This window comes from Mesorhizobium sp. M1027 (assembly GCF_040318745.1).
Taxonomy (GTDB): Bacteria; Pseudomonadota; Alphaproteobacteria; order Rhizobiales; family Rhizobiaceae; genus Mesorhizobium.
In genome coordinates this window covers 284711-342381 of sequence record NZ_JAMYMW010000001.1, presented here as the reverse complement: position 1 = coordinate 342381, position 57671 = coordinate 284711, and the positions used below count along the sequence as shown (strand labels likewise).

Below are 57671 nucleotides of genomic sequence, written 5' to 3'. Positions count from 1 at the left end.
CGATCGTCTGGCGCGTCCAGATCAGCGGAGGCGACAGGATCATCGTGTCGCCGGTGGCGCGTAGCATCATGCCCTGGGCAATTGCGTGGTCGCGAACGGTCACCGCCGCGTTGCCGGCCGGCAGGAAGCGCTCCTTGGTTGCCTTCTCCTTGACGATCTCGATCGCTCCCATCAGCCCGAACGAGCGCACCTCGCCGACCAGATCGTGCCCGCCGAGACGTTCCTGCAAAGTCCTGGCGAAGTAAGGCCCGGTGTCGTTCCTGACGCGCTCGATCAGCCCCTCGCGCTCGATGATCTCAAGGTTCTTCAGCGCCACCGCGCAGGCCACCGGGTGCCCGGCATAGGTGTAGCCGTGATAGAATTCGCCGCCCTTTTCGACCAGCGTCGCCGCGATGCGGTCGCCGACCAGCAGCGCCGACAGCGGCTGATAGCCAGAGGTCAGCGCCTTGGCCGTGGTGATGGTGTCGGGCTCGACATCGAAGGCTTGTGCCGCGAACCACTCGCCGGTGCGGCCGTAGCCGGTGATGACCTCGTCCAGCATCAGCAGGACGTCGTATTTGCGGCAGATGCGCTGCACTTCCGGCCAATAGCTCATCGGCGGGATCTTCACCCCGCCTGCCCCCATCACCGGTTCGCCGATGAAGGCGGCCACCTTGTCGGCGCCAGCTTCGAGGATCGCGTCCTCGACCGCTTTTGCCGCGCGCAGGCCGAAATCATGGTCGCTTTCGCCGGGCAGTGCGAGCTCATAGGCATAGGGCATCATTACATGGACAATGTTGGGCACAGCGCCGCCGAGCTGCTTGTGCATCAAATCCATGCCGCCGAGCGAAGCGCCGGCGATGGTCGAGCCGTGGTAGCCCATCTTGCGCGAGATGATGCGGTTCTTCTCCGGTTTGCCTTCCAGCACCCAATAGTGACGGACCAGGCGCAGCGCCGTGTCGTTGGCCTCCGAACCGGACGAGCCGTAGAACACCTGGTTGATATGACTTGGCGCGATCTCCGCCAGCTTTTTCGACAGCAGAACCGGCGTCGGCGTCGAGCATTTGAAGAAGGAGTTGTAGTAGGGCAATTCCTTCATCTGGGCGTAGGCGGCGTCGGCCAGCTCGTCGCGGCCATAGCCGACATTGACGCACCACAGCCCTGCCATGCCGTCGAGGATTTCCGTCCCTTCGGAATCGTAGATGAACGGCCCGTTGGCGCGAGTGATGATCCGCGAGCCGGTCTCGCGCATCTCTTTGTGGTCGGTGAACGGATGAAGGTGATGCGCGGCATCGATCTGCTGAAGCTGCTTCAGCGAATAATTCTGGTAGGTCATGTCTGATCTTTCCTCTTGAACCAATCCGGCAGCTTTTGCGCCGGGGCGGATTCGTCAGAGGACAGCGGGCGGCGAATAGCCGATACGGGCGCACAGCCGCAACAGCTCGGCGCGAAGCGTGCGCGGCGACGGCGTCACCGCGACCCCAAATACGCAACCCGATTTCGCCAGCCGAGCCATGCATGTACCTTAGGCTGCCTCGAGCCCTCAGTTCAAGCCGTGCCGGTCAAGCGACGCCGGTCAATTGGTGCCAGTCAATTGGTGCCAGTCAGGGCCCGCTGCAGGAAGACGTACTTCATTGCCGCCTGTGCGGCCTGCGGCCGCCGATCGCCGCGTCCGCCATGGCCGCCCTCGGTCTCCTCGAAGAACAGCGTCTTGCCGTGGCCGGCCGCCTGCAGCCGTGCCGCCATTTTGCGCGCATGCCCGGGATGGACGCGATCGTCGGCGGTCGAGGTCGTCAGCAACACCGGCGGATAGGCTGCGTCCGTGTCTACATGCTGGTAGGGCGAATAGGCGGCGAGCCAGGCTGCCTCTTCCGGCTTCGCCGGATCGCCATACTCGGCCATCCACGACGCGCCGGGCGGCAGTTCGGTGTAGCGCAGCATATCGAGCAGCGGCACGTCGATGATCACTGCGCCGAACAATTCCGGTTGCTGGGTCAGCGAGACGCCGGTCAGCAAGCCACCATTCGATCCGCCCTGGATGCCCAGCGTGGCGGGCGTAGCGATGCCGCGTTTGACCAGATCTTGCGCCACCGCGGCGAAGTCGTCGAAGGCATTCTGGCGATTGGCCTTGAGCGCGGCCTGATGCCAGTTCGGGCCGAACTCGCCGCCGCCGCGGATGTTGGCCTGCACATAGGCATAGCCCTTCTCCAGCCACAGCCTGCCGCGCACGCCGGCATAGCCGGGCAGCAGCGGCACTTCGAAGCCGCCATAGCCGTAAAGCAATGTCGGCACGGGTCCATGCAGGTCGCGCCTCCTGACGACGAAGTACGGGATCATCGTGCCATCCTTCGAGCGCGCTTCGAACTGGTCGGAGACCAGCGACGACGCATCGAAACGCGCCGGCTGCGACTTCACCGTTGCCAGGCCCGCGGCGTTGTCGTCCGACCAGATGATCGAGCTCGGCGTCAGGAAATCGGTGAAGGAGAAGGAGACGCTGGAACCGAAATGCTCGGCATGGCTGATGCCGACATTGCCGTTTTCGGGCAAAGCCACGGGCTTGAACTCCCAGCCGCTGTCGCTGCGCTTGCCGGCGACGACCTTGCCGCGCACATTGTCCATCAAATTGATGAACAGCCGGTCCTGCGTGCGGGCAATACCGGCGATCGAGACACGGTGCGCCGGCTCGAGCACGGTATCGAGGGATCCGAATAGCCCGGTTTCGATCCAGCGCTCGAAATCGAGTGAATACAGCCCGTCGGGCTTGCACAGCGTGCCGTCCGGCGCCATCCATGGGGTACGCACGCCGAAGACAAGCTGGCCCTTGAACAGCGCTGTATCGGTGACGTCGTCCGGCAGCGGGATGCGCCTGTTTTCGCCCGATGGCAGCCGCAGGAAACTGTGCGAGGCGAAGAAGTCGATGGTCCGGGCGAGGAAGACATGACGCTTGTCGCCGTCGAATTCGACGGACCCGCCGGCGGCAAGATCCTGCTTCAGCGCCTCGAAGATCGGCGTCGCCGCTTCCAGTGGCGTGCCGCGCCGCCAAAGCTTGACCACGCGCGGATAACCGGACTGGGTCGTGTCGTCCTCCTCGAAAGCGGCGGAAACGATAACCGTGTCCTCGTCCAGCCAGCTAAAGCTCGACTTCGAGGCAGGAGCGCGAAAGCCGCCATCGACGAACGATCTGCTTTCGATATCGAATTCGCGCATCTCGCTGGCATCGCCGCCATCCGGCGACAGGTTGAGCAGGCAGCGGCTGAAGTCGGGGTAGAGCCGACTGGCGCCGCTGAACACCCATTTCACCCCCTCTTGCGCCGCCAGATTATCGAAGTCGATGATTGTCTGCCATTCCGGCTTATCGGTCTTGTAGGAGGCGACCGTGGTGCGCCGCCAGAGGCCGAGTAGGTTCGTCCGGTCCTGCCAGAAATTATAGACATAGCCGTTGATAGCGGCTCCGACGGCGATGTTATCCTCGGCCGTCATCAGGTCGAGCGCCGTCTCGAACGACGTCTGATAGGACGGATCACCCTGCAGCTCCCCGACGGTGATCGCATTTTGGCGATGCACCCAGTCGAGCGCCTGCTTGCCCCTCCTGTCCTCCAGCCAGAGAAACGGGTCTTCGGCCGCCGAACCCGGCTGGCCCTTGGTATTCGATTTGGTCATGAGGTCTCCGGTTGAGTCGGGCGGCGGCATAGCCAAGATCGACATGGGGCCGCTTATATTCAAGTCGTTCGTCAGAAACGGCGGCTTTCTGGCATTCACGCCATCCGTCTTCGAATGACCGTTACAACTGCCAGCGCCAGGCAAATGGCACCGAGCGTCATTGGCAGGCCGCCGGCGCCAACAACATCCATGGCGCTGCCCGCCAGCGGCGGTACGGCGATGCCGCCGATGCCCCACATCAAAGAGAAGGCGGCATTGCCGGCGACCAGTGCCGAGCCGGTGAACCGCTCGCCGAGCTCGATGATCGACATCGTGTAGATACCGTACGAAACCGCACCCCAGACGAAGACGCACGGCCAGATCAGCGGCGTCTCGATGAGAACCGGCAGCAGCGCGCATCCCAGCACCGTCATCGAAACACAGATGAACCGCACCAGCCGCGCTGTCAGTCGTTCCGCCAACAAGCCGAGCGGCACCTGCATAGCGATATTGCCGGCGATCATCACTGACAGCAGCGCCGACATGCGCGCTTCCGCAATGCCATAATGTGTTCCGTAGACCGGCAGCAAGGCGAGCACCGCCTGTTCGAAACCGGCGGCCACAATCACCGCCGATAACAGCAGCCACGCCTGCGGCACGAACCCCAGCACCGAAACCCGGTGCCCGCTCTCGTCGACCTTGGGCAGCCGTGCCAGCACCGAGGCGAGGCAGGCGCCGCAAAACAGGAATGCGCCGATGCCGACCAGAAACGGCGGCCATCCCACGGTGCCGACCGCAAGCAGGCACAGCGGCCCCGCCGCAAAGCCCGCCGAAATGATGGTCGAATAGATGCCCATGACGCGGCCGCGGCGTGCCGGCGGGGCCAGTGCGATCACCCAGACTTCGCTCAGCACGTAGAGCGGGTTGGTGACGGCGCCGATCAAAAAACGCAGCGGAAACCACAGATAGACATTTTGGGTCCAGCCGATCAGCGCCAGCACCAGCGCGGAAAGTGCCGCGCACGTAAGCGCGGTGCGCCCTGCCCCGAAACGCCGCGCCAGCGCCGGAACCAGCGGCGACGAGACGATGAAGCCGATCGGCGTCATTGCCGCCGACAGGCCGATTATGGCCGGCGAGACGGCCTGGCGCTGCAGGATGAAGCTCAACAGCGGATAGCTCAGCCCTTGCGCGATGGCGAACACCGAGACGGTGGCGATCACGCCGGTGATCGCCGCCCATTGCGCTATTTCGCCGCTGCTTTGTTCCGCCCGGTCCATGATGCAGGATTAGCGTTTCGGTTCCGTCGCGGTAAGCACCGGCAACGAAAACCGCTTGCGCCAGCCGGAACGCGATCAAGAGGCTGGCGATCCCGCCGGCTGCCCCCAGGGCATGTCGCTTCCCTCGCCCTAGTGGTCGCCGCCTCCGCAATGGCCGGACGGCCGGCGGTCCATTATGCCGCCGCATTGCCGCAGCGTACGAGGACTATCATGACCGCCGCCCTTCAGCCCGCCGAACCGGCACTGGCAAACGACCGCGCCCGTCGCGGCGGCCGCGCGGGGAAGCGTGCCGGCGGCTCGACGGTGTTTGAGCAGCCGCCGTTTCGGCAGTTGAAGAACCCGCTGACGCCGACCCGGCTGGTTTCCGACGACGAGCTGGAATCAATTCACCTCGCCTCTCTGCGCGTGCTGCGGGAAATCGGCGTCGACGTGCTGCATGACGAAGCCCGGCGCATCATGAAGGCGCATGGCGCCGATGTCCGCGAGGGCAGTGAGCGGGTGCGCTTCGACAGCGACATGATCCTGGAACTGGTTGCCCATTGCCCGCCGGAATTCACCATCCACGCCCGCAACCCGGCGCACAATGTGCGCTTTGGTGGCGATAATCTGATCATCTCGATGATGGCGTCGGCACCCAATTGCTCAGACGTCGACCGCGGCCGTCGGCCAGGCAACCAGCAGGACTACCGCAACTTCCTCAAGCTTGCGCAGATGCACAACATATTGAACTGCACGGGCGGGTACCCGGTCGAGCCGATCGACATCCATCCGTCCGTGCGCCACCTCGAATGCATCCGTGACCTCGCCACGCTGACCGACAAGATGTTCCACATCTATTCGCTCGGTAAGGAGCGCAACGTCGACGGCATCGAGATCACCAGGATCGCGCGCGGCATCAGCCATGAGCAGTTGCTCGCAGAGCCGTCGGTATTCACCATCATCAACACCAATTCGCCGCTCAAGCTCGACGTGCCGATGATGGAAGGTATCATCCAGATGTCGAGCAAGGGCCAGGTGGTCATCGTGACGCCCTTCACCCTGTCCGGCGCCATGGCGCCGGTGACGATTGCCGGCGCGCTGGTGCAACAGAATGCCGAGGCGCTGTCCGGCATCGCCTTTGCGCAGATGGTGCGCAAGGGCGCGCCTGTCGGCTACGGCGGCTTCACCTCGAATGTCGATATGAAGTCCGGCGCGCCGGCCTTCGGCACGCCGGAATATATGAAGGCGCAGCTGGTCGGCGGGCAGCTCGCCCGCCGCTACAACATCCCCTACCGCACCTCCAACACCTGCGCCGCTAACACGGTCGACGCGCAAGCCGCCTATGAAAGCGTGTTCTCGCTGTGGGGCGCCATTCAGGGTGGCGGCAATCTGATGATGCATGCGGCCGGCTGGCTCGAAGGCGGCCTGCGCTGTTCCTACGAAAAGACCATCCTCGATATAGACCTGTTGCAGATGGTCGCCGAGTTCCTGACGCCGCTCGATCTTTCCGAGGAAGCGCTCGGTTTCGACGCCATCCAATCGGTCGGCCCCGGCGGCCATTTCTTCGGCACCCAGCACACGCAGGACCGCTACAAGACCGCGTTTTACGCGCCAATCATTTCCGACTGGCGCAATTTCGAGAGTTGGGTTGAGGCCGGATCGCCGACCGCACTCGAAAAGGCCAATCGCGTGTGGAAGGAACGGCTGGCGTCCTATGAAGAGCCTTATATGGACCCGGCAATCCGCGAGGAGCTCAACGCTTTCGTCGACAAGCGCCGGGCCGAAGGCGGCGCGCCGACCGATTTCTGATCATCTGATGAGTAGTCGACCCCTACTCCGTCTTGATGGCAGGCTGGCCGAAAACATCCGCTTTGTTTTCGCCCCCGCTCACTCGATTCAATCTCTCCAAAAACGGAACTATCTTCATGAAATCTCATGCAAAAGCGGTTGTCATCGGCGGCGGGGTCGTTGGCTGCTCGGTGCTCTATCATCTGGCCAAGGCTGGCTGGACCGACATCCTGCTGATCGAGCGTTCGGAGCTCACCTCCGGCTCGTCCTGGCATGCGGCGGGCGGCTTCCATACGCTGAATGGCGATCCCAACGTCGCCAAGCTGCAGGCCTATACGGTGCAGCTTTACAAGGAGATCGAGGAGATTTCCGGCCAATCTTGCTCGCTGCACCTGACCGGCGGCGTGATGATGGCCGACACGCCCGAGCGCATGGACTTCTTGCGGCTCGCCCACGCCAAGGGCCGCTATCTCGGCATGGATACCGAACTGATCACGCCGTCCGAAGCCAAGGCGATGTTCCCGCTGATGGACGAGACGAATTTCGTCGGCGCCATGTGGGATCCGGTCGAGGGCCATCTCGATCCTTCCGGCACCACCCACGCCTATGCCAAGGCCGCCAGGAAGCTGGGCGCCGAGATTGTGCTCCGCAACCGCGTCGTCGAACTGACGCAGGAGGTCGACGGCACCTGGAACGTCGTCACCGAGCAAGGCACGGTCAAAGCCGAGCATGTCGTCAACTGCGGCGGCCTGTGGGCGCGCGAGATCGGTCGCATGGTCGGCGTCGAACTGCCGGTGCTGGCCATGGAGCACATGTATCTCCTGACCGAGCCGATGCCGGAGGTCGAGGAATTCAACAAGTCGACCGGCCGCGAGATGATCGGCGTGCTCGATTTCAAGGGCGAGATCTATACCCGCCAGGAGCGCAACGGTATCCTGCTCGGCACCTATGAAAAGGCTTGCAAGCCGTGGTCGCCGGTCAACACGCCGTGGGATTTCGGCCACGAGCTGCTGCAGCCCGACATCGACCGCATCGCGCCGTCGCTCGAGATCGGCTTCAAGCATTTCCCCGGCATCGAGAAGGCCGGCATCAAGCAGATCATCAATGGTCCCTTCACCTTCGCGCTGGACGGCAACCCGCTGGTCGGCCCGGTGCAGGGCCTGACCAATTTCTGGTGCGCCTGCGCCGTCATGGCCGGCTTCAGCCAGGGTGGCGGCGTCGGTCTCGCACTGTCCAACTGGATGGTCCATGGCGATCCGGGCTTCGACGTCTGGGGCATGGACGTGGCCCGCTTCGGCGAATGGGCAACGCTGCGCTACACCAACGCAAAGGTGCGCGAAAACTATTCGCGCCGTTTCTCCATCCGCTTTCCCAACGAGGAATTGCCGGCGGCAAGACCAGCGCAGACGACCCCGCTTTACGACACCATGCTCGCCAACAACGCCGTCATGGGCGATAGCTGGGGGCTCGAAACCCCGCTCTGGTTCGCGCCGAAAGGCTCTGAGCCGAAGGACATCGTGTCCTTCCACCGTTCCAATGATTTTGGCCCGATCGGCGAGGAAGTGCGAGCCACCCGCGAGAGGGTCGGCGTCACCGAGATCGCCAACTTCGCCAAATACGAAGTCTCCGGACCAGGGGCCGAGGATTTCCTCAACCGGCTGATGACCAATCGCATGCCAAAGACCGGCCGCATCGTGCTGACGCCGATGCTGAACGAGTTCGGCCGGCTGATCGGCGACTTCACCATCGCCAAGGCGGGCGAAGAACGCTTCATGATCTGGGGTTCTTCGGCAGCGCAGAAATACCACATGCGCTGGTTCGAGAAGCATCTGCCCAAGGACGGCCCAAGGGCGTCAGAGGTGCGCATCCACCGCTTCGACCAGACGCTGGTCGGCCTCTCCATCGCCGGGCCGAAATCGCGTGACCTGCTGCAGAAACTGGTCGATGTCGACATCTCGACCAAGGCCTTCCGCTTCATGGATTTCCGCGAGATGGCGGTCGGCGGCGCGCCCTGCATGGTCAACCGCATCACCTACACCGGCGACCTCGGCTATGAGATCTGGATGGCGCCCGCCTACCAGCGCCTGGTCTACAAGGCGATCAAGGAGGCTGGCGAAGAGTTTGGCCTTATCGATTTCGGCATGCGGGCTTTGCTCTCGATGCGCCTTGAGAAGAACTTCCCGACCTGGTTCCGCGAGCTACGTCCAATCTACGGACCATTCGAAGGCTCGATGGACCGCTTCATCAAGCTGGAGAAGAACGATTTCATCGGCCGGGAGGCGGCAGCCAGGGAACAGGCGGCAGGGCCGAAGCTGCGCCGCGTTTCCTTCATCGTCGATGCCGCGGATGCCGACGTCATGGGCGACGAGCCGATCTGGGCCAAAGTCGGCGGCAAGGATTACGGCACGGTGGAAAAGCCGCATGGCTACGGTGCACCGCGCTTCGACGCGGGCGGCAAGGAAGTGCGCGGCTCGAACGCCGCCGAAGGCGCGTCTGCCGTGCGCGGCATTGTCGACGGCGACTGGCGCGTGGTCGGCTGGGTCACCTCCGGCGGCTATGCGCATTATGTCGAGAAGTCGATGGCGCAAGGCTATGTACCGGCAGCGCTTGCCGAGAACGAGAGCGCCGGCCTGTTCGAGATCGAAATCCTTGGCCACCGGCGTCCCGCACGCATCAATGTCGAACCGCCGTTCGATCCGAGCGGCGAAAAGATGAGGACGTAGGCGCAGCCAGCCGGTCGCATTGTGCGGAGCATGCTCTTCATGCTAGCGCAGCCGGCAACACTCTGCTGGCAAGGGCGATGAGATTTCATTGAAGTACAATCTGAGATGGGCCGAGTGGCTGGCCGAGGGACGGATCGGCCCGTTCCCGGCGGCGATCGTCATGGTCGCGGCTTACTTCGCCTTGCAGACCATCATACTGTCCCTGTTGAGCTCTTGGGCGGGAACCGGCGTCGGCATCGATGATGCGGAGCAGCTGATCTATATACCGTATCTCTGGGCTGGATATGGCGGCTCGCAACCACCCCTCTACACCTGGATCAACTGGCTGGCCGCGCATGTTTTCGGCACCAGTATCTTCACGCTGAAGCTCGTCAAATACTCCGTGCTGTTCCTCGCCGCCTGCAGCGTGTTCGCCGCCATGCGGCGGTTTGGCTACACCAAAGCGACAGCGGCGGCGGCCATGTTCGGCCTGTTTACGATCCCGCAGATCGTCTGGGAATCGCAGCGCGCCTTGTCGCATTCCGTCGCCGTCGTCGCCTTCTGCTCGCTGCTCCTGCTTGCCATGGCCTATCTTCTCGAGCGGCGAAGCATGGTCGCCTATGCGGCGTTTGGCTTGGCCACGGCGGCCGCAATTCTTGCCAAATATAATGATGTCTTCCTCGTGGTGGCCCTTGTTGCTGCAGTGCTGTCGCTGCGCGAATGGCGCAGCGTAATCCTCGATCCGAAGTTCGCCATCAGCATAGCGGTCGCGATACTGGTGCTGGCGCCAACCACCTATTGGAGCCTCATGCATCCCGCCGATTTATTGTCGAGAGGCGAGAAGTTCGGAATAGACTCGCAACGAGGGCGCATGGCGGCGGCCTTTGTCGGTGCCGGCAAGTTTATCATGGGAACCTTCAATTTCGCGGTCTTGCCGGTGCTCGTTTCCGCGCTGGCTTTCGGGCTGGCCGGGTTTCGTTTCTCCGAGTGGCACCCGAAAGGTCCGGCTCGGGAAATTCTGTTGCGGCGTGCCTTGGCGCTCGGCCTGGCCATGCTTGCAATACTGGTACTGGCCACCGGCGTGACGGTGGTCAAGGACCGCTGGCTGCTACCTGTCCTGTTCATGTTGCCGCTGGCCATCGTCGCCACTATGGAACGGCTGGCACCGCACGGCAGGAATGCGCAGCTCCTGGTAATCGCGGCTGGAGCGATCATCGCCGTGCTCCTCGCGCCCGCCACCTGGTACGTCCAGATAAACGGGACCAGTGGTCTGTCGCGGATGATCCGCGTGGATTACCCCGCCCTCTATCGCCAACTGACTGCGGACGGACCGGTCAAAACCGCAATATCTGATGGTGCATGGGTCGGAAACCTGCGGCTGGTCGACGAAAAACTGGTCGCACTTGACCAGGAAGTGCCTAATTTCGAAATGCTGATGCAGGAGCCGGCCGTACTCGTCTGGCTTGACCGCGACGATCCGCGTCCGGTCATTTTGGAGCAGCTCAAAGCGGCCGGCTATGAGGCGGACGGCCAGCCGCGGCAAATGATGGTTTTGCTGTTGCGTGGCACCGACAAGTCCACCCGGTCCGGCGCCTATGTAAGATTGAAGAGAATGGCGGTGGGAGGAGCCACGGCGCCAAAAGAAAGCGTTAGCGGAGGAGCCGACGGTGGACAGGAACCCGACTGACCGGCCCCGTCATCACCGCAAGATCATGCCGTTCGAGCCGGACGGCTCGAACGATGTGCTGCGCAGAAAATCGCGGCTGAAGGCCGCTGAACTCAACCAGCATGCGCTGGGCTATGGAGCGCTGGCGGAAGCCGAATGGCAGGCGGCGGGAATTGCTGCCCCTGATCTGCCCGCCATGCGCCGATACCGGCTCGAGCGCATCCGCGCCGAGCTGAAGCGCCGCGACTATGCGGGAGCCTTGCTCTACGATCCGGTCAACATCCGCTATGCGACGGATGCGACCAACATGCAGCTCTGGGTCGCACACAATCGGACCAGGCACTGTTTCGTCGCCACCGATGGCCCGGTGGTGCTGTTCGACTACTTCTCCTGCGAGCACCTTTCCGATCATTCCGGCGTCGTCGACGAGGTGCGGCCGGCGGTGTCGTGGGCTTACCTCTACAGCGGCGAGCTGACCGGTCAAAAAGTCCGCCGCTGGGCAGCCGGCATCGCCGAGCTGGTATTGGAACATGGCGGCGGCAATCGCCGCATCGCCGTCGACCACATCAATCCCGAGGGCATCGAAGAGCTCGCCCGTCTCGGCATTTCGACCGGCAATGGCGAAGGGGTGATGGAAAATGCGCGGCTGATCAAATCGCCCGACGAGATCCTTGCCATGCGCCGGGCGATCGTCGCTTGCGAGGCAGCGATGGGCGAGATGGAGCAGGCGCTGAGGCCTGGCATCTCGGAGAATGAATTGTGGGCCGAACTCCATCGTGGCAACATCGCGCGCGGCGGCGAATGGATCGAAACCCGGCTCCTGTCGTCGGGTCCGCGCACCAATCCGTGGTTCCAGGAGTGCTCGTCGCGGACGATCGAGGCCGGCGAGCTCGTCGCTTTCGATACCGACCTGATCGGTCCTTACGGCTTCTGCGCCGACCTTTCGCGCACTTGGCTTTGCGGTGACGCGCGGCCGTCGCAAGAGCAGCGCGATCTGTTCCGCATCGCCGCCGGCCAGATCGCCCACAACACGGAGCTGATGCGGCCGGGCGTATCGTTCCGCGACCTCGTCGAGCGCTCGTCAGTGCCGCCGGGGGACTGCTTCCCGGCCCGTTACGGGGTGCTCTATCACGGTGTCGGTCTTGCCGACGAATACCCGACCTTGCTGCATGCTAGCGACTGGACCGACGACACACCCGACGGCGTGCTCGAACCTGGCATGGTGCTGTGCGTCGAGAGCTATATCGGTCGACTTGGCGGCTACGAAGGCGTGAAGATCGAGGAACAGATACTGATCACCGAGTCCGGCAATGAGAAGCTTTCGACCTACCCGCTCGACAATCGGCTGCTTGGCGGCTGAGCGACGCTAATGCATGTCGCGCAAAAGCATGCCCCCGGGGCTTGACCCGAGGGTGTGCAGCGGTTCTGCGATAACGACATGCGTAAACTGGAATCTAAAGTGCTCGCATGAGGCCGCCCGACGCGACGCGTTTATATGAGCGCTGCGATCGCCTCGCGCATCGTGGTGACGATCGTTTCCGGCGTTGTCCTGGCCGTGATGAACGGCAAGCCTTTGCGACGCCTTGTCCAGCCGACGACCGTCACCTTCTGCGCCGCAGGCTCGAAACGCTGCGCCAGCGCCCAGCTCTCGCAGTCGATCGCCGCGACGTCGGCCCTGCCCTCGGCAACGGCAACGATCGAAGCACGGTGCCCACAGCTTTCGCTCAACGCGGAAAAGATGTCCAGACTCTCGCCCAATACTTGCAGGTCGCGAGTTGGCGCGATGATGCCCGACATGGAATCCAGGCTGTTAAAGGTGAAACGCTGGCCGCGCAGCAGATCGAGCGGAATGACGGCACCGCCGTCGGCCGGCGACCTTGCCTGCGGTGCCTCGCCCGCTCTCATGATGAGGGCGCTCGAATAGAGTTCGCCCTGTCCACCCTCGAAGGCATCGTAACGCGGCTGACCGACGAGTTGGACACGTTGCGACAGGCCGAGTTCCATCGGTCCCCAACAGGTTTGCGCAAGGAGCAGCGCCGGGTGCAGCCAGAGCCGGTGAAAATCCAGCTCGTCCGGCGGCAATGTCGCCGGATCTGGCGCGACGGGTTTTCCCTGATCGTCTCGGATACCGCCAGGCACCGGAGGCAAATCGCCATTGCGGCGGATGATCGTCTCCGGCGCATCGATGCCTCTTTGTCTGAAGGTATCGCGCAACCGCGCCCATTGCGCGTCGACCTCGTCCCGCGCTTCCGGCCAGTCATACATCGGCAAAGCCGCAATGAATTCGCTCATGCCGGGGATTTGACCGTTATGCGAGGAAATTGACAAGTTCAGGAAAGCGTCGTCCGCGCGGAACCGCCTGCAACAACGCAAAATTCACTCTTTCGGCGGCTCGGCGGGTACCGGTGCGCTGCCAAGCCCATTGAGGCTGCGTGCCCTGACACGCGGCTTGAATGCGCGTCCCGGTTCCGGCATGCGCCGCAGCACGGGATGGACGACCGGCTCCTTCGCCTTGAAGGCATAGGCCTTGAGCAACGCGAAATAGTTCGGATAGGCGTAGCCATTGTTCATCCGCAGCCACTCGTCGCGGCGGTCGCGAAACAGTTTCGGCAGCCTGTACCAGGCCACCGTCGGGCTCTTATGATGGACGAAATGCAGATTGTTGTTGAGGAACAGGAAGGACAGCGGCGAGCGCTCGACGATGATCGTGCGGCCCTCCGGATGTTCCGACCATTGGTGCTCGGCGTAGGTGCGGATCGAAATCAGCGATTGTCCCAACCATACAGGCACCAGAACGTAAAGCCACAACGGCATGCCGAAGCCGAACTGCACGATGGGCAGCACGATGGCGAGGCCGATAGCGTGCAGCAGCCAGGCCTTGCGGACGACCTTGTCGCCCGCGACGACCTGCCTGGCGTCGCCGATGAAAAAGCCTATGCAGGACAGCCACGGGCCCAGCACGAAACGACCGAGCATTGTATTGTTGATCTTCAGCAGGAATTTCATCGCCGACGGCAGTCCCTCGTGCTGCCAGAGCGCCTTGTAATAGCTTTCGGGATCGTCGAGCGGATCGGTCAGGCGCTCGTCTGCATGGTGGCGCAGGTGAATGGTCTTGAACCGGCGAAACGGCCAGACAAGGCCAATCGGCAGGAACACAAACGCTTCGTTGAGCCGCGCGTTCCGGGTTGGGTGGCCGTGCAGGACCTCGTGCATCAGCGAGGATTGCAGCGTCGCAATCAGGGTCAGAAAGGCGAGCGCCAGCAGCGGGTAGGATGGCCAGAGCAGAAAGCCGGCAGCGAGCCAGCCGCCGTAGCAGAGAAGTGCGAGAAATACGGTCGGCCATTCGATGGCTGCTGCGCCGTGTCGCCTATTGCCCATGCTCGTCATGCTATCGACCACTGCCTTCCAGTCGCCGGAACCCGTTTGATTCCTGACAGCATTGTGTCAGGAGTGTTGCATCGGGGCAACGCGATAAAGCGCACAAACTGTTGCGATTGCGCATTTTCAGCTGCATATGTTATGTATTGTAAACAACGAACCGGATTCCTTTACGCCTGAAGCTCCGCGCTCGCAGGTTTCAGCGCAAATTTTTCCTCCTATCGAGTGGGACGGCGATTTGGACAAACGCGACCTGTCGACGATCTTTCGTGAGCGCCTGAAAATGCTCTTGACAAGGTCCGATTTGAACCAGTCAGCGTTCGCCGGTGCGGTTGGCATCGACCGTTCGGCACTGTCGCAGCTGCTCTCCGGCGGCTCGACCCGCCTTCCCCGTGCTGAAACGCTGCTTAACATCGCCGCCGAATTCAAAGTCTCGCTCGACTGGCTGCTCGGCCTCAGCCACGACGAGGGCGTCACCGGTGAAATCCGCGAGAGCCTTGAGATCGAGGAGGCGCCGGACGGCTTCGACCGCACGCTGCTGGCTCGCTGGCATGCCGAGGCGGCGGGAACGAAAATCCGCTACGTGCCGGCCGGCATTCCCGATCTTCTGCGCACCGAGGCGCTTGTCGACTATGAAGCCGTCATCGCCAACAAGAGCCGCGAGGCACAGGCCGGCGAAACGCAGTATCGCATCGACTACAACCGACGGCCCGAAACCGACATGGAAGTCTGTATGCCGCGCCACACGCTGGAGATCTTCGCGCGCGGGCTGGGCGTGTGGGACCGCTTTCCGGAGGCCGACCGCCACCAGCAACTCCTGCACATGGCGACACTGCTCGACGACCTCTATCCCACCTTCCGCCTGTTTCTCTATGACGGGCGGATGCGCTATTCGATCCCCTACACGATCTTCGGACCTTATCGCGCTGCCATTTACGTCGGCGACATGTATCTGGTGCTGAACGCCACGCAGCCGATCCGCATCCTGACCAGCCATTTCGACAATCTGATCCGTGCCGCGGACGTCAACGCGCATGAGGCGGCCAGCTTCACACGAAAGCTGGCGGAGATGCGATTTTGACCGGTTGTTTCCCACGCCGACATTGACGTCACATAAAGAATTCTTTATATCGTTATCTCAATAATTCTCCGGGAAGGCGTATTCCACAATGACCAATCCGATCGACGCGCTGCTTGCCGAAAAGGGCGTCCTGCTCGCCGATGGCGCCACCGGCACCAATCTGTTCGCCATGGGCCTTGAGGCCGGCGAGGCTCCCGAGCTCTTGAACGAGACCGCACCCGATACCATCACCAGCCTGCACCAGAACTTTGTCGATGCCGGCGCCGACATCATCCTGACCAACTCTTTTGGCGGCACCCGCCATCGGCTCAAGCTGCATCATGCGCAGGACCGGGTCTATGCACTGAACAAGCGCGCCGCCGAGATCGCAAGCGCCGTTGCAAAAAAGGCCGGCCGCAAGGTGATCGTGGCCGGCTCCGTCGGCCCGACCGGCGAGCTGCTGGTACCGCTTGGCGCCATGACCTATGACGAGGCGGTCGAGGCCTTTGCCGAGCAGATCGAGGGGCTGAAGGCGGGCGGCGCCGAAGTCGCCTGGATCGAAACCATGTCGGCGCCGGACGAGATCCGTGCGGCCGCCGAAGCCGCCATCCGCGTCGGCCTGCCGTATACCTATACCGGCTCCTTCGATACCGCCGGCCGCACCATGATGGGACTGCTGCCGAAGGACATCCACGGCGTCGTCGATGGCCTGTCGCAGACACCGCTCGGTGTCGGCGCCAATTGCGGTGTCGGCGCCTCCGACATTCTCGCCTCCCTGCTCGACATGACCGAGGCGAGGCCGGAAGCAACGGTGATCGTCAAGGGCAATTGCGGCATTCCCGAATTTCGCGGTGCCGAGATCTACTATTCCGGCACACCCGAGCTGATGGCCGATTATGTGCGCCTAGCCGTCGATGCCGGCGCCAAGATCGTCGGCGGCTGCTGCGGTACCTCGTTCCAGCACCTTGCCGCCATGCGCAAGGCGCTCGATGCGCACACCAAGTCGGATCGCCCGACCGTCGAGCAGATCGTCGAACGCATCGGCCCAATGCGCAACAAGCAGGCTACGGTCAACGTCGCCGAGACCAGCGAAGCCCGCCGCGAGCGGCGCCGCGGACGCGCCTGACGCTTTCGTCTGCGACATGGTCCGCGCGAAGCAGTGCGGCGCCGAAAAAAAGGCCGGCAAGGTTTCCCTCGCCGGCCTGCCTCACCCGCCCGTAGGCCGGCTCCCCCTATCAGAACGATTCCATCTGAAAGAAACCGGCCGTCATTGCCACTACCGGTTACCGCCGAGCGCCGAGGCAAGGCGCACAAGCGAGAGGAACTCGGACCGGTATCCAAACGGGTCGGCTCCTCTGGCGGCGGTGGCAATCTGCATGATCTTGTCGTAGCCGAACTTCGCGGTCGCATCCTCGTCGCGCAGCTTCTGGCCGAAGGCAGCAACGGCAACGGAGAAACGCTGGTCGGTGCTGGCCTGGTCGAACGACGCCACTTCGTTGGCTGACGTCACTGTCGTGGTGATCAGCTTCGAAGTGTCCTCGTTCGGCAGCTTGTAGCGGATCTTGACGAAGGCATATTCGTCGGCATTGGCAACACCGCCATTGTTCACCGAGGCCTGGCCATAGCGCAGTTGATCAATCTGTTCGCCGCCGCTGCCCTTAGGCGTGATTTCGTAGATCGCTGTGACCGAATGGCCTGAGCCGATCTCGCCGGCGTCGACCCGGTCATTGTTGAAATCCTCGCGATTCATGGCGCGGGTCTCGTAGCCGATCAGCCGGTACTCCGAAACCTTGTTCGGGTTGAACTCGACCTGGATCTTCACGTCCTTGGCGATGGTGAACAGTGTCGAGGAGGCATCCTCGACCAGTACCTTCTCGGCCTCCGCCAACGTATCGATATAAGCAGCGGTGCCATTGCCGTTCTGGGCGATGGTCTGCATCATCTGATCGTTCAGATTGTCGCGGCCGAAGCCGAACACCGACAGGAATACGCCTGTCTTGCGCTCCTTTTCGATCAGCCGCTTCAGATCGTCGTCGTCGGTCTGACCGACATTGAAATCACCGTCGGTGGCGAGCATCACCCGATTGATGCCGTCCTTGACGAAGGATTTCTGCGCCAGCCGGTAGGCTTGCCTGATGCCAGCCTCGCCTGCCGTCGAGCCGCCGGATGTCAGATTATCGATGGCAGCGAGGATCTTGTCCTTTTCCGAAGCCTTGGTGGGCTCCAGCACGGTACCGGCATCGCCCGCATAGGTGACGATCGAGACGGTGTCGTCAGGTCTCAGCTTGTTGACCAGCAGTCGGAAGGCCGACTGCAGGAGCGGCAGCTTGTCCTGCTCGTTCATCGAGCCCGACACATCGATCAGGAAGACCAGATTGGCCTTGGGCTGCTCGGCCGGCTTCACGTCGAAGCCCTTGATGGCGACATGCATCAGCCTGGTGTGCTCGTTCCACGGGGTCGGCATGACGCTGACGGTCGAGTTGAACGGCGTCGAGGCGGAGTCCGGGCCCTTCCAGTCATAGGGGAAGTAGTTGACCATCTCCTCGACGCGCACCGTATCGGCTTGCGGAATAAAACCTTCCTTCAGCGAGCGCCGCACGAAGGAATAGGAAGCGGTGTCGACATCGACAGAGAACGTCGAGACCGGATCTTCCAGTGCGGCATGCACCGGATTGGTCTTGAAATTCTCGACGCGGTCGCGGTTTTCCTCTTGCGGCAGCATCTGGTCGGCCGGCGCAGCGGCAGGCTGCTGTGCCATCAGCTTGGGCTCGGCAACCGTGCCAGGCATACGTCCGACCCGCGCGCCGCCATCGACGGCCGGAGCCGCGGTGCTGGTGCCGCCATTCAGCACAAACTCGCCACTCTGCGCCGGTTCGGAAGCATTGCGGGTGAGCACGTCCTGCTGCGTCAACCCACCGACTGCCGTCGATTCCGCTTTCGGCGGCGATGTCGGCGCCACAAGCGCCTCGCCGACGTCGCGATTTTCACTGTCAGCATCCGCCTTCTTCTGCTTGTCCGCTTCGGCCACGACCGGCGGTTTGACGGTCGCCGGCTTGTCGGCCAGTGTCTCGGTGATCTTATCGTCCCCGCCGAATTCGGGCCCGCTGAATGTGGATTCCCCCAGCATATAGATGGTAGCATATCCGGCGATCGGCAGGGCAACGAGCCCGGCAATGGCCGGCGTGGCGAAGAGTTTCTTTTGCATGATTTCGCTCCAGAGCTTTTGTGCTCGCTCTGTGAGACGAAGCCCGCTCACCGATCCTTGGGCGGCCGGTAAAGTTTTTTCTTCCATGTCATAGGCGCGCAGCGCGGCCTGGAGGGCACGCGCCTTTGCGTCCGCGTCCGGCGCCGGTGCCGCGATGTCGCGCAGTTTGTTGAGTTCGTTGTCGTCGACCATGGTCACACTTCCCCGGCTGAACGCATCAGCGTCTTCAGCCGTTTCTTCGCTTCATGGATGTGCCAGGAAACCGTCGTCTCCGAGATCGCCATCGCCTCGGCGGCGGCTGCATGGCTCAGCCCTTCGCCATAAACCAGCAGCACCGCATCGCGCTGCTTGTCCGGCAGCTTGCGCACCGCTGCCCAGAGCGCCTCGGCCGGGTCTTCCGGCTCAGCCGAGATTTCCCCCGAAATCAGGACATAGGCGCCATAGGCATCGGTCTTGACCGTCTCGCGGGCGGTCTTGCGCATCATGTCGCGCGCCGCATTCAGCGTCATGGCGTAGAGCCATGTCGTGAAGGCGCCGCTGCCATGATAGTCGCGGATCGCCCGGCCAATCCGGACGCAGACTTCCTGGGCGACATCTTCTGCGTCGGCCTTTTTCCCGCACCAGCGATAGGCGGCGCGATAGACGAAACCGTAGTGCCTTTCGAGCAACTTGCCGAAAGCACCCCGATCTCCGCCCTTCGCCCGCCCGATCAGTTCAGCGTCGGAGGCTTCGCTTTCGTCCAGCATCATCGCCATCATTGCCTGTTGGACGAAGGCTAATGGCTGTTCCTTGGGGCGATGGAAAGAATTTTCTGGCGCGCCGTCACGTCGTAACGGTTGGCGTGCCCTGACCGAGCGTCTCCGCGAACAGCGTCGTCAGCCGCTTCCAGTGGCGCTCGGCGCCGGCTGCATCGAAGGCGCTGTGGTCCGGCACGCACCAGCCGTGCGCCATGCCGGCATAGTTCTCGATGACATGGTCGACCTCGGCCGCGCGCAGCGCTTCAGCCAGCCGCGCCGTTTGCGCGGGCGGAAAGCTGCGATCTGTGCCGGCCGTACCGATATAAACCCTTGCCTTGAGCGAAGCGGCCTTCCGGTGCGGACTGTTGGCAGCGTCACCAGCCAGATTGCCGCCGTGGAAACTGGCCGCCGCGACGATGCGGCCGGGATAGCTGGCCGCTGCGTTCAGCGCCCGCGCTCCACCCATGCAGTAGCCGACAATGCCGACCGGCCCGGCGTGCGATAGATACCCGCGGTGACCGTCGCGGCAAGCTGTAGTGAGGCGATCTGCTTCAAGATTTCGTGCGGCATCGGCGACGCTACAGACGCGCGAATGCTGCCATGTGAAAGGCCTGAACTTCGGCCGGATAGCGATAGTCGGTGCCGTAAGGACAGGCGTTGCGATCAAGGCAGCCGCCGGTGCGGCAGGGCGCGCCGTTTTGCCCGCGCACATGGGCCAGACAGGTTTCATGTGCAAAACCATCCGCAGAATAAGCCTTTACCGGACAGGATTTCAGGCAGGGTTTTTCCAGACATGTGTCGCAAAGGTGAATCATGTCGCGGGGTTCTTGGAGCGCAATTTCGTCTTCGAACAGCAGCGCGCCGCGATAGGCATGCCAGAGCCCATATTGCGGATGCATGAGAATGCCGAGCGGTGACGGCTTCAACCCCTCCGCACGCATCGCCCATTGCTGGAATGGCAGATAAGGCCTGTCGGACGGCGACACAGCGCGCGCCCCTAATTTTCCGGCCACCGCGCCGATCACTTCGCGCGACCATCTGTCGAGCGGATCGTCGATCGGCTGTGACCGTTTCTCCAACCAGTGCATAAAGTGCGGCCAAGGTGCGGCACCCGCCTGCCCCACCAGCAGGACGGATTTGGCGGTAGCGCCGGAGAGATCGGAAGGCGCCTTCTCAGCGCCTGCAAAATTGAAGCCGCCGCGAAGCACGAGACCGTGTGCGGAAAGTGCCGCCGCGATGGTTTCGACCATGCTGCGCTCGAGGATCATCCCTTCTTGTCCGGGTCGGAGAAGGCGCTCCGCCAGACTTCCTTGTGGATGATGTTGGCGACTTTAGCCCCGCCTGATTCGGGCTCCTTTCAGGTGAAGGCGTCGGCCATCGACGCCTTCTTCCTGGCAATGAAGTCCTTCAGCCCGTCGTCGATACCCGGATCGAGATGCGGCGCCTCGTAGCTTTCCAGCCAGCGGCGGGCGAGCTCGTTGGCGCGCTGCGGCGCGGTTTTTTCGCCTTCGGCCAGCCATTGCTCGTAAGAATTGTTGTCGGCAATGTTGGAACGATAGAATGCCGTCTGGAAATTGGCCTGGGTGTGATCGCAGCCGAGATAGTGGCTGCCCGGGCCAACCTGGCGGATGGCGTCCATCGCCTGGCCGTTTTCCGACAGGTCGACGCCTTGGGAGAACTTCTGCGTCATGCCGAGCTGGTCGATATCCATCATGAACTTTTCGTAGCAGGAGGCGAGACCGCCCTCGAGCCAGCCGGCCGAATGCAGCACGAAATTGGTGCCGGCCAGGATCGTCGAGTTCAGCGTGTTGGCGCTCTCGTAGGCGGCCTGCGCATCGGGGATTTTTGAAGCACAGAGCGAACCGCCGGTGCGGAACGGCAGGCCGAGCCTGCGGGCAAGCTGTGCGGCGCCATACGAGACCAGCGACGGCTCCGGCGTGCCGAAAGTCGGCGCGCCCGACTGCATCGAGATCGACGAGGCGAAGGTGCCGAACAGAACCGGCGCACCCGGCCGGATCAGTTGTGTGAACGATGCCCCGGCCAGAACCTCGGCCAAAACCTGTGTCAGCGTGCCGGCGACCGTCACCGGGCTCATCGCACCGGCAAGGATGAACGGCGTGACGATACAGGCCTGATTGTGGCGCGAATAGACCTTCAGCGCTCCCAGCATGGTCTCGTCGAACACCATCGGCGAGTTGGCATTGATCAGGCTGGTCAGCACCGTGTTGTTCTCGACGAAATCGTCACCAAACACGATCTTGGCCATCGCCACCGTGTCTTCAGCGCGCTCGGGCGCGGTCACCGAGCCCATGAACGGCTTGTCCGAATATTTGATATGGCTGTAGACCATGTCGAGATGGCGTTTGTTGACCGGCACGTCGACCGGCTCGCACACCGTGCCGCCGGAATGGTGGATCGACGGCGCCATATAGGCGAGTTTCACGAAATTCCGGAAATCCTCGATCGTCGCATAGCGCCTGACGCCGTCGAGATCGCGCACGAAGGGCGGTCCATAGACCGGCGCGAACACTGTCGCGTTGCCGCCGATCTGCACCGAGCGCTCGCCATTGCGGGCGTGTTGGGTATAGACGGACGGAGCGGTCTTCAGGAGCGAGCGGCAGAGGCCCTTGGGGAAATGCACCCGCTCGCCCTTGACGTCGGCGCCCGCCTCTTTCCAAAGCTGCAGCGCCTCGGCGTCGTCGCGGAAGATGATGCCGATCTCTTCCAGCACCGTGTCGGTGTTCTTTTCGATCAGCGCCAGCCCTTCCTCGTCCAGCACTTCATAGACGTTGATCTTGCGCTTGATATAGGTGAGCTGCGTGCCGGGGCCGCCGCCCGAACGCGCAGCCCGTCGGGCTGCGGCGCCACCGCTGGCAGCGCGCCCGCGCCGTGCGTTTGACGCTTCCTGGTCGACCGGCGCGTTCTCACTCATAATCGTTCTTCCCTGGCTTTCGTTCTGGCCTGATTTACTCCGGCCGGGCTCTTGTACCGGCCTGAAATCCGTTTGCGGCCGCATATTGCGGTCTCTGGCCGGATCGTAGCCATGCACCCTATTCGAAACGGCCCGCCAGCGCCAACGCCTGTCGCAAAATCGACAAGAATTCCAAGAGATTTACGGTCGCTTTCGTTTTGCGGGAAGTCGCAAATCAGCTATGGACAACCGGCCCGTGCGGGTTAGGTATTGACGCGATATTTTTAAGCTGCCGCGATAGTTGTAGCCGGCAAGGAGCCTGAGAAAAAATGGCCGACGACGAGATCATCCTTTCGGAACTCTCCGACGACGAATTGGTGCAGCAGATGCACGACGATCTTTATGACGGGTTGAAGGAAGAAATCGAGGAAGGCACCAATATCCTTCTCGAGCGCGGCTGGGCGCCTTACAAGGTGCTGACCGAGGCTCTGGTCGAAGGCATGCGCATCGTCGGTGAGGATTTCCGCGACGGCATCCTGTTCGTTCCCGAAGTGCTGCTGTCGGCGAACGCGATGAAGGCCGGCATGTTCATCCTGCGTCCGCTGCTTGTCGCCACCGGCGCGCCGAAGCAGGGCAAGATGGTGATCGGCACCGTCAAGGGCGACATCCATGACATCGGCAAGAACCTGGTCGGCATGATGATGGAAGGTGCCGGCTTCGATGTCATCGACCTCGGCATCAACAATGCGGTCGAAAAATATCTCGATGCCATCGAAAAGCACCAGCCCGACATCATCGGCATGTCGGCGCTGCTGACGACGACCATGCCTTACATGAAAGTCGTCATCGATACGATGAAGGAAAAGGGCATTCGCGATGACTATGTCGTGCTGGTCGGCGGTGCGCCGCTCAACGAGGAATTCGGCAAAGCCGTCGGCGCCGACGCCTATTGCCGCGACGCCGCGGTGGCGGTCGAGACCGCCAAGGACTTCATGAAGCGTAAGCACAACGTCCGCGCTTCGGCTTGAGCCAACAAAATCGGCACCGACGAGAAAAGCCGCGCCTTGCAGTGCGGCTTTTTTATTCCCAAATGTTTGAAATCGTGCAGATCAGGGTTTCTTGACGGTATCGTCAACCGCCTTCGCAGTGGATTTGAGATCCTTGCCGACGCCGCGCACCGTGTTGGCGCAGGCTGAAACAGCCAGGACGCAGGCGAGAATAGCGATTGGCGCAACGCGGAACAGTTTCATGAATGGTGTCTCCCTCAGGATATAAATTCGCTGGACAGCAACGAAGATGGATTAGACTGGTTCCATGACTACCGCGCGAAAACAACAATCCGATCAAGGCGACAGGCTGCTCGTCATCGCCTGCGGGATGATTGCGCGCGAAATTTTGGCGGTCAAGGAACAGCTCGGGCTCGACCATCTCGACCTGACCTGCCTGCCGGCGGAGTTTCATTTCTATCCGGACCGCATCGCGCCGGCCATGGACAAGGCTATCGAGAAGGCCAAGACCGACGGCTACCGACACATCTTCGTCGGCTATGCCGATTGCGGCACGGGTGGCCTGCTCGATCGGATCTGCGAGAAGCACGGCGTCGGGCGTATGGCCGGGCCGCATTGCTTTGCCTTCTACCAGGGCATGGATGCCTATGCGAAGGTCGCCGATGACGACATGATGTCGTTCTACATGACCGATTTCCTCTGCCGGCAATTCGATGCATTCTTCATGAAGCCGCTCGGCCTGGACAAGCACCCGGAGCTGATCAAGGACTATTTCGGCAACTACGAGAAGCTGATCTATATCGCTCAGACCGACGACCCGGAACTCGACAAGGTCGCCGAAAAGGCGGCGAAAATGCTCGGCCTCGCCTATGAGCGCCGCTCGACCGGCTACGGTGACCTGACGAAGGAACTGGCCAGCGCCGCAATCCTGGCTTGACGATACTTCTAGGCAAAGCCTTCTTCAGCTTCGATGCCGGCGAGCACATCGGCAAAGCTCGTCTTGCAGACGAAACCCAGCCGGTCCCTCGCCCGCGACGCGTCGTAGACCCGGTCGATCGACGAAAACATCGTCCAGCCTTTCTTCGCGTAGAGCGCCGGATAATCCGGAAAATAGCGTGCGATAACCGACGGTGCGTCGGCGATCAATGCCGCGCAATCGTCGGGCTGGAACGGTGTTGGCGCCGAAATGATGAAGATGTCGAAGCCCATTTGCGGCGCTTTCTCCAGAGCAGCGATGTGGGCGTCGGCTGCGTCCTCCACCGTCAGCCGGCGGAACAACAGCTCATTGGCCTTGGTGTTGGCATCCGACTGTTCGATCACATGAGCCATGTCGTCCGCCTCGGGAAAGAACCGGGCGGTGCGCAACACGATCACCCGCAGGCCGAACTGCAAATGATAGAGACGGCAGAGATGTTCGGCCGAAAGCTTGGTGACGCCGTAGATGTTGCGCGGTTCCGGCGACATCTCTTCCGTCAGCCAGGCGGCTTTGCGCGCGCCGCCGGTGAAGCCGGCGCGAATGGCTTGCGAGATCATCAGTGACGTCGTCGAGGTAAAGACGAAGCGTTGAACGCCTGATGCCACCGCCGCGTCGAGAAGATTGAGCGTGCCCTGCACGTTCGTCGCCACGAAATCGCTGTTGCAGTGGTTCTCGATGTTAGGCTTGTGCAGCGCACCGCTATGGATGATCGCCTCGATACGGTTTTCGCTGACCGCTTGCATGACCAGATCGCGGTCGGCAATCGAGCCGACAATCTGCGTTTGCGCCGACGCAACGGGATCGAGGCCGATGACGTCATGGTCAAGCGCCCGCAGGCGCGGCGCCAGCGCGCTGCCCAGCCAGCCTGACGATCCCGTCAGCAAGATCCGCATCGATGAAACCACGATTTTTGACCTGACGCTGTTAAGCACGGATGACAGGTCGCCGCGAACCGGTAAGTTATGCGCCAGACAAGAAAACAGGCTGTTCCAGCCATTCACGGGAAACGCACCGATGATCGCTCGTCTCTTGATTGCCGCAGGAATTGTCTGCTTCGCCCTGCCCGCGCTCGCCGATGGCGAGGTGCAGAAGCTGATCACCGCCGCGGACAAGGCGCGGCTCGACAAATATGACGAGACGCGCAAGGCAGCCCTTGAGGAAGCCAAGGCGGGCGATCCCGCCGAGGTCAAACAGCTCGACGCGCTTCTGGCGAAGCCGCTGGTCGCCTTTTCCGACAAGGATCTAACGGGCAACTGGCAATGCCGCACCATCAAGGCCGGCGGATTGAGCCCGCTCGTCATCTATGGCTGGTTCAAATGCAAGGTGAGCGACGACGGTTCCGGCTGGAGACTGGAAAAGATCACCGGCTCGCAGCGCACCAAGGGCCGCTTCTTCGACGATGGCGAGAAACGCGCGATCTATCTTGGTTCCTTCTACGTTAACGACGATCCGGCAAAGCCCTACGGCAGCGGCCCGGAAAGCGATCAGGTCGGCTATGCCTTCCGCAACAGCGCCAGCGAATGGCGCATCGAGTTCCCGGCGCCCTATTACGAATCGAAGCTCGACATCCTCGAATTCAAGCGCTGAGCCCTCCGATCACCAAGGGTTAACCCGGTCAGCCTAGCATTCGCGCGCAAAGAACAGGTCTTTGTGGGGTCGCGAAGTATGGCACGGTCGAAACCAAACCAACGGCCGATCGTCGTCGTCACCGAAGGCGGCCCGCATATTTGGGCGATCGTCAACGCCGTCGCCGATCAACTCGGCCCGGTCAGCGTCATCCTCGAAGCTCCTGAATCCAAAAAGCAATTGCTTCTCGCCCGGGCGCGGCGGCAAGGCTGGGCCTCGGCCATCGGTCAACTCGGCACGATGATGCTGACGCGCCTCGGCAAGCGCTTCTTCGCCGGCCACGCAGCACGGCTCGCCGTCGGGGAGAAGCTGCAAACCGAACCGAAGCCTGGGCAAACGATCATCCATGTCCCGTCGGCCAACGCGCCGGAATGCCTGCAGGCGATCGCGGAAATCCAGCCGGGTGTGGTTCTGCTCGCCGGCTGCCGCTTGCTGTCGCGGCAGACGCTGGCAAAAATCCCTTGCCCGGTCCTCAACTACCATGCCGGTATCGCCCCGAAATATCGTGGCATGAACGGCGGCTACTGGGCGCTGGCTTCAGGCGATGCGGAGAACTTCGGCACCACAGTGCATCTCGTCGACGCCGGCGTCGACACTGGCGGCGTGCTGCGGCAGGCGCGTGGCAAACCGCAGCCGGGCGACACGATTTCAAGCTACGCGTTGCGGCAGGCGGCGTTCTCGCGCGACATCTGCGTCGAAGCGGTCAGGGATGCGCTGGCCGGCAAGCTCGGCACGGTCGATCCCGGCCTGCCTTCGAAACAATGGTATCATCCGACGGTCTGGTTTTATCTCTATACCGGGATAAAGAACGGCGTCTGGTGACGCGCCGATTTACCGGACAGCCACCCGCCACTAACATTGCGTCATGAGCGACATCGACCACCGCACCATCATTGCCGGCCTTTCGGTCGAGGACCGTCGCGACCTCACCGCCAGGCTTGACCGGCCAGGCATTGTCCGGCTGGCCGTCCATGGCGGGATGGTTATCCTGCTGGGCGCGCTGATCGCCGCAGGCATCCCGTTCTGGCCGCTTCTGATCTTGCCGCAGGGAATCCTGATCGTCTTCTTCTTCACGCCGTTGCACGAGACCATCCATGAAACGGCGTTCAGGACGGCGTGGCTCAATCGCGCTGTTGCCGCCGTGGCCGGCTTCCTGATCCTGCTGCCGCCGACATGGTTCCGCTATTTCCATTTCGCCCATCACCGCCATACGCACGACCCAGAAAACGACCCCGAACTGATGGCGCCGAAGCCGGAGACGGTCGGTCAATATCTGCGCTATCTGTCCGGCGGCCCCTATTGGATAGGCATGGCCCGCGTGGTCGCGACCAACGCGGCTGGCCGCAATCGCGACGGCTTCGTACCGGAAAAGGGTCGCGGCAAGGTGGTTGCCGAAGCACGGCTGTTCCTGACTGGCTATGCGGCGTTGCTGGCCTCATCTCTGCCCGTGCAATCCGCACTGGTGTTGTGGGTCTGGATCGTGCCGGTGCTGGTAGGACAGCCGTTTTTGCGGGCCTACCTGCTGGCCGAGCACGCGTTGTGCCCGCATGTCGCCAACATGCTCGAGAACACCCGCACCACCTTCACCACAAGGCTGGTGCGCTTCGTCGCTTGGAACATGCCGTACCATTCGGAGCACCATTCCTATCCGGCCGTTCCCTTCCACCGCCTGCCGCGCTTCCATGAGATCGTCGCGGGGCATCTACGCACGACCGAACGAGGTTACGTGCGCTTCCACAGGAAGCTGGTCGGCAGCTTCGATGGCCGCGCCGGCTGACCAGTGCTGGAAGAAACTCCGCTTTCAGCCGCGGCCGTCGATTGCGTCGCTTTTGAAGGCCCCCGCGTCGTCCCATAACAAGCAGCCCAACAGCGCTTCCGGCAATGCTCGAAACCACTGCATCGGCCCAAAACATCGGAATCGATCTTCGGAGGGCACGATGCAGCTGAGTTAGGTGGTAGAGCATCGTTTATGCGTTCGATTGGACGCGCGGCGTTCTACAGGAGCAGGAATTCATGGCCGATCTTATCGTCGTCTACTGGCGCGACATCCCCGCCCAGGTCATCGTCAAGAAGGGCCGGCAGAACGCCAAGCGCGAACTGCCATTGCGCTTCACCGAGGCGATCGACATGTGCGCCATGCGCACCGGCGCCGGCGGCACCGACGACTATCTTGCCGAATGGCGCAAGGCAGAGCCCATCCCGGTCGGTGACGATCTTGAAGCCGAGGCCGAGAGAGCCCTTCAGGAACTTGATGCGAAATACGACCGTGAGCGGCTGGTCGCTCTGGTCAAGGCGGGCGGCAAAGAAAATGTCTGATCCCCAATCAATGCCGGTGACGACGGCTCAAGCCGGCGTGACCCAGGCGACCATCGTCAAGAACGCGGCGCCGAAATCCGACTACAAGCCGGCCGACGTGTCGCCGCAGCGGCGCGTGCAGCGCTCGTTTGCGGTGCGGCTTTGGTCGGTGCGGCATTCGCGGCTGCTCGAATGGTTCTACGCCAGGTTTGCCGACATGTTCCTGACTCTCCACCCGCTATGGAAGGGCATCGGCTACAGCCGTGTCGAAGGGCCGGTGAAATTCGTCGAGAAGCGCGTCAAGGGATTCATGTTCGACTGCCGCATGTGCGGCCAGTGCATCCTATCCTCGACCGGCATGTCGTGCCCGATGAACTGCCCCAAGCAATTGCGCAACGGCCCTTGCGGCGGTGTCCGCGCCAACGGCAATTGCGAGGTCGAGCCAGACATGCCTTGCGTCTGGGTCAAGGCCTGGGAAGGCTCGCGGAACATGGTGCATGGCGACAAGATTTTGGACGTGCAGAAGCCGGTGGATCAGTCCTTGCGCGAAACTTCCGCCTGGCTGCGGGTGACCGCGCAGGCCGCGGCCGCCCGCAATGCGGCCCAGAACACTACTAACACCGGAGCGTCGGCATGATCGGCCGCCAGCCAGACGAGAATCCGGCCGGCATCCATTTGCCGCTCGATCCCCTGCCCGGCCACACCTCCCGCGGCCGGCTTGAGCGGGTTCTGCGACGCGGCGAGTTCGCAGTGACGACCGAGCTCAATCCGCCCGACAGCGCCGATCCGGAAGACGTCTACAACCGCGCCAGGATTTTCGACGGCTGGGTCGACGCCATCAATGCCGTCGACGCTTCCGGCGCCAACTGCCACATGTCGTCGGTCGGCATCTGCGCGCTGCTGACCCGCATGGGCTATGCCCCGATCATGCAGATCGCCTGCCGCGACCGGAACCGCATCGCCATCCAGGGCGACGTGCTTGGGGGTGCTGCGATGGGCGTCGCCAATATGCTCTGCCTGACCGGCGACGGCGTGCAGGCCGGCGACCAGCCCGGCGCCAAGCCGGTGTTCGATCTCGACTGCATGTCGCTGCTCGAAACCTGCCGTATCATGCGCGACAACGGAAAATTCCTGTCCGGCCGCAAATTGACGACCCCGCCGCAGCTTTTCCTTGGCGCGGCCATCAACCCGTTCGCGCCGCCGATCGATTTCCGGCCCTATCGGCTTGGCAAGAAGATCGCTGCCGGCGCGCAGTTCGTGCAGAGCCAGTATTGCTTCGACGTGCCGATGCTCCGTACCTACATGCAGAAGGTCCGCGATCTCGGCTATACCGAGAAATGCTTCATCCTGTGCGGCGTCGGGCCGCTGGCCTCGGCCAAGACGGCCAAATGGATCCGCTCCAACGTGCCGGGCATTCACATTCCCGATCAGATCGTCAAGCGCCTGGAAGGCGCTCAGGATCAGAAGAAGGAAGGTAAGCAGCTCTGCATCGACATCATCAATGAGGTGAAGGAAATTCCCGGTGTGTCCGGCGTTCATGTGATGGCCTATCGCCAGGAAGAATATGTCGCCGAGATCGTCGACGAATCCGGCGTGCTGAAGGGTCGCCGGCCATGGAAGCGCGAAATCCGCCGCGACGACCAGCTCGTTGCCGACCGGCTCGACCACATACTGCATGACGACCTCACCGAAACCCAGGTCGACATGGTCAAAACCGCGCATTGACAGCGCGAATCGTCAGCATTCGCTTGATCACAAACAGATAACGATATAAAGAACTCTTTATATCACGATGGAGAGATTTCATGACCCGCACCATCGTCGCCTCGGCGACACGAGAAATCATCATCGGCTTCGATCAGCCCTTCTGCGTGATCGGCGAGCGCATTAATCCGACCGGCCGCAAAAAGCTCGCCGCCGAAATGATCGCCGGCAATTTTGAGACCGTCATCAAGGATGCGCTGGAGCAGGCCGCCTGCGGCGCGACCATGCTCGACGTCAACGCCGGCGTCACCGCAGTCGACCCCAACGCCACCGAGCCGGCGCTGCTGGTGCAGACGCTGGAGATCGTGCAGGGCCTGGTCGATCTGCCGCTGTCGATCGACTCCTCGGTGACCGCCGCGATCGAAGCGGCGCTGAAGGTCGCCAAGGGCCGGCCGCTGGTCAATTCCGTCACCGGCGAGGAGGAAAAGCTCGAAGCCATCCTGCCGCTGATCAAGAAATACAACGTTCCGGTCGTCGCCATTTCCAACGACGAGACCGGTATTTCGATGGACCCCGATGTGCGCTTTGCCGTCGCCAAGAAGATCGTTCAGCGCTGCGCCGACTTCGGCATTCCGGCGCATGACGTGGTCGTCGACCCGCTGGTCATGCCGATCGGCGCGCTGGGCGATGCCGGCCGCCAGGTATTTGCCCTGCTACGCCGGCTGCGCGAGGAGCTCAAGGTCAACACCACCTGTGGCCTCTCCAACATCTCATTCGGCCTGCCGCACCGTCATGGCATCAACGCCGCCTTCATCCCGATGGTGATCGGCGCCGGCATGACCTCGGCGATCATGAACCCGGTGCGGCCGCAGGAAATGGAAGCGGTGCGCGGCGCCAACGTGCTGAACGGCACCGACGAGAACTGCACCAACTGGATCAGGACATACAAGGACTACAAGCCTGCTGAAGGCGGCCAGGCCGTTGCCGCCCGGACGCAGGTCAACGCGCCGGGCGATGGCAATGGCAATGGCGGACGCAGGCGCGGCGGCCGCGAAGCGCGGATGGCCCGGGGTTGAGCCATGGCTTGGCCGACACGATATGGGTTTACGACTGGGAGGAACCGAAACACAGCGGCATCGCTGCCGTGGCCAAGACCCGAGCAGCGTAGAAAGTAAAGTCTGGAACGAATGAACTCTCCCGTCAACATCACTGATCCGCTCGTGCTGTTCATGCCGTCGGGCAAGCGCGGGCGGTTTCCGGTCGGCACACCGGTTCTGGATGCCGCGCGCCAGCTTGGTGTCTACGTCGAGAGCGTGTGCGGCGGGCGTGCCACTTGCGGGCGTTGCCAGATCGAGGTGCAGGAAGGCAATTTCGCCAAGCACAAGATCGTCTCCTCCAACGATCACCTCTCGCCCAAGGGCGCCAAGGAAGAGCGCTACGAGCGCGTTCGCGGGCTCCCCGAGCGGCGCCGCTTGTCCTGCTCGGCACAGATCCTCGGCGATCTCGTCGTCGACGTGCCGCAGGACACCGTTATTAACGCGCAGACTATCCGCAAGGACGCCGATACCAGGGTCATCGCCCGCGATGCGGCTATCCGCATGTGCTATGTCGAGATCGAAGAACCCGACATGCACAAGCCGCTCGGCGACCTCGACCGCCTGAAGATCGCGCTGATGAAGGACTGGGGCCTCAAGAGCCTAGATTTCGATTTCCATCTGTTGCCGCAGGTGCAAGGCATTTTGCGCAAAGGCAACTGGACCGCGACGGCCGCCATCCACAAGGACACCGACAGCGAGACCGCGCGGGTCATCGCTCTGTGGCCTGGCCTGAAGAACGAGGCATACGGGCTTGCCTGCGATATCGGCTCGACCACGATCGCCATGCATCTGGTGTCGTTGCTGTCGGGTCGGGTCGCCGCCTCGTCGGGCACCTCCAATCCGCAGATCCGCTTCGGCGAGGATCTGATGAGCCGCGTCTCTTACGTGATGATGAACCCGGACGGCCGCGAAGGCATGACGGTCGCCGTGCGCGAGGCCATTTCGGGCCTCGTCGACAAGGTCTGCGCCGAAGGCAACGTCCAGCGTAACGATATCCTGGATTCCGTTTTCGTCGGTAATCCGATCATGCATCATCTGTTCCTCGGCATCGATCCGACCGAACTCGGCGGCGCTCCCTTCGCGCTAGCCGTCTCCGGCGCCGTGCACATCAAGGCATCGGATATCGGCTTGAAACTCAACCAGGGCGCCAGGCTTTACATGCTGCCTTGCATTGCCGGCCATGTCGGCGCTGATGCGGCTGCAGTGACGCTGTCGGAAGGCCCGCATCGGCAGGACGAGATGATGCTGATCGTCGATGTCGGTACCAATGCCGAGATCGTGCTCGGCAATCGCCAGCGGGTCGTGGCGGCCTCCTCGCCAACCGGCCCGGCCTTCGAGGGTGCGGAAATCTCCGGTGGCCAGCGCGCCGCACCGGGTGCAATCGAACGCGTCCGTATCGATCCCGAAACGCTGGAGCCGAAATACCGCGTTATCGGCTCGGAACTCTGGTCCGACGAGCCGGGCTTCCTCGACAGCGTGCAGGCGACCGGCGTCACCGGCATTTGCGGCTCCGGCATCATCGAGGTGGTAGCCGAGATGTACCTCGCCGGCATCATTTCCGAGGACGGCGTCGTCGATGGATCGCTGAGCGGCCACTCGCCTCGCGTCGTCGCCAATGGCCGCACCTTCTCCTATGTGCTGAAGGAAGGCGAGCCCAAGATCACCATTACCCAGACCGACGTGCGCGCCATCCAGCTTGCCAAGGCGGCGCTTTATGCCGGAACCAAGCTTTTGATGGAAAAGCAGCACACCGAACATGTCGACCGTATCCATTTTGCCGGCGCGTTCGGCTCGTTCATCGATCCGAAATACGCAATGGTGCTGGGCCTGATCCCGGACTGCGACCTCGACAAGGTCTCGGCCGTCGGCAATGCGGCCGGCGCCGGCGCCCGCATGGCGCTCCTGAACCGCGGCTATCGCCGCGAGATCGAGGAAACCGTCAGCAGGATCGAGAAGATCGAGACGGCGCTGGAGCCGAAATTCCAGGAACATTTCGTTTATGCCATGGCGCTCCCAAATAAGATCGACCCGTTCCCCAAGCTGTCGGCGGCGGTGAAACTGCCGCCGCGCAAGACGGTGAGCGAAGACGGCATTGCCGGCGACGCTGCCCCGCGACGGCGTTCGCGCGAAGGCCACGCCGCGCGGCGCGGGCGGGGATGACTCGCCTCCGCTCGGCTGTCAGCCTTTCTATTTTCATTTGTATGCAAATGTTTCCAGATCGCGCCGATCTGGAAACGAAATCGCGTTTTCGTGAAATCCGCCAGATACATGTGCGGAGCATTTAACCGGCATCGAACGGCAGGCAGAAACAGTTGTCGGCCACCGCAACGCTCCAAAGGAGATCAAGATGTCGATGTTCGGAAGCCTCGGCCGCTATGGTGCGGCCTTCAAGAAAACACGTGAAGCGCGCAAGTCGCTGCGCATCCTCAACAGCTTGCCGCCTGAGATCCAGAAGGACATTGGCTGGCCGGTGTCGCCGCGTTCGAGCGAAAGGCAGCTTTCGGTCGGCTGGGGCATGCAGCGCGGATGAACTTCATCGACAAATGCAAGCTGCTTGGTATTCGCCGGGGCCGCAATGCGGCTCCGGCTGCACCCAGCAATTGGCTGCGCGCCGCACTGCCGCCGCGGCGCTGAGCTGCCCAGGTGGGCTGGCGACTTCATGGACCGGAGGCTTTATCGCCAGCTGGAGTCAAACCACCGTGTTGAGATTGCATAAATATTGACTTTTTTGGTGGCGACACAATCTTCAAAATAGTCGGGGGTTCTCTTAGTCGGCTCCGCCGAAGTCCGTGTATCTGCATGCCCAGTCTCAAAAGCCACGTCGTTTCGTTCGTGCTCAGGTACAGCCGTAAGAAGGCGTTTTCCAGCCCGGAGAACCTGCAGCGCTGGATCGCCTATGCGCGCAAGACGGAAAACCATCGGCCGCCTGCGTCGCTGCGGTCGCGCCTGGAGATCACAACCTGCACGATCAACGGCTTTCCCGTCTACGAGATCGCGCCCAAGGCTGGTGAGCGGAGGCGGATTCTCTACCTGCACGGCGGCGCTTACGTCTTTGAAATCACCCCCTATCATTGGCGGCTGATCGCCGACATGGCCGACCGCCTCGGGTTCGGTATCACCGTGCCGATCTATCCCATTGCTCCCGAACACGATTTCCACGCCATGTTCGGTATGGTCGGCGCCGTCTACCGCCAGATGTTCGGCGAAACCAGGGCAAATGACATCATCTTCATGGGCGATTCCGCCGGCGGAAACATGGCTGTCGTGCTGACCATGATGGCTGCGCAAGACGGCCTGCCCTTGCCATCACGCCACGTGCTGATTTCGCCCGGCCTCGACGTGTCGCTCGCCAACCCAGAAATGTATGAGGCCGAACGCAACGATCCGTGGCTGGGCATTGCCGGCGGCCGCGAGGCGATCCGGCTTTACAGCGCCGGCATAGATCCCACCGACTGGCGCATCAGCCCGGTTTACGGCGACCTGTCGGTGCTGCCCAAAACGCTGCTGCTGACCGGTTCACGCGACCTGCTCACCCCCGACAATCTGATCTTCGCGGAAAAGGCGCGCGCGGCCGGCGTCGAAATAGAGGTCGTCCACGAGCAAGGCATGTTCCATGTCTGGCCGTTGATCGACATGCCGGAGGCGCGGCGCGCGCGGGACAGCATCGTTGCGTTCTTGACCAACGAAACTGACAGTTATCATGCCAAGGCAGGAGAGTTGTCGCTGCAAAGGCCAGACCGCGACGGAACCCCTCGCGATCTGGTTGCGCCGCTCAGGTCGTAGTTTGGCTCAGAACTTCCCAGTTTCCCTGAACATCTCAAACGTCGCGCGGATATGGTCGGCGACTGCCTTCACCGGCGCGCTGGCGTCCGGCGTCACCACCATGGCAAGGTTGTAGGTGCCGATGTCTGGCATGCCGTCCTTCGGGCACAGCTCGACCATATCACTGCCGAGGAACGATTTCGGCAGCGGCGCGACTGCAAGATCCGCCATGATCGCGGCGCGCTGGCCGGCCGTGTGCGCGCTCATATAGGCGATACGGTAGTTGCGGCCCTCGCGGCCAAGCGCCTCCAATGCACCCGCCCGCCAGGCGCAGCCTTCTTCCCACAAGGAGACCGGCAGCGGCTCGCGCAGATGCGCACAGCCCCCCTTGGCACCAGCCCAGACGATAGGCTCGGTGAGCAGTACTTCGGCGCCGATCGCGCTGGTCTTGTATGAGTTGGTGAGCAGCGTGATGTCGAGTGCCCGATCGTCCATGCGACGGCGCAGGTTGACGCTCTGGTCGATGGTGACGTCGACCGCGATGGAAGGATGCGACTGTGCGAATCGCTTCAGCACATGCGGCAGCACACGTTCGCCATAATCGTCCGGCGAGCCGAGCCGCACCACCCCGACAATGTCTGGAATGATGAACTTCGACACCACCTCGCGATTGATCGACAGCAGCCGGCGCGCATAGCCGAGCAACATCTCGCCATCGGTGGTCAGCGTCACCGAACGGGCGTCGCGCGCGAACACCGAGCGGCCGAGAATGTCCTCCAGCTTCTTGATCTGCATGGAGACGGCCGACGGCGTGCGGAAGACCGCATTGGCCGCAGTGGTGAAGCTGCCGGTCTCGGCGATTGCAACGAAAGTGCGCAGAACGTCGAGATCGAGCAGCGGCAGCGGATGATTGAGTGGGGCGTTCATGGCAAGCGACCTTCAATTTTTCTGATGCAAACCATCATTCCATTTCGTTTGATTGAACATCAGTTTGGGAGGATAGTCAACTCCATCGAAGGCAGGACGCATCGAAGTGGTCCCGAAACAACCATGACACGGACCTGCAATCGACACGAAATGAAGCTGAAACAAACCCGGTGTACCGCCTGACGCTGCAAGCGCCGGGACAATCCCGGCCCAACGCGAAGGAGAATGAGATGTCTATCCTGTCATCCATCGGTCGGATCGCGACCGAGTTCAGCGAGGCCCGTGCCCGCTACCAGACGGAACGAGCCATCCGCGCGCTGCCGATTGAACTGCAGAAGGATATCGGCTGGCCCGAAGCTGCCGATGCCAAGACCGGCACTCGCCATGGTGTGGGATCTTGGGCTGGAGCAAAGTAAACCGTGTGTATCAACAGCTGAGGCCTGCCGCGCAGATCAGCCCGGCAGGCCTTTTTGTTTGTATTCAAATGATTTTCCCCGAGCCATGTCGCCGTCGCATGCCGCATATGAGCAAGTCGCATAGCAGCCCGCACTGGCAATCAACACATTGTAAATAATCGAAAATCCTGGGCAGGTTGCCCAAATTTGTCGCATTCCGTGTCGCTTTTCATATCAAGTGCTTCGCTTTTGCGATTTAGTTTCCCCTCACGTAAGCCTATATGATCATCAACAAACGAGCTGCCCCACTCCATCAAGCGAAGGCGACCCGTCTGAGCAACTGAATGGAGATGATCATGAAGCTTTTTGCCCGCCTCTTTGCCCGCCGCGAAATGAACCTGACGACCGCGCTCGAGCGCCAGCGCCTGGCCAACACCATGCCCGGCCAGACCGGGGCCATGGCTGCCGCGCGCCTCGGCTTCGTCGCCTGAGACAGCAATCCTGGCGGAAGCAGCCCAGCGCTGCTTCGAAGTCGATCCAGCGCCGCCTCGGTTTTGCCGAGGCGGCGTTTTCGTTCGCAGACTGCGTAGGCTCGTTGGTCGATCCGGCGGCCTGTCACGTTCCTTCGCCGCACAGCGATTGCCCATTTGCGACCCATGTCGCAAATAAAGTCGCTCCGTTGCCATCTAGCCAATTGACAGGAAACGTTTTTCCTGATGTCGCTATGCTGATCGCGACATCCTGTTCGCGCCATTGCAGCGTGAGGATCTACCCGTGAACGTCGTAAAGCACCCGATCCGGCGATCGTTCGTATTCTTCCTGGTCCCCGATTTCACCATGATCGCCTTCGCAACGGCGCTCGATCCGTTGCGTTCGGCCAACCGCATGCTCGGCTATGAAGCCTATCGCTGGCGGCTCGCCAGCATCGACGGCAAGCCGGTGCGCGCCTCGAACGGCGTCGAATGCGCCGTCAACACGTCGCTGGAGGAAGAGCGCAAGAAGATGTCCGGACCGGACCGGCCGAACATGGCCATCGTCTGCAGCGGCATCAATGTCGAGCGCTACCAGAACAAATCGGCCTTTGCCTGGTTGCGCGAGGAGTACAATCGTGGCGTAGCCGTCGGCGGCCTGTGTACCGGCGCGCATATCCTGGCGGCAGCAGGCCTGTTGTCCAACAAGCGCTGCGCCATCCATTGGGAGAACCTGCCGGGCTTTTCCGAGGCGTTCCCCAAGGCCAATGTCTTCGCCGACCTCTTCGAGATCGACCAGAACATCTACACCTGCGCCGGCGGCACCGCCGCCCTCGATATGATGCTGAAGCTGATCGGCGACGATTTCGACGAGAGCCTCGTCAACCGTGTCTGCGAGCAGGTGCTGACCGATCGCGTGCGCAGCCCAACCGACCGCCAGCGCCTGCCGCTGCGCGCGCGCCTTGGCGTGCAGAATTCCAAGGTGCTGACCATTATCGAGCTGATGGAAGCCAATCTCTCCGAGCCGCTCTCGCTGATCGAGATCGCTGACCATGTCGACCTGTCGCGCCGGCAGATTGAGCGCCTGTTCCGCACCGAGATGGGGCGCTCCCCTGCCCGTTACTATCTGGAGATCCGCCTCGACCGCGCCCGGCACCTGCTGATCCAGTCGTCGTTGCCGGTGGTCGAAGTGGCGGTCGCCTGCGGCTTTGTTTCCGCCTCGCATTTCTCCAAATGCTATCGCGAGTTGTACGCCCGCTCGCCGCAACAGGAACGCGTCGACCGCAAGCAGCTTCTGGCGGCTTGATCCAGCACGTTTCGCGGGCGGCCGAAATTGTCATGACATTGTCTGGCGACATGTGGTATCCGGCAATCGAGAGGTATCAATGACGACCAGAACCACCAGATCGGAAAAACTGGACTTGCGCCTTACCCCCCAGGCAAAGCGTACACTCGCAACCGCCGCCGCGACCGAACGCCGTTCGCTCAGCGATTTCGTGCTTGAAAGCGCGCTTGCGCGAGCCGAAGAAACATTAGCCGACCGGCGCAGCTTCCATCTCGACGCCGAAAAATGGGTCGCGTTCATGGCAGCGCTCGACGCGCCAACGCGTGATCTCCCCCGCCTCAAGCGCCTATTGAACGAACCAAGCATCTTTTCCGGTCGCGATCCGGCGTGAGCGAATTCCAGATCGAGAAACTGGCCCGCAAGCATTTGGTGGACATGTTCGACTGCGGTGAAGAACCGCTCAATCGCTTTCTCGTACGCTATGCATTCCAAAACCAGCAAGCCAATGCTTCGCAGACCTACATTGGTCTCTCTGGCGAGGCTGTGATCGGCTTTTACACCCTGGTCGTTGGTGAAGTTAAATATGAGGGTGCGCCCGAGCGATTGACAAAAGGTCTCGCACGCCATCCGGTGCCTGTAATGCTGCTGGCGCGTCTTGCGGTCAGTCTGGACTGGCAAGGCAAAGGCGTCGGCGGCGGACTGTTGCGCGATGCCGTTCTGCGCTGTTTGCAGGCGGCCGATATTGCAGGTATCCGCGCGGTTGTCGTCCACGCCAAGAACGACGGCGCCCGCACGTTTTACGAGCGCTACGGATTCGTGCAATCGCCGACGGACCCGCTGCATCTATACGTACTTATCAAGGACTTACGAAGTCTCTGAGCCGTTCAGGCGCCTTGCTGACCCGACTATATCTGCGCCGTGCGCATCGCCTCGACGCGGATGTCTTCCGTCAGCTGCGCCTTCAGTGCCGAAAACTCCGGGCTGGTCTTCAGCGTGTAGTGGCGCGGATGCGGCAGGTCGACGGCAATGTCCGATTTGATGCGGCCCGGCCGTGCCGTCATCACGACCACGCGCGACGCCATGAAGATCGCCTCCTCGATGTCGTGGGTGACGAACAGCACCGTTTTTTGCCGGCGCTCCCAGATGCCGAGAAGCAGTTCCTGCATCAGCCCGCGGGTCTGGTTGTCGAGTGCGCCGAACGGCTCGTCGAGCAGCAGGATCTCCGGATCGTTGGCCAGTGCCCTGGCAATCGCGGTGCGCTGCTGCATGCCGCCGGAAAGCTGCTTCGGCCAATGGTTTTCAAAACCTCTCAGCCCGACGAGATCGACGTAAGAAGCGACGATTTCATTGCGCTCGTGCTCGGCCATTCCACGTTCGCGCAGGCCGAAGCCGATGTTCTCGGCGACCGTCAGCCACGGAAACAGCGTATAGGACTGGAAAACCATGCCGCGGTCTGGACCGGGCCGGTCCACCAGCCTGCCGTCGAGCATAACACGTCCCCCACTCAGCGCTTCGAGGCCGGCGACGATCCTGAGCAGCGTCGACTTTCCACAGCCGGATGGCCCCAGGATGGTGATGAAGTCGTTGGCGGCGACCGCCAGATCGATCGGCATCAGCGCCTTGACCGGCTGCCCACCGCCGACACCAGTGAAGGTGCGCGAGACGCCTTCGATGACCAGCTTGCTCACGCCAGGCTCCATGGAAACAGCCAACGGTTGAGCGACTTGAAGGCGAAATCGGACAACAGCCCGATCAGGCCGATGACAATGATGCCGAAGATGATCTGCCCTGTCGCCAGCCGCGACTGGCTGTTGATGATCATGTAGCCGATGCCCGACGACGAGCCGATCAGCTCGGCGACGATGACATAGGTCCAGGCCCAGCCGAGCACCAGGCGCAGGGTTTCGGCGATCTCGGGCGCATTGGCCGGCATGATCACGCGCCGCACGATGCCGTTGTCGGACGAGCCAAGCGTGTAGGCCGCCTCGACCAGGTCGCGCCGTGTGCCGCCGACCTTGACCGCGATGATCAGGATGATCTGGAACACCGAGCCGACGAAGATCACCAGCAGTTTTTCGAGCTCGCCAACGCCCGCCCACAGGATGAGCAGCGGAATGAAGGCCGATGCCGGCAGATAGCGGGCGAAGGAGACGAACGGCTCCAGGAACGCCTCCACGGGCTTCCAGGCACCCATCACGATGCCGAGCGGCACGGCAACGATGGCCGCCATCAGGAACCCGCCGAAGACGCGCCAGATGGTGATAAGGATGTCGAGCCAGAAGCGGTCCTCGACCAGCAGCCGCCAACCGTCTCTCACCATCGACAGCGGATCGGCAAGGAAAATGCGATTGACGTGGCCGCCGAGCGTGATCCACGCCCAGAACGCCACGAACAGCACGAAGAACGAAATGCCGAGCACGGTTCGAATGCCCGGCGAGACCGGATGCAAGGGGCGCGGCATCTTCGACCGTCCTCTGATCGGAATGAAAAAGCGGCGGCGCACGCGCCGCCGCCGGGCGACAATCCCGCCGTTAGTCGGCGACGGCGCTGGTGTCGGCCAATGTCGATACGTCGGGAGCTTCCTTGATCAAGCCCATCTGCAGCAGAAGCTCGCCGGCGGTCTTGGAAAAGTCCTGGAATTCCTTGGTGAAGAACTGCTTGTTTTCAGCCTTGTCGGCCCATTTCAGGTATTTTGCCGACTCTTCGAACTCCTTGGCCGACTGCTTCACGTCGGCGCCCATCGTCTCATAGGATTTCGCCGGGTCGCTCTTTATCAGGTCAAGTGCCTCGAAATAGCTGTCGGCAAGCGCCTTGGCCGCATCCGGATTGGCCTTGAGGAACTCCGGCGTGCAGCCGACCGTGTCGAGCACCATCGGATAATCGAGAGTGGTCACAAGGATATGGCCCTGGTCGGACTTTTCGCGCACCGCCGAGATGAACGGCTCATAGGTGACCGCCGCATCGTTCTGTCCGGCGAGAAACGCCTGCGCCGCCGCGTCCGGCTCCAGGTTGACGACCGTCACGTCCTTGGTCGACATGCCGTTCTTGTTGAGCACCCAGGCCAGCATGAAATAGGGCGACGTGCCCGGCGCCGAGGACGCGACCGACTTACCCTTGAGATCGGCGACGGTCTTGATGTCGTTGCGGGCGACGATGCCGTCGGCCCCGTAGGACTTGTCGAGCTGGAATATCTGCTTGGTCGTCACGCCGTTAGCGTTCCAGACCAGCCAGGTCTCGACTGTAGTGGCGGCGCATTGCAGGTCGCCGCTGGCGATGGCGAGGGGCCGACTGGCTTGCGGCACCTTCTTCAAGGTGACGTCGAGGCCGTGCTTTTCGAAGATGCCGGCCTGCTTGGCGAGCGTCAGCGGCGCAAAGCCGGTCCATCCACTGATGCCGATGCTGACCGATGTAGCGGCGGTGGCCGGCGCGGACAATCCGACGGCAAGCGTCAAGCTTGCTGCAAGAATTCCGATCTTGTTCATGTCGGTTCCCCTTTTTTGTTCGGATGGAGAATTGTGTCACAGACGCGCACAGGCTTGTCAATGAAGCAGATGCTGCACTGCGGTATGTCACCACCGGCAGCAAACTTCGCCATTAGCGGGTGTTGTACATCCAGCTGCGGTCGCGCCACATTTTTTCGCCGACCAGGCAGTCGGTGACGGGGATGTCCTGTGCCAGCACCAATGGCGGATGCGCCGCCTCTTCCGCCGCTCGCTGCGGCGAGGCCGGACCGGCAAGCTCCAGCACCAGCTTGCGGCGGATGGCCTCCGGAAACTGCGTCCAGTCATTGACCGGGATCATGAAGGAGCCCGGCCCGCCGATGACGCAGTCGCTGTAGTAGCGGTCGAGATTGTTGACATCGTAGGCGCTGGTGAACCCGCCCCTGGTCATCAGCGGCAGGCCGTTGACGGTGATGCCCTGCTTGATCACGGCGTCGCGGGTGATATCGACAGGTGCGCCCTGGTTGTTGGGGCCGTCACCCGAAATGTCGATCACCCGCTTGACGCCCTGGAAGCCGCTTTCGGCAAAGAGATCGCTGGCGAATTCCAGCGCGCCGGAGATCGAGGTGCGCCTGGCACTGGCCGGCGGATGAGCGGAAAGCTGCGCTGCCAGCCGTTCGGCGTCGGCACGATTGGCGATCACCGTCCACGGCACGACGACCTGCTGCCAGGTCGCGCCAGCCCATTCGACATAGGTGACGGCAATCTTGCCATGAGCGCCTTCGCCGATTGCCTGCAGGACATCGTCATGCGTCAGCGCCGCCGCATAGCCATGACGCTGGATTTCGAGCTCGTCCGGCGACATGGACAAGGATACGTCGACTGCCAGCACCAGTTCGACATCGACCGGCTCGGCGGCGCGGGAGATTGCCGCTGGCCATAGCACCGACGCCAGCGCGGCGGCACCCGAGACGAAATGTCTTGCACTGGCAAAACCAGACATGCCGCACGTTAAGCGAAAATCGCCGATCGACAAAGAGAAAGCCCGGTGGAGAGCCGGGCTCACTCGGTCACATTTTTGCGACCGTCCCAATGCTTAGCTGCGCGGATTGAGGTTCTCCGGGTCATAGAGCGGCCTGTAGCCGACGGCGGCCACTTCGACCGGGTATTTCTCGCCGAAATATTCGACGTTCAGCTTGCGGCCCTCCTGGCAATACGCCCAGGGCAGGTAGGCGAGCGCGATGTTCTTGCCGAGGGTCGGACCATAGGCCACCGAGGTCGTGAAGGAGCGGCGGCCGAGCTCGTCGACGAGCGTCTCACCGGTTTGCGGGTCCATCACCGGCATCGTGCCGACCGGATAGCGCGGAACGCCGTTGGAATCGGTATTGTCTGTCATGATAAGCGTGCAAAGCATGGCCGGCTGGTGCACCCGGGCGCGATATTCCAGATGCTTTGCCTTGCCGCAGAAATCGGCCTCCTTGACCTTCGGTCGGGCAAGGTCGGCTTCCAGCAGATTATATTCGGTCAACAGATCCGCGTTTTGCAGACGCAGGCTCTTCTCCATACGGCGGCTGTTGGCATAGGTCTCGACGCCAAAGGCCATCACGCCGGTCGACCGCAGCGCGTCCCAGACGGCGAGGCCGTCCTCGTAGCGCATGTGCAGTTCCCAGCCTTGCTCGCCGACATAGGAGATGCGGAAGGCGGTCACGTCCTTGCCGGCGATCCTGACGGGCTTGATCGCGGCAAAGGGAAAATTCTCCGGCGTCAGCCCGTCGGGGTTTTCCACGCACTTGCCCAATGTCGCCCGCGCGTTCGGACCCCAGATGCCGATGGTCACGTACTTCTCGGTCACGTCGGTGACGGTAACGTCGAAGCCTTTGTCTTTTGCCGTCCGGCGCATGTACTGGAAGTCGCGCGGCCCGGCATCAGCGCCGTCGATGACGCGGCAGCGGTCGGCCATGCGGATGACGGTCAGGTCGGCGCGCACCATGCCTGCCTCGTCGAGGAAATGGGTATAGATGCCCTTGCCGATATTGCCGTCACCGCCGATCTTTGCCGCGCACAGCCATTCCATCAGCGCGACATGGTCCGGGCCTTCGACGTCGTACATGGCGAAATGCGACAGGTTGACGATGCCGCAATCCTCGCTCATGGCTAGATGCTCGGCGTTCGAGACGCGCCAGAAGTGGCGGTTATCCCATTCGTTTTGGCGCACCGGCACCCGGTTGCCGTATTTCTCGAGCAGATGCTCGTTGGCGGCGTAGCCATGGGCGCGCTCCCAGCCGCCGAGCTCCATGAAATAGCCGCCGAGTTCCTTCTCGCGCTCCCAGAACGGCGAGCGGCGGACATTGCGAGCCTTGGAGAAGGGCTCGCGCGGATGGACCGCCGGATTGTAGACCTTCATCGCCGTTTCAGTGCAGCGGTCCCAGATGAACTGCTCTTTCGTCTGGTGCGGATAGAAGCGCGAATAGTCGATGGCGTGATGGTCGATCGCCGTGCGGCCGTCTGTCATCCAGTCAGCGATGAGCTTGCCCATGCCGGGACCGTCCTTGACCCAGATCGCCACGGCATACCAGAGGCCCCTCACCTTCTGGCTTTCGCCCATCGAAGGGCCGCCGTCCGCCGTCACCTGCAGCAGCCCGTTGAAGGAATGGCTCTCATTGTAGCCCAGCTCGCCCAGGATCGGCGTCAGTTCCACGGCCCGCTCGAGCGGCGCCAGGATCTGCTCCATGTCGAGATCGCGCTGCGACGGCGAAAGCCGTGCCTCGTTTTTCTCGAGAATATCGCGCGGATGGCAAAGGCGCGGATTGGTCTCTTCGTAATAACCCCATTCGATCTGCCCGCCTTCGGCGGTCTTGGGATCGCCGGTATCGCGCATATAGGCCGAATTACCCTGGTCGCGCAGCAGCGGCCAGCCGATCTCCTTGCCGGTGCCGGCGAACTCGGTGTACGGCCCGAAGAAGGTGAGCGGGTGGTCGATCGGCATGACCGGCAGGTCCTCGCCCGCCATTTCCGCGATCAGCCGCCCCCAAATGCCCGTGCAGACCACGACGTAGTCGGCCTGGATGGTGCCGCGGTCGGTCACCACGCCCTTGATGCGGCCGTTCTCGATGACGAGCGACCTGGCCGAGGTGTTGGCAAACGCCTTGAGTTTGCCCGAGGCTTCCGCCTGGTCGACCAGCTTGCCGGCGACTGTCTGCGAACGCGGGATGACGAGGCCGGCATCGGGATCCCACAGGCCGCCCTGTACCATCTGTTCTTCGATCAGCGGGAATTTTTCCTTGATCTCGGCGGGATCGATCAGGCGGGCGCGTGTGCCGAAGGCCTTCGCCGAGGCGATCTTGCGCTTGATTTCCGCCATGCGGGCGTCGTCGCCGACGCGTGCGACCTCGAGGCCGCCGATGCGGGCGTAATGACCCATCTTTTCGTAGAAATCGATGGAATAGAGCGTCGTCCAGCACGAAAGGAAATCATGGCTGGTCGTGTAGCAGAAGTCGGAGGCATGCGCCGTCGAGCCGATATCCGTCGGGATGCCCGATTTGTCGATGCCGACAATATCGTCCCATCCGCGCTCGATCAGGTGATGGGCGACCGATGCGCCGACGATGCCGCCCAGCCCGACGATGACGACCTTCGCCTTTTCCGGAAACCCTGCCATTGCCCGCGACTCCAAGATGCTATTGCGAGCAGACTATAGGTCGGCGCGGCGGCGCGCTTGCAGCCTGTTTGCGACATCGCCAAAAAAGCCCGCGCCACCAGCTCGTCGAATGCAGTTGGACCTACGCCTTCACCCTGCTCGGTACGAAAGCGCTGCTAGAGCCCGTTCTGCGCAGCTTCGAAGAAAAGTGAATACCTTCATCGCCGACTACTGGAAGTAAATAAAAGGCCGGGCGTTTGCCCGGCCTTCAAAAATCATGGCGTCGACTTTACTTGATGCGCGCGACGCCGCCCGAGATCTCGACGGTTTCCGAACCCGTCAGCGCCTCGAGGTCGCCATTCGGCAAGGTAACAAAACAGCCGCTCGGGCAAAATTCCACGGTTTCGCCGGCGGCCAGCGCCAGCTCGGTCTTGCCGCCGCCTTCCGTCACGATCAGCGTGCGGGTCTCGGCGTCCTTGTTGACCGCGCTGGCGGCATGGGCCGAACCGCCCACGGCCAGAAAAGCGATGGCGGCGACGAGAGACTTCCACATTTTGCAGTATCGGTGTTGCCACCGCCTCTGTTGCATTTCGCAAGGCATTCTCGCCGTTTGCAGGTGAGCTTATATGCAATGCAAGCTGAACAGCAACTGAATGCCGCATTCATGCCGCAATTGATTTCCGAAGCTTGAAGGCAAGCTCCAAACGCTAGTCAGGATCGGGCTTGCGTACCTTGCGTTCCGACTTGGCGAGACGTTTCGCCTCGACCGCCGCTAGAGCTTTTGCTTGTTCCCGTTCGGCGAATTCGACTTCGATCTTGTCGTCGTCGATCGGCCACGCCTCGTGCTTTTTGGTCTCGACGACGGCGCGCGGTGTCGACGGAATTTCGATATGCTGGTCGGCGAACACATCGAAGATGGCAAAGCGGATGTCGTTCTGGACGATATTGCCACTAAGAACGTCTGCCAGGAACACGCGGATCTCGAATTCGAGCGCGGCCGGGCCGAAATTGGAAAACAACACAAAGGGTTCCGGGTTCTTCAGCACCAGCGGATGGCTGCGTGCGATCTCCAACAGGACGCCATGCACGTGCTTGACGTCGCTGCCATAGGCAACGCCGACCTTGATGTCGATGCGGCCGAGCTTGTTGCGGTGCGTCCAGTTGCCGACCGCATTGTTGATCAGGTTTGAATTGGGCAGGATCACCGATTGCCGTTGAAACGTTTCGATCTCGGTGGCGCGCACGCTGATCTTCTTGACCGTGCCGCTGATGTCGCCGGCGACGATCCAGTCGCCGACCTTGAACGGCCGCTCGGCCAGCAGGATCAGGCCCGACACGAAATTCGAGACGACATTTTGCAGGCCGAAACCGATGCCGAGGGACAGGGCGCCGGCGACCAGCGCAAGATTGGAGAGGTCAATACCAGCCGCCGAGATGCCGACCAGTGCCGCGACCGCGACGCCGGCATAACCGACCGCCAGCCGGATCGAATTGCGCACGCCGGTGTCGACCCGGCCGCGCGCCATCACCGAGCCGTCGAGCCAGCCCTGGAACCAGCGCGTGAGGAAATAGCCGATAATGAAGACGACGACGCCGGTGAGAATGCCGGTGACCGAGATCGTCACCGAACCGATGGTGAGGCCGGTCGCCAGCTTGTAGGCCCAGGCCTGGATGTCGCCGGGCTGGAAACCCCACATCAACAGGATCAGCGGCAGGAACACCAGCACAATCATGATGTTGATGGCGGCGCTGACGACAAGCCCGAGCTGGTCGAGGGCGGTCTCTTCGTAGCTTGAATTGGCCGCTAGCCAGCGCCCGATCGAAGTTTTGGCGAACCCGCCTTCCTCGCCGATCGCCCGCGCCGACAGGAAACCGATATAGGCGGTGACCAGGATCGTGCCGGTGACTACGACCTGCAGCGAGACGAAAATTGCAAGGCCGATATAGCCAAGCAGTGCCGATGCGATGGTGAAAAGGCCTAGCGCGATGGCGGTGTAGCGCAGCCACGCCGGCCATGGGCGCCAGCTTCCGTCGGGAGCCTTGAACGGCTTCAGCAAGCCCATCAGGATCAGGATGATGCCGACGATGATGGTGGCGATGAAGCTTCTGGCGATGGTCAGCGACAGTGGCGAGCCCATCTTGTCGTTCACGACCGACAGGAAATAGTTGATGCCGATGGCGACGGCCATAGCGGTCGTCAGCCGCACCAGCCAGCGCGCCGGGCCGGTTTCGACCGGGATCAGACGCCAGTTCGGCAGTCGGGGCTCGAGCGCTGCGTTGGTCAGGCGGTTGACGCAGAACACCACCGCGACAACGGCAACCAGCGAATTCAGGAAGATGCCGATGTCACCGCGTAAAACGTTGTAATAATTGAAGAAGAAGATCGTCGAGACAAGGAAGGCGCCGACCGCCAGCGTCGGCAGCAATGTCGACCAGAACGCCACCGACAGCCGGCTGAGATAGGAGGGGTCCTCGACGGAGGGATCCGCTTCGAAGACGCGGCCGAACAGGCGTCGGCCGCCGATAAAAAGCACTGCAGCGAATGCGAGCGCCATCAAAGTCGCGGCAAGAATGGCCTGGAACTTGAACTTGAAGGCGAAGCTCAGCCAGGACGAGACCGCCTTATAGAAGCCGGAAAACTCAGCGTTGGCGTCGGAAAAGACTTCGGGGCTGAGCGCATCGGACAGCACGTAGCGCTTGGTAAGCACATTGCGAAACAGCTCGCTGCGCATGTTGCCGATCTTCTCGATCAGCCCACTGATGCGGATCGACAGGTTCTGCGCGCTGGCAATAACGGCGTTGATCTCGGCTTTTTCGGAAGCCAAGGCCTGGCGTTCACCGGTTACGATGTCTGGCTCGGCCGGCTGGCCCGCGGCCGGCGGAGGTCCCAGCACCTCAATCCGATCGTTGATATCGCCGAGACGCGAGCGGAACGCTAGCGCGCTGGTGAGCGCCGCCCGCGACAGATCCTCCAGTTGCAGACGGATTTCCACCAGGGTGGCATCGTCTTGGCCGTCCTGCTGTATTTTCTTCTCGAGACCGTCGGTCTTGGCCGTCAGACTCTGGATGACCTTCTGCTGGTCTGCGATCAACCCGGCGGCGCCCTGCCCGAGTGCCTGCGCCATTGCAACGAACGACGGCGGGGCCGAGACGACAAGCGCAAGAATCAAGACCAGGCGGAGTAAACGAAAGAACATGACTTTTCTGGCGACTCGCGAGCGGCATCGGCAGTTTTGAAGCACGTCCTTGATAAAGAGGCTCATATCACGGGGCAAGTCAGGCGTCTCGTTTTTCGAAGTCGGCCAATCGAACTCGGCCAATCGGAGACGGTCAATCGAAGTCGGGGAGTCGAAAAGCGATGGCGCAATCTTGGCTTTGCGTTGGCCACCTGCTCTATAGTCTGCCGCCAAGCCTGAAATGGATGACAATAAGAATGGCGGAATATTCGGCCTTTTCGCTTCTCAAGAACGCGCTGACCGGAAACAAGGACTGGAGGCCGGCCTGGCGCAAGCCCGACCCGAAGGCGTCCTATGACGTGATCGTCATCGGCGGCGGCGGCCATGGCCTGTCGACCGCTTACTACCTAGCCAAGGAGCACGGCATCACCAATGTCGCGGTGCTGGAGAAGGGCTGGCTCGGCTCCGGCAATGTCGGCCGCAACACCACAGCGGTCCGTTCCAATTATCTCCTGCCGGCCAACACGCGCTTTTACGAGCATTCGATGAAGCTGTGGGAGAACCTGGCCCACGACCTCAACTACAACGTCATGTTCTCGCAGCGCGGCTGCCTGAACCTCGCCCACACACCTGCCCAGCTCGACGACTATGCCCGGCGCGGCAACGCCATGCGCCATCTCGGCGTCGACGCCGAACTGATGACTACGGCGGAGATCGCCCGCCTGATACCGGCACTGGACGTCTCGGCCACCGCGCGCTTCCCGATTGTCGGCGGCCTGATGCAGCGGCGCGCCGGCACCGCCCGCCACGACGCCGTCGCCTGGGGCTATGCGCGCGGCGCAGATCGCCGCGGCGTCGACATCATCGAAAACTGCGAGGTCACCGGCTTCCTGCGCGACGGCGACCGTATCACCGGCGTCACGACGACGCGCGGCGAAATCCGCGCCAAGAAGGTAGCCGTCGCAGTGGCCGGCAGCACCGGGCAAGTCATGCGGCTCGCCGGGATCGAGACGATGCCGATCGAGAGCCACGTGCTGCAGGCCTTCGTCACGGAATCGCTAAAGCCGTTCATCGATACGGTCCTGACCTTCGGCATGGGCCATTTTTATATGTCGCAATCGGACAAGGGCGGCCTTGTCTATGGCGGCGATCTCGACGGCTACAACAGCTACGCCCAACGCGGCAGCCTGCCGATCGTCGATGAGGTGATGAGCGAGATGCTGGCGCTGTTCCCTGGGCTGGCCCGTGTCCGCATGCTGCGCTCATGGGGCGGCGTCTGCGACATGTCTATGGACGGCTCGCCAATCATCACCACCGGTCCGCTGCCGGGCATGTATCTCAACTGCGGCTGGTGCTATGGCGGCTTCAAGGCGACGCCGGCTTCCGGCTGGTGCTTTGCCTGGACCATTGCCAAGGACGAGCCACACGATCTCAACGCGGCCTTCACGTTCGACCGCTTCTATCGTGGCCTGGTGATCGACGACAAGGGCCAGGGCGCCACGCCCCGGCTGCATTAGGCCATGATCCCGAACCGCAGGTCCGCGTCAGCGAAAAGTGGAAACCGGTTTTCGGACAAGATCGTGGTCAAACGAGAAGTTTAAGAGATCCATGCTCATCACCTGCCCCTATTGCGGCCCGCGCGACGTGATCGAATTCACCTATCAGGGCGACGGCAATCGCCAGCGCCCACAGCCCGCCTCGCAGAATCTCGACGCCTGGAACGCTTATGTCTACGACCGGCTGAACCCGGCCGGTGACCACAATGAGATCTGGCAGCATTCCGGCGGCTGCCGCGCCCATCTCAGGGTCGTGCGCAACACGCTGACGCACGAGATCTCCAGCACCGCGTTCGCGCGCGGCGATCACAATTCGGTTGCGCGGCACCGGGCCGAGGACAAGCCATGAGCCCGCGCCGTACCGAGGCCGGCGGCCTCATAGACCGGCTGCGGACCATTCGTTTCACCTTCGACGGCGCGCCCTATACCGGCCACGCCGGCGACACGCTGGCTTCGGCGCTGCTGGCCAACGGCGTCACCCTGTTCGGGCGTTCGTTCAAATATCACCGTCCCCGCGGCGTGCTGACCGCCGGCGTCGAGGAGCCTAACGCGCTGGTCACCGTGTTGAGGGGCGAGGTTCGCGAGCCGAACATTCCCGCCACCATGGTCGAGATCTATGACGGGCTGACCGCAATCAGCCAGAACCGTTTCCCCTCACTTGCCTGGGACGTCAGTGCCGTGAACCAGCTCGGCGGCAAGCTTTTGTCGGCCGGCTTCTACTACAAGACCTTCATGGGACCGGTGATCGGTCCGCTGAAGGGCACACGCTTCTGGATGTTCTGTGAGCATTTCATCCGCCGTGCCGCCGGCCTGGGCAAGGCAGGCACGGCTCCCGATACGGCGCGCTACGAACGCATGAACGCGTTTTGCGATGTGCTGGTAGTCGGCTCCGGCCCGGCCGGGCTGATGGCCGCCAGGGCTGCTGCCGATCAGGGTGCACGCGTCATCCTGGCCGAGCTCGAGCCGCATTTCGGCGGCTCGGCCAATTGGTCGGGCGAGACGATCGATGGCATGCCGGCCCCCGGCTGGGCGGCGCGCGCCGCTGGCCAGCTCGAAGGCCGTGACAATGTCCGCCTGCTGCCGCGCACCACGGTCTGGGGCTATTATGACGGCAACACGCTTGCTGCGCTCGAACGCGTCACCGACCACAAGGAAACGCCCGGCAAGGGCGAACCCCGCCATCGCTACTGGACAATCCGCGCCAAGTCGGTGGTGCTGGCCACCGGCTCCCTGGAGCGTCCGCTGGTCTTTCCGGGCAATGATCGACCAGGCGTGATGCTGGCGCATGCGGCCGAGCGTTTTGCCACTGAATATGGCGTGCTGCCCGGCGACAGGATCGGGCTGTTCACCAACAATGACAGCGCCTATCGCGCGGCCCTGGCGCTGAAGAAGGCCGGCGCCGTGGTCGTCGCCATCGTCGACGTACGCCCTGAGCTTTCGAGCGAGATGCGCAAGCTGGCCGGCGAAACCGAGGCCGAGATCTTTTCTGGCCACGCGGTGATCGCCACCGAGGGCGGCAAGGCGCTGTCCGGCTTCAAGGTGCAGCGCTTCGATATGGCGAGTGGCGCGCTTTCCGGCGATGCGCGCAGCATCCACGCCGATTGCCTGCTGATGTCGGGCGGCTGGTCGCCGACCATCCATCTGGCCAGCCAGGCCGGCGCCAAGGCGGAATGGAACGAAACGTTGCAAGCGTTCCTGCCGCCGAAACCTACAACACGGCAATGGATCGGCGCCGGCGCCTTCACCGGCAGTTTCTCCACCGCCGAGGCGATCGCCGAAGGTCGCGCCGCCGGTTTTTCCGCGACGGGCGGAACCGGCACGCCGGCGGCCTTGCCGGTTGTCGAAGCCGCTCCCGGCGATCCCGATCCGGCGCCGGTGTTCGAGATCAGGGCCAGTGGAAAGAGCTTCGTCGATTTCCAGCATGATGTGACGGCCGACGACGTGCGGCTGGCGCATCGGGAAGGCTTCGTCTCGGTCGAGCATCTGAAGCGCTACACCACGCTCGGCATGGCGACCGACCAGGGCAAGAGTTCCAACATACCAGGCCTGGCCATAATGGCCGAGGCGCTGGGCAAGCCGATCCCGCAGGTCGGCACGACGCGCTTTCGCCCGCCCTTTTCGGCGGTATCGATCGGCTCGCTTGCCGCCGAACGCTTCGGCGATCTGAAACCCGAGCGACTGACGCCGATGCATGACTGGCACGTCGCCAACGGCGCCACCATGTATTCGGCCGGCCTCTGGTACCGGCCGATGATCTATGGCCATCCCGGCGAGACGATCGAGCAGGCCTATGTGCGCGAAGCGAGAGCCACGCGCGAGAGCGCCGGCATCGTCGACGTCTCGACACTGGGCAAGATCGCCGTGCAAGGCCCGGACGCGGCGGAATTCCTTGACCGCGTCTACACCAACATGTTTTCGACGCTGGCCGTTGGCAAGGCGCGCTACGGGCTGATGCTGCGCGAGGACGGTCTCGCCTTCGACGACGGCACAACATGGCGGCTCGGCGAGCAGGATTTCCTGATGACCACCACCACCGCCAATGCCGGCAAGGTGATGCAGCATCTGGAGTATTTCCTCGACGTGATCTGGCCGGAGCTGAAGGTCCACGTCACCTCGGTAACCGATCAATGGGCCGGTGCCGCCATCGGCGGGCCGAAGGCAAGGCAGATATTGGCTGCTTGCGTCAGCGGCACCGCCGTCGACAATGCCGCACTGCCCTTCATGGCCATCGTCCACGGCGAAATCGCCGGCGTGCCGGTGATGATCTGCCGGCTGTCCTTCTCCGGCGAAATGGCCTTCGAGGTCTATTCCGGCGCCGGTTACGGCACCTATGTCTGGGAGGCGCTCATCGAAGCCGGCAAGCCGTTCGGGCTGGTGACCTACGGGCTGGAGGCGCTGGGCACCATGCGCATCGAGAAAGGCCACGTCACCGGTGCCGAGATCGACGGCCGTACCACGGCACGCGACCTGCATCTCGACTGGATGCTGTCGAAGAAGAAGCCGTTCATCGGCTCGGCGATGATGGATCGCGAGGGGCTGATCGCACCCGACCGCCTGGAACTCGTCGGTATTGTTTCGCTCGACAACCAGCCGCTCAATGGGGGCGCACACATCGTCGAGCAGCTTGACGAAGCCAATCCCCACGGCTCGCTTGGCCACATCACCGCCTGCTGCTATTCGCCGGCGCTCGGCAAATATATCGCGCTTGCCCTGGTCAAGGGCGGCAAGGCGCGGCGCGGCTCGCGTGCCTACGTTTCCGACCCGTTGCGCAACCGGTTCGGGCCGGTCGAGATCGTCTCCAACCATTTCTTCGATCCGGACGGGAGCCGCATGCATGGTTGAACGCCAATCACCGCTTGAGCCGGTGCTGCATCCGGGCTCGCATGGCGATTTCGAGCACGGCGTCGAAATCATCCTCTCCGAAACCAGGCCGGGGTCGATTCTGCAGCTCGCCGCCTGGCCCGGCGAGGAGAAGACGTTGATGGCCGGCATCCATACGGTCACCGGCCTGACTTTGCCCGACGGCGCCGGCGGCGGTGTGACGAACGGCGCCAGGTCGGTGTTCGGCTTTGCGCCGGGAAAATTTACGGTTGTCGATGAAGCCGAGGGATTGGCGACGGCCTTTGCCGATGTCGTCACTCCGGCCATCGGTACGGTCACCGACCTTTCGCACGGCCGCACCGCGATCCGTATCGCCGGGCCGAAGGCCGAGTGGGTGCTGGCGAAATTCTTCGCCATCGACTTCGCGCTGCCGGCCTTCCCGATCGGCGCCGGCCGCTCGACCATGCATCACGACGTCTTCGCGCAGATCCAGCGCACCGCGGCCGATCAGTTCGACATCTACGTGTTCCGCTCGTTCGCACGCTCGTTCTGGAAGGCACTCTGCCACGCTAGCGAGGAAGTCGGCTACGACGTGCAATAACTCAGCCGGCGCGTCGCCACGTTAGCTGGCGAACGTCACCCACTCTTCCAGCGGCGCGCGGTCGGTGCGGAATGCGTTTTCGGGCTTGGACGTGTCCTCATGGCCGAGCGCCATGCCGCAGACAACGATCTCCTCGTCGGGAATGTTGAGCACCGGCCTGATCTGCCGGTGATAGGGCGCGAAGGCAGCTTGCGGACAGGTGTGCAGGCCCCTGCCCCGCGCCGCGACCATGATGTTTTGCAGGAACATGCCGTAGTCGATCCACGACCCTTTGTTCAGCCGCCGGTCGACGGTGAAGATCATGCCGACCGGCGCATCGAAGAAGATGAAGTTGCGGTCGTGCTGCGCGCGCATCCTGTCGACCTCGCGCCGGCCGATGCCGAGCACGCCGTAGAGACCGAAGCCGTTGGCCCGCCGCCGCGTCAGATAGGGTTCGAAGAACTGGTCGGGATAATAGCGATATTCGTCCCATTCCGCCTTTTCGGCGCGGATGCCCGAGCTGAGGATGGCATCGCTGATGCGCTGCTTGACCTCGCCCTTGGTCACATAGACCTTCCAGGGCTGCATGTTGGTGCCTGACGGCGCGCGCGCGGCAACGGCGAGAATATCGCGGATGGTCTCGTCGTCGATCATATCGGGCAAGAAGGCGCGTACCGATCGGCGCGAGGTGATCGCGTCATCGACGATCGCCGCCGCAATCCGGGAGTTGTTTTCCAGCATGGCCGTCCCTTTGCGTATGATCCCGAACCCGATTCTCCGGAAGGATCATGCGCCGACTAGAAGTGATGGAGCATCCTTGCGCGTCTTTTTGAACGCCCGATAAGCCTATCCGCCTCGACCGGACGCCCCACTCGCCGCTCGTGCGCCGAGCCTTTGCCCGAACCGTCAAAATGGCGCAAGTAAATCTTGTGGGCGCATGAAAATCCTCTTGATTTTTTCACAAACGTGCCGTCACATGAAATTTGCTGGGAATTTTTCACCGAAACAGGGACAGCTTTGCCCTCAACCGCGGCCAGATCGGAACAAGACAGCGGCGAACGGCTGCTGGCCGGCGACATCCGCGCCTTGCGCAAGGCGCGCGGACTGACGCTTGCCGAGACCGGCCTCAAGCTCGGCCGCTCCGTCGGCTGGGTCAGCCAGGTCGAGCGCGGCCTGTCGATCCCGTCGCTCGGCGACCTCAGAGCCTTCGCCGAATTGTTCGGCGTGCCGGTCAGCCTGTTCTTCAGCCATGACGTGCCTGTCGAGACCGAGCGCGGCGTGGTCGTGCGCGCCGGCAGCCGACGCGTGCTTGGCACAAGCGATTCTGGCCTGGTGGAGGAGCTGCTGTCGCCCGATCTCGGCGGTAGCTTCGAGATGCTGCGTTCGGCCTTCGCCCCGGGTGCCGAGCTGAAGACCGAGGCGCGCCGGCCGACCGAGGAAGCCGGCTACGTCGCTTCCGGCAGCTTCGACATCGAAATTGCTGGCGTCTGGCACCGGCTTGGCGAAGGCGACTCCTTCCGCTTCGACGGCAAGCCGTTCCGCTGGCGCAATCCTGGAGCCGAGCCGGCTGTCGTCATCTGGGTGGTTTCGCCGCCTGTCTACTGAACGAATGCATGTCGCCCAAAAGTGCGTGGCGGTTTGGGACAATGACATGCATCAAAACAAATAGTCGGAGAAGAACATGGCCGGTTTGCCGACCACGGCACGCGTTGTGATCATCGGAGGCGGTGTCGTCGGCGCCTCCTCGCTCTATCATCTCGCCAAAGCGGGCTGGATCGACTGCGTGCTTCTGGAGAAGAACGAGCTGACTTCCGGCTCGACCTGGCATGCCGCCGGCAACGTGCCGACTTTCTCGTCGTCATGGTCGCTGATGAACATGCAGCGATATTCGACCGAACTCTATCGCCGGCTGGGCGACGAGGTCGGCTATCCAATGAACTACCACGTCACCGGCTCGCTCAGGCTAGCCCATAGCGCGGAGCGCATGCAGGAATTCCAGCGCGCCAAGGGCATGGGCCGCTACCAGGGCATGGACATCGATGTCGTCGGGCTCGACGAGATCAAGCGTCGTTACCCCTTCATCGAGACGCATGAGCTGAAAGGCGCGCTCTACGATCCGAATGACGGCGATATCGACCCGGCGCAATTGACCCAGGCGCTGGCTAAAGGTGCCCGCGACATGGGCGCGAAGATCATCCGTTTCTGCCCGGTCACCGGCGTGCGCCGAGAAAACGACGAGTGGGTGGTCGAGACGGCGCAAGGCGAGATCCGCTGCGAGATCGTCGTCAACGCCGCCGGATACCGCGCCGCCGAGATCGGCAGGATGTTCGGCCGCGAGGTGCCGATGATGGTGATGAGCCATCAATATATCCTGTTCGAGGAAATCCCCGAACTGGCGGCGTGGTCGAAGGAACAGGGCAAGAAGCTGCCGCTGCTGCGCGACGTCGATACGTCCTATTATCTGCGCCAGGAAAAGAACGGCATGAATCTCGGCCCTTATGAGCGCAATTGCCGCGCCCACTGGGTCGGCCACAACGACCCGATGCCCGACGACTTTTCGTTCCAGCTGTTTCCCGACGATCTTGATCGGCTGGAAGATTACCTGGCCGATGCTGTCGCCCGCGTGCCGATCCTCGGCACCGCCGGCCTATCCAAGGTCATCAACGGGCCGATCCCCTATGCGCCGGACGGCAACCCGCTGATCGGGCCGATGCCCGGCGTGCCCAACGCCTTCGAGGCCTGCGTCTTCACCTTCGGCATCGCCCAGGGCGGCGGCGCCGGCAAGGTGCTGGCCGAATGGGTGACCGAGGGCCAGACCGAATGGGATATGTGGTCCTGCGATCCGCGCCGTTTCACCGCCTTCGCCTCGGCTCCGGATTATTGCGTTGCCAAGGGCATGGAAATCTACGGCAACGAATACGCCATCCAGTTCCCGCGCCATGCCTGGCCGGCCGGACGCGACCGCAAGCTGTCGCCGCTCCACGGCCGCATCAAGGCACTCGGCGCCCAGTTCGATGCCTATAATGGCTGGGAACGCGCCACCTGGTATGCGCAGCCCGGTGACGACGTCTCCGAACAAGCCACGCTGACTTTCCGCCGCGACGGGCCGTGGCAGCATCGTGTGCGCCAAGAATGCCTCGCCGTCCGGGATGCCGCCGGCATTCTGGACCTGCCGGGCTTTTCCCGTTTCAATCTCGATGGTCCAGGTGCCGCCGAATGGCTCAGCCTCCAGGTCACAGGCCTGGTGCCGAAACCCGGCCGCATCGGCCTCGTCTATTTTGCCGATGACAAGGGCAGCATCGTCACCGAAATGTCGGTGGTCCGTCACGACGAAGACCTGATGACACTGATCACCGCCGCGGTGGCGCAATGGCATGATTTCGAATGGCTGAAATCGCGCATCCCGAAGGACGCCGCATTCAAGCTGGTCGACCGGACGGAGGAATACTCCACCCAGATCCTCGCCGGCCCCAACTCGCGAAAAATCCTGGCCGAACTCTGCGCAGCCGACCTCACCCTGCCCTGGCTGACGCATCAGGAAACCAGTATCGCCGGACGTTGGGCAAAGCTGGTGCGCGTGTCCTTCGCGGGCGAGCTCGGCTGGGAAATCCACAGCAAGGTCGACGATACCGCAGCCATCTTCGACGCCGTCTGGGCGGCCGGGAAGAGGCATAGACTAAAACCGTTCGGCATGTACGCGCTGGATTCGCTGCGGCTCGAAAAAGGCTACCGTACCTGGAAGGGCGACCTGTCGACCGACTATTCGATCCTGGAGGGCGGGCTGGAGCGCTTCGTCAGATGGGACAAGCCCGACTTCCGTGGCAAGGCGGCGCTGCAGAACGAAAGGCAGCAGGGCGTAAAGAAACGCTTCGTCACGCTGGTTGTCGAAAACCCCGGCGACTGCGATGCGCCCTACATGTCGACGCTGTGGCATGACGGCCAGATCGTCGGCGAGACGACATCCGGCGGCTGGGGTCATCGCATCGACAGGTCGATCGCGCTCGGCATGCTGCGCGCCGACCTCACCGAGCCGGGAACCGCGGTCGAGATCGAGATCTTCGGCGAACGTTTTCGGGCGGTCGTGCAGAAGGATGAG

50 protein-coding genes and 1 pseudogene (2 of these 51 running past the window's edge) are annotated in these 57671 nt (G+C 62.5%); 29 read left to right on the top strand and 22 right to left on the bottom strand.

The features are described 5' to 3' along the window. The 4 genes from NKH50_RS01585 to NKH50_RS01570 form a co-directional block, all read right to left on the bottom strand. On the bottom strand, positions 1–1315 hold the 5' portion of the coding sequence (locus NKH50_RS01585; protein ID WP_352876230.1) for an aspartate aminotransferase family protein. 65 nt of this gene lie to the left of the window's left edge; the window shows 1315 of its 1380 coding nt (coding positions 1–1315); it begins with the start codon at positions 1313–1315; its stop codon lies off the left edge, out of view. Positions 1316–1369: 54 nt separating this feature from the next. Next, positions 1370–1495, bottom strand: coding sequence for a capsid protein (locus tag NKH50_RS01580; RefSeq protein ID WP_352876228.1), 126 nt, complete (start codon positions 1493–1495; stop codon positions 1370–1372). A 74-nt stretch (positions 1496–1569) separates the two neighbouring features. Continuing rightward, positions 1570–3639, bottom strand: coding sequence for a prolyl oligopeptidase family serine peptidase (locus NKH50_RS01575; protein ID WP_352876225.1), 2070 nt, complete (start codon positions 3637–3639; stop codon positions 1570–1572). Between the two features lie 95 nt (positions 3640–3734). After that, positions 3735–4895, bottom strand: coding sequence for an MFS transporter (locus NKH50_RS01570; protein WP_352876223.1), 1161 nt, complete (start codon positions 4893–4895; stop codon positions 3735–3737). Between the two features lie 210 nt (positions 4896–5105). Here NKH50_RS01570 and NKH50_RS01565 point away from each other — a divergent pair, with 210 nt between their 5' ends. The 4 genes from NKH50_RS01565 (at position 5106) to NKH50_RS01550 (ending at position 12390) form a co-directional block, all read left to right on the top strand. Further along, positions 5106–6683 carry a trimethylamine methyltransferase family protein gene (locus tag NKH50_RS01565; protein ID WP_352706019.1) on the top strand — a complete coding sequence of 526 codons (1578 nt, stop codon included), beginning with the start codon at positions 5106–5108 and terminating at the stop codon, positions 6681–6683. A 116-nt stretch (positions 6684–6799) separates the two neighbouring features. Continuing rightward, positions 6800–9385, top strand: a complete 2586-nt coding sequence (locus NKH50_RS01560) for a GcvT family protein (RefSeq protein ID WP_352706021.1) — start codon at positions 6800–6802, stop codon at positions 9383–9385. Positions 9386–9473: 88 nt separating this feature from the next. Continuing rightward, on the top strand, positions 9474–11051 hold the full coding sequence (locus NKH50_RS01555; protein WP_352876220.1) for an ArnT family glycosyltransferase: 1578 nt from the start codon (positions 9474–9476) through the stop codon (positions 11049–11051). A 25-nt stretch (positions 11052–11076) separates the two neighbouring features. Next, positions 11077–12390: a M24 family metallopeptidase gene (locus tag NKH50_RS01550; protein ID WP_352706060.1), complete on the top strand. Its 1314-nt coding sequence runs from the start codon at positions 11077–11079 to the stop codon at positions 12388–12390. Between the two features lie 131 nt (positions 12391–12521). Here the strand turns inward: NKH50_RS01550 and NKH50_RS01545 are convergent, their stop codons facing one another. Both NKH50_RS01545 and NKH50_RS01540 read right to left on the bottom strand, forming a co-directional pair. Beyond that, positions 12522–13322 carry a phosphate/phosphite/phosphonate ABC transporter substrate-binding protein gene (locus NKH50_RS01545; protein WP_352706025.1) on the bottom strand — a complete coding sequence of 267 codons (801 nt, stop codon included), beginning with the start codon at positions 13320–13322 and terminating at the stop codon, positions 12522–12524. Positions 13323–13406: 84 nt separating this feature from the next. Then, a complete protein-coding gene (locus tag NKH50_RS01540) occupies positions 13407–14417 on the bottom strand; it encodes a fatty acid desaturase (protein WP_352646899.1) in 1011 nt (336 codons plus the stop codon). 229 nt (positions 14418–14646) lie between these two features. Between NKH50_RS01540 and NKH50_RS01535 the strand changes: the two genes are divergently transcribed. Together NKH50_RS01535 and bmt are read left to right on the top strand one after the other, a co-directional pair. Beyond that, complete coding sequence (locus NKH50_RS01535; RefSeq protein WP_254818179.1) at positions 14647–15489, top strand: helix-turn-helix domain-containing protein; 843 nt, start codon at positions 14647–14649, stop codon at positions 15487–15489. Between the two features lie 88 nt (positions 15490–15577). Then, on the top strand, positions 15578–16594 hold the full coding sequence (bmt, locus tag NKH50_RS01530) for a betaine--homocysteine S-methyltransferase (RefSeq protein ID WP_352706027.1): 1017 nt from the start codon (positions 15578–15580) through the stop codon (positions 16592–16594). A gap of 150 nt (positions 16595–16744) precedes the next feature. Here bmt and NKH50_RS01525 read toward each other — a convergent pair whose 3' ends face one another. The 5 genes and pseudogenes from NKH50_RS01525 to NKH50_RS01505 form a co-directional block, all read right to left on the bottom strand. Further along, complete coding sequence (locus tag NKH50_RS01525) at positions 16745–18865, bottom strand: vWA domain-containing protein (RefSeq protein ID WP_352876215.1); 2121 nt, start codon at positions 18863–18865, stop codon at positions 16745–16747. Between the two features lie 2 nt (positions 18866–18867). Beyond that, the gene (locus NKH50_RS01520) at positions 18868–19428 is read right to left on the bottom strand and encodes an RNA polymerase sigma factor (RefSeq protein WP_352876213.1); all 561 of its coding nucleotides are present in this window, start codon (positions 19426–19428) and stop codon (positions 18868–18870) included. 67 nt (positions 19429–19495) lie between these two features. Further along, positions 19496–19903: pseudogene (locus NKH50_RS01515) on the bottom strand (dienelactone hydrolase family protein); the annotation flags it as partial. Positions 19904–19988: 85 nt separating this feature from the next. Continuing rightward, positions 19989–20678 (bottom strand): hypothetical protein, encoded by a 690-nt coding sequence (locus tag NKH50_RS01510; RefSeq protein WP_352876211.1) that lies wholly within the window; start codon positions 20676–20678, stop codon positions 19989–19991. Positions 20679–20767: 89 nt separating this feature from the next. Continuing rightward, a complete protein-coding gene (locus NKH50_RS01505; RefSeq protein ID WP_352876209.1) occupies positions 20768–22342 on the bottom strand; it encodes a trimethylamine methyltransferase family protein in 1575 nt (524 codons plus the stop codon). Positions 22343–22650: 308 nt separating this feature from the next. Here NKH50_RS01505 and NKH50_RS01500 point away from each other — a divergent pair, with 308 nt between their 5' ends. Further along, the gene (locus NKH50_RS01500) at positions 22651–23349 is read left to right on the top strand and encodes a cobalamin B12-binding domain-containing protein (RefSeq protein WP_023676506.1); all 699 of its coding nucleotides are present in this window, start codon (positions 22651–22653) and stop codon (positions 23347–23349) included. A gap of 81 nt (positions 23350–23430) precedes the next feature. On the opposite strand, the gene NKH50_RS01495 is transcribed toward NKH50_RS01500, so the two are convergent. Continuing rightward, complete coding sequence (locus NKH50_RS01495) at positions 23431–23571, bottom strand: EncA/B family entericidin (protein WP_352490716.1); 141 nt, start codon at positions 23569–23571, stop codon at positions 23431–23433. A 64-nt stretch (positions 23572–23635) separates the two neighbouring features. Here NKH50_RS01495 and NKH50_RS01490 point away from each other — a divergent pair, with 64 nt between their 5' ends. Continuing rightward, positions 23636–24265: a DUF1638 domain-containing protein gene (locus tag NKH50_RS01490; RefSeq protein ID WP_352490717.1), complete on the top strand. Its 630-nt coding sequence runs from the start codon at positions 23636–23638 to the stop codon at positions 24263–24265. Positions 24266–24273: 8 nt separating this feature from the next. On the opposite strand, the gene NKH50_RS01485 is transcribed toward NKH50_RS01490, so the two are convergent. Next, positions 24274–25197, bottom strand: a complete 924-nt coding sequence (locus NKH50_RS01485) for an NAD-dependent epimerase/dehydratase family protein (RefSeq protein WP_352490718.1) — start codon at positions 25195–25197, stop codon at positions 24274–24276. A 121-nt stretch (positions 25198–25318) separates the two neighbouring features. On the opposite strand from NKH50_RS01485, the gene NKH50_RS01480 reads away from it, so the two are divergent. From NKH50_RS01480 to NKH50_RS01435, 10 genes are all read left to right on the top strand, one after another. Continuing rightward, complete coding sequence (locus tag NKH50_RS01480) at positions 25319–25891, top strand: DUF4893 domain-containing protein (RefSeq protein ID WP_352876205.1); 573 nt, start codon at positions 25319–25321, stop codon at positions 25889–25891. 78 nt (positions 25892–25969) lie between these two features. Further along, positions 25970–26752 (top strand): formyl transferase, encoded by a 783-nt coding sequence (locus NKH50_RS01475; protein WP_352710342.1) that lies wholly within the window; start codon positions 25970–25972, stop codon positions 26750–26752. Positions 26753–26795: 43 nt separating this feature from the next. Next, complete coding sequence (locus NKH50_RS01470; RefSeq protein WP_352490720.1) at positions 26796–27707, top strand: fatty acid desaturase family protein; 912 nt, start codon at positions 26796–26798, stop codon at positions 27705–27707. Positions 27708–27943: 236 nt separating this feature from the next. After that, positions 27944–28246: a virulence factor gene (locus tag NKH50_RS01465; protein ID WP_352876201.1), complete on the top strand. Its 303-nt coding sequence runs from the start codon at positions 27944–27946 to the stop codon at positions 28244–28246. Continuing rightward, positions 28239–28862, top strand: coding sequence for a methylenetetrahydrofolate reductase C-terminal domain-containing protein (locus tag NKH50_RS01460; protein WP_352490722.1), 624 nt, complete (start codon positions 28239–28241; stop codon positions 28860–28862). The genes NKH50_RS01465 and NKH50_RS01460 overlap by 8 nt, the downstream gene beginning before the upstream one ends. Then, positions 28859–29950 carry a methylenetetrahydrofolate reductase gene (locus NKH50_RS01455; protein ID WP_352876198.1) on the top strand — a complete coding sequence of 364 codons (1092 nt, stop codon included), beginning with the start codon at positions 28859–28861 and terminating at the stop codon, positions 29948–29950. The genes NKH50_RS01460 and NKH50_RS01455 overlap by 4 nt, the downstream gene beginning before the upstream one ends. Positions 29951–30030: 80 nt before the next feature. Then, positions 30031–31005: a methyltetrahydrofolate cobalamin methyltransferase gene (locus NKH50_RS01450; RefSeq protein WP_023676516.1), complete on the top strand. Its 975-nt coding sequence runs from the start codon at positions 30031–30033 to the stop codon at positions 31003–31005. Positions 31006–31116: 111 nt separating this feature from the next. Continuing rightward, positions 31117–33186 carry an ASKHA domain-containing protein gene (locus NKH50_RS01445; protein ID WP_352688163.1) on the top strand — a complete coding sequence of 690 codons (2070 nt, stop codon included), beginning with the start codon at positions 31117–31119 and terminating at the stop codon, positions 33184–33186. Between the two features lie 187 nt (positions 33187–33373). Then, positions 33374–33556 carry a hypothetical protein gene (locus tag NKH50_RS01440; protein WP_352477599.1) on the top strand — a complete coding sequence of 61 codons (183 nt, stop codon included), beginning with the start codon at positions 33374–33376 and terminating at the stop codon, positions 33554–33556. A 269-nt stretch (positions 33557–33825) separates the two neighbouring features. Continuing rightward, on the top strand, positions 33826–34809 hold the full coding sequence (locus tag NKH50_RS01435; RefSeq protein ID WP_352876194.1) for an alpha/beta hydrolase: 984 nt from the start codon (positions 33826–33828) through the stop codon (positions 34807–34809). Between the two features lie 6 nt (positions 34810–34815). Here the strand turns inward: NKH50_RS01435 and NKH50_RS01430 are convergent, their stop codons facing one another. Beyond that, positions 34816–35715, bottom strand: a complete 900-nt coding sequence (locus NKH50_RS01430; protein ID WP_023676521.1) for a LysR substrate-binding domain-containing protein — start codon at positions 35713–35715, stop codon at positions 34816–34818. 230 nt (positions 35716–35945) lie between these two features. On the opposite strand from NKH50_RS01430, the gene NKH50_RS01425 reads away from it, so the two are divergent. The 5 genes from NKH50_RS01425 (at position 35946) to NKH50_RS01405 (ending at position 38744) form a co-directional block, all read left to right on the top strand. Continuing rightward, the gene (locus NKH50_RS01425) at positions 35946–36131 is read left to right on the top strand and encodes a hypothetical protein (protein ID WP_023719925.1); all 186 of its coding nucleotides are present in this window, start codon (positions 35946–35948) and stop codon (positions 36129–36131) included. A 335-nt stretch (positions 36132–36466) separates the two neighbouring features. Next, positions 36467–36601 (top strand): hypothetical protein, encoded by a 135-nt coding sequence (locus NKH50_RS01420; protein WP_013894968.1) that lies wholly within the window; start codon positions 36467–36469, stop codon positions 36599–36601. Between the two features lie 346 nt (positions 36602–36947). Then, positions 36948–37886: a GlxA family transcriptional regulator gene (locus NKH50_RS01415; RefSeq protein ID WP_302895626.1), complete on the top strand. Its 939-nt coding sequence runs from the start codon at positions 36948–36950 to the stop codon at positions 37884–37886. 79 nt (positions 37887–37965) lie between these two features. Next, a complete protein-coding gene (locus NKH50_RS01410) occupies positions 37966–38256 on the top strand; it encodes a type II toxin-antitoxin system TacA family antitoxin (protein WP_352477597.1) in 291 nt (96 codons plus the stop codon). Then, on the top strand, positions 38253–38744 hold the full coding sequence (locus NKH50_RS01405) for a GNAT family N-acetyltransferase (protein WP_352805187.1): 492 nt from the start codon (positions 38253–38255) through the stop codon (positions 38742–38744). Before NKH50_RS01410 ends, NKH50_RS01405 begins: the two co-directional genes overlap by 4 nt. 26 nt (positions 38745–38770) lie before the next feature. On the opposite strand, the gene NKH50_RS01400 is transcribed toward NKH50_RS01405, so the two are convergent. The 7 genes from NKH50_RS01400 to NKH50_RS01370 all read right to left on the bottom strand — a co-directional run bounded on the left by NKH50_RS01400 (position 38771) and on the right by NKH50_RS01370 (position 48139). Beyond that, the gene (locus NKH50_RS01400) at positions 38771–39553 is read right to left on the bottom strand and encodes an ABC transporter ATP-binding protein (RefSeq protein WP_352876189.1); all 783 of its coding nucleotides are present in this window, start codon (positions 39551–39553) and stop codon (positions 38771–38773) included. Continuing rightward, positions 39550–40326, bottom strand: a complete 777-nt coding sequence (locus NKH50_RS01395) for an ABC transporter permease (RefSeq protein ID WP_352646927.1) — start codon at positions 40324–40326, stop codon at positions 39550–39552. The genes NKH50_RS01400 and NKH50_RS01395 overlap by 4 nt, the downstream gene beginning before the upstream one ends. Positions 40327–40396: 70 nt before the next feature. Beyond that, complete coding sequence (locus NKH50_RS01390) at positions 40397–41347, bottom strand: ABC transporter substrate-binding protein (protein WP_352738689.1); 951 nt, start codon at positions 41345–41347, stop codon at positions 40397–40399. 112 nt (positions 41348–41459) lie between these two features. Next, complete coding sequence (locus NKH50_RS01385; protein ID WP_352738691.1) at positions 41460–42308, bottom strand: DUF1194 domain-containing protein; 849 nt, start codon at positions 42306–42308, stop codon at positions 41460–41462. Positions 42309–42401: 93 nt separating this feature from the next. Continuing rightward, on the bottom strand, positions 42402–44963 hold the full coding sequence (locus NKH50_RS01380; RefSeq protein WP_352876184.1) for a GcvT family protein: 2562 nt from the start codon (positions 44961–44963) through the stop codon (positions 42402–42404). A gap of 268 nt (positions 44964–45231) precedes the next feature. Beyond that, a complete protein-coding gene (locus NKH50_RS01375; RefSeq protein WP_254818157.1) occupies positions 45232–45495 on the bottom strand; it encodes a hypothetical protein in 264 nt (87 codons plus the stop codon). A gap of 154 nt (positions 45496–45649) precedes the next feature. Next, positions 45650–48139: a mechanosensitive ion channel family protein gene (locus NKH50_RS01370; protein WP_352876181.1), complete on the bottom strand. Its 2490-nt coding sequence runs from the start codon at positions 48137–48139 to the stop codon at positions 45650–45652. 236 nt (positions 48140–48375) lie between these two features. Between NKH50_RS01370 and NKH50_RS01365 the strand changes: the two genes are divergently transcribed. The 4 genes from NKH50_RS01365 (at position 48376) to NKH50_RS01350 (ending at position 53596) form a co-directional block, all read left to right on the top strand. Continuing rightward, positions 48376–49635 (top strand): sarcosine oxidase subunit beta, encoded by a 1260-nt coding sequence (locus NKH50_RS01365; protein ID WP_352821447.1) that lies wholly within the window; start codon positions 48376–48378, stop codon positions 49633–49635. Between the two features lie 91 nt (positions 49636–49726). Beyond that, positions 49727–50023 (top strand): sarcosine oxidase subunit delta, encoded by a 297-nt coding sequence (locus NKH50_RS01360; RefSeq protein ID WP_023676536.1) that lies wholly within the window; start codon positions 49727–49729, stop codon positions 50021–50023. Next, entirely contained in the window at positions 50020–53016 is a 2997-nt protein-coding gene (locus NKH50_RS01355; RefSeq protein WP_352821449.1) for a sarcosine oxidase subunit alpha, read from the top strand. Before NKH50_RS01360 ends, NKH50_RS01355 begins: the two co-directional genes overlap by 4 nt. Then, positions 53009–53596, top strand: coding sequence for a sarcosine oxidase subunit gamma (locus tag NKH50_RS01350; protein ID WP_352505736.1), 588 nt, complete (start codon positions 53009–53011; stop codon positions 53594–53596). The genes NKH50_RS01355 and NKH50_RS01350 overlap by 8 nt, the downstream gene beginning before the upstream one ends. A gap of 21 nt (positions 53597–53617) precedes the next feature. Here NKH50_RS01350 and NKH50_RS01345 read toward each other — a convergent pair whose 3' ends face one another. After that, positions 53618–54316, bottom strand: coding sequence for a nitroreductase (locus tag NKH50_RS01345; RefSeq protein ID WP_352505735.1), 699 nt, complete (start codon positions 54314–54316; stop codon positions 53618–53620). Positions 54317–54592: 276 nt separating this feature from the next. Between NKH50_RS01345 and NKH50_RS01340 the strand changes: the two genes are divergently transcribed. Continuing rightward, positions 54593–55180: a helix-turn-helix domain-containing protein gene (locus NKH50_RS01340; protein WP_352505733.1), complete on the top strand. Its 588-nt coding sequence runs from the start codon at positions 54593–54595 to the stop codon at positions 55178–55180. A 76-nt stretch (positions 55181–55256) separates the two neighbouring features. Continuing rightward, positions 55257–57671, top strand: the 5' portion of a protein-coding gene (locus NKH50_RS01335; RefSeq protein ID WP_352876175.1) for a GcvT family protein. The gene runs 39 nt beyond the window's last position; 2415 of the gene's 2454 nt are visible here — the first part of the coding sequence; the start codon lies at positions 55257–55259; its stop codon lies beyond the right edge, outside the window.

What these genes read in the sequence shown, in the direction of transcription:
- NKH50_RS01580 (WP_352876228.1), bottom strand. Translation starts at nt 1,495, where the DNA reads ATGGCTCGGCTGGCGAAATCGGGTTGCGTATTTGGGGTCGCGGTGACG.
- NKH50_RS01575 (WP_352876225.1), bottom strand. Translation starts at nt 3,639, where the DNA reads ATGACCAAATCGAATACCAAGGGCCAGCCGGGTTCGGCGGCCGAAGAC.
- NKH50_RS01570 (WP_352876223.1), bottom strand. Translation starts at nt 4,895, where the DNA reads ATGGACCGGGCGGAACAAAGCAGCGGCGAAATAGCGCAATGGGCGGCG.
- NKH50_RS01565 (WP_352706019.1), top strand. Translation starts at nt 5,106, where the DNA reads ATGACCGCCGCCCTTCAGCCCGCCGAACCGGCACTGGCAAACGACCGC.
- NKH50_RS01560 (WP_352706021.1), top strand. Translation starts at nt 6,800, where the DNA reads ATGAAATCTCATGCAAAAGCGGTTGTCATCGGCGGCGGGGTCGTTGGC.
- NKH50_RS01550 (WP_352706060.1), top strand. Translation starts at nt 11,077, where the DNA reads ATGCCGTTCGAGCCGGACGGCTCGAACGATGTGCTGCGCAGAAAATCG.
- NKH50_RS01545 (WP_352706025.1), bottom strand. Translation starts at nt 13,322, where the DNA reads ATGAGCGAATTCATTGCGGCTTTGCCGATGTATGACTGGCCGGAAGCG.
- NKH50_RS01540 (WP_352646899.1), bottom strand. Translation starts at nt 14,417, where the DNA reads ATGACGAGCATGGGCAATAGGCGACACGGCGCAGCAGCCATCGAATGG.
- bmt (WP_352706027.1), top strand. Translation starts at nt 15,578, where the DNA reads ATGACCAATCCGATCGACGCGCTGCTTGCCGAAAAGGGCGTCCTGCTC.
- NKH50_RS01525 (WP_352876215.1), bottom strand. Translation starts at nt 18,865, where the DNA reads ATGGTCGACGACAACGAACTCAACAAACTGCGCGACATCGCGGCACCG.
- NKH50_RS01520 (WP_352876213.1), bottom strand. Translation starts at nt 19,428, where the DNA reads ATGGCGATGATGCTGGACGAAAGCGAAGCCTCCGACGCTGAACTGATC.
- NKH50_RS01510 (WP_352876211.1), bottom strand. Translation starts at nt 20,678, where the DNA reads ATGATCCTCGAGCGCAGCATGGTCGAAACCATCGCGGCGGCACTTTCC.
- NKH50_RS01505 (WP_352876209.1), bottom strand. Translation starts at nt 22,342, where the DNA reads ATGAGTGAGAACGCGCCGGTCGACCAGGAAGCGTCAAACGCACGGCGC.
- NKH50_RS01500 (WP_023676506.1), top strand. Translation starts at nt 22,651, where the DNA reads ATGGCCGACGACGAGATCATCCTTTCGGAACTCTCCGACGACGAATTG.
- NKH50_RS01495 (WP_352490716.1), bottom strand. Translation starts at nt 23,571, where the DNA reads ATGAAACTGTTCCGCGTTGCGCCAATCGCTATTCTCGCCTGCGTCCTG.
- NKH50_RS01490 (WP_352490717.1), top strand. Translation starts at nt 23,636, where the DNA reads ATGACTACCGCGCGAAAACAACAATCCGATCAAGGCGACAGGCTGCTC.
- NKH50_RS01485 (WP_352490718.1), bottom strand. Translation starts at nt 25,197, where the DNA reads ATGCGGATCTTGCTGACGGGATCGTCAGGCTGGCTGGGCAGCGCGCTG.
- NKH50_RS01480 (WP_352876205.1), top strand. Translation starts at nt 25,319, where the DNA reads ATGATCGCTCGTCTCTTGATTGCCGCAGGAATTGTCTGCTTCGCCCTG.
- NKH50_RS01475 (WP_352710342.1), top strand. Translation starts at nt 25,970, where the DNA reads ATGGCACGGTCGAAACCAAACCAACGGCCGATCGTCGTCGTCACCGAA.
- NKH50_RS01470 (WP_352490720.1), top strand. Translation starts at nt 26,796, where the DNA reads ATGAGCGACATCGACCACCGCACCATCATTGCCGGCCTTTCGGTCGAG.
- NKH50_RS01465 (WP_352876201.1), top strand. Translation starts at nt 27,944, where the DNA reads ATGGCCGATCTTATCGTCGTCTACTGGCGCGACATCCCCGCCCAGGTC.
- NKH50_RS01460 (WP_352490722.1), top strand. Translation starts at nt 28,239, where the DNA reads ATGTCTGATCCCCAATCAATGCCGGTGACGACGGCTCAAGCCGGCGTG.
- NKH50_RS01455 (WP_352876198.1), top strand. Translation starts at nt 28,859, where the DNA reads ATGATCGGCCGCCAGCCAGACGAGAATCCGGCCGGCATCCATTTGCCG.
- NKH50_RS01450 (WP_023676516.1), top strand. Translation starts at nt 30,031, where the DNA reads ATGACCCGCACCATCGTCGCCTCGGCGACACGAGAAATCATCATCGGC.
- NKH50_RS01445 (WP_352688163.1), top strand. Translation starts at nt 31,117, where the DNA reads ATGAACTCTCCCGTCAACATCACTGATCCGCTCGTGCTGTTCATGCCG.
- NKH50_RS01440 (WP_352477599.1), top strand. Translation starts at nt 33,374, where the DNA reads ATGTCGATGTTCGGAAGCCTCGGCCGCTATGGTGCGGCCTTCAAGAAA.
- NKH50_RS01435 (WP_352876194.1), top strand. Translation starts at nt 33,826, where the DNA reads ATGCCCAGTCTCAAAAGCCACGTCGTTTCGTTCGTGCTCAGGTACAGC.
- NKH50_RS01430 (WP_023676521.1), bottom strand. Translation starts at nt 35,715, where the DNA reads ATGAACGCCCCACTCAATCATCCGCTGCCGCTGCTCGATCTCGACGTT.
- NKH50_RS01425 (WP_023719925.1), top strand. Translation starts at nt 35,946, where the DNA reads ATGTCTATCCTGTCATCCATCGGTCGGATCGCGACCGAGTTCAGCGAG.
- NKH50_RS01420 (WP_013894968.1), top strand. Translation starts at nt 36,467, where the DNA reads ATGAAGCTTTTTGCCCGCCTCTTTGCCCGCCGCGAAATGAACCTGACG.
- NKH50_RS01415 (WP_302895626.1), top strand. Translation starts at nt 36,948, where the DNA reads ATGATCGCCTTCGCAACGGCGCTCGATCCGTTGCGTTCGGCCAACCGC.
- NKH50_RS01410 (WP_352477597.1), top strand. Translation starts at nt 37,966, where the DNA reads ATGACGACCAGAACCACCAGATCGGAAAAACTGGACTTGCGCCTTACC.
- NKH50_RS01395 (WP_352646927.1), bottom strand. Translation starts at nt 40,326, where the DNA reads ATGCCGCGCCCCTTGCATCCGGTCTCGCCGGGCATTCGAACCGTGCTC.
- NKH50_RS01390 (WP_352738689.1), bottom strand. Translation starts at nt 41,347, where the DNA reads ATGAACAAGATCGGAATTCTTGCAGCAAGCTTGACGCTTGCCGTCGGA.
- NKH50_RS01385 (WP_352738691.1), bottom strand. Translation starts at nt 42,308, where the DNA reads ATGTCTGGTTTTGCCAGTGCAAGACATTTCGTCTCGGGTGCCGCCGCG.
- NKH50_RS01380 (WP_352876184.1), bottom strand. Translation starts at nt 44,963, where the DNA reads ATGGCAGGGTTTCCGGAAAAGGCGAAGGTCGTCATCGTCGGGCTGGGC.
- NKH50_RS01375 (WP_254818157.1), bottom strand. Translation starts at nt 45,495, where the DNA reads ATGTGGAAGTCTCTCGTCGCCGCCATCGCTTTTCTGGCCGTGGGCGGT.
- NKH50_RS01370 (WP_352876181.1), bottom strand. Translation starts at nt 48,139, where the DNA reads ATGTTCTTTCGTTTACTCCGCCTGGTCTTGATTCTTGCGCTTGTCGTC.
- NKH50_RS01365 (WP_352821447.1), top strand. Translation starts at nt 48,376, where the DNA reads ATGGCGGAATATTCGGCCTTTTCGCTTCTCAAGAACGCGCTGACCGGA.
- NKH50_RS01360 (WP_023676536.1), top strand. Translation starts at nt 49,727, where the DNA reads ATGCTCATCACCTGCCCCTATTGCGGCCCGCGCGACGTGATCGAATTC.
- NKH50_RS01355 (WP_352821449.1), top strand. Translation starts at nt 50,020, where the DNA reads ATGAGCCCGCGCCGTACCGAGGCCGGCGGCCTCATAGACCGGCTGCGG.
- NKH50_RS01350 (WP_352505736.1), top strand. Translation starts at nt 53,009, where the DNA reads ATGGTTGAACGCCAATCACCGCTTGAGCCGGTGCTGCATCCGGGCTCG.
- NKH50_RS01345 (WP_352505735.1), bottom strand. Translation starts at nt 54,316, where the DNA reads ATGCTGGAAAACAACTCCCGGATTGCGGCGGCGATCGTCGATGACGCG.